41 protein-coding genes and 2 pseudogenes (2 of these 43 only partly in view) are annotated in these 57,671 nt (G+C 68.7%); 13 read left to right on the forward strand and 30 right to left on the reverse strand.

All coding sequences use genetic code 11. The features are described from left to right. Positions 1-145: the 3' portion of a DUF488 domain-containing protein gene (locus FHW85_RS14430; protein WP_168648705.1), read on the forward strand. It extends 404 nt beyond the left edge of the window; only the last 145 of its 549 coding nucleotides appear in the window; its start codon lies off the left edge, out of view; it ends in the stop codon at positions 143-145. Between the two features lie 472 nt (positions 146-617). On the opposite strand, the gene FHW85_RS14435 is transcribed toward FHW85_RS14430, so the two are convergent. Then, positions 618-4,208 (reverse strand): hypothetical protein, encoded by a 3,591-nt coding sequence (locus FHW85_RS14435; protein ID WP_168648706.1) that lies wholly within the window; start codon positions 4,206-4,208, stop codon positions 618-620. Continuing rightward, positions 4,205-9,829 (reverse strand): DUF11 domain-containing protein, encoded by a 5,625-nt coding sequence (locus FHW85_RS14440; protein WP_168648707.1) that lies wholly within the window; start codon positions 9,827-9,829, stop codon positions 4,205-4,207. Before FHW85_RS14440 ends, FHW85_RS14435 begins: the two co-directional genes overlap by 4 nt. Before the next feature lie 297 nt (positions 9,830-10,126). Here FHW85_RS14440 and FHW85_RS14445 point away from each other — a divergent pair, with 297 nt between their 5' ends. Continuing rightward, the gene (locus FHW85_RS14445) at positions 10,127-10,477 is read left to right on the forward strand and encodes a hypothetical protein (RefSeq protein WP_168648708.1); all 351 of its coding nucleotides are present in this window, start codon (positions 10,127-10,129) and stop codon (positions 10,475-10,477) included. 36 nt (positions 10,478-10,513) lie between these two features. Here the strand turns inward: FHW85_RS14445 and FHW85_RS14450 are convergent, their stop codons facing one another. Continuing rightward, on the reverse strand, positions 10,514-11,290 hold the full coding sequence (locus FHW85_RS14450) for a response regulator (RefSeq protein WP_167256172.1): 777 nt from the start codon (positions 11,288-11,290) through the stop codon (positions 10,514-10,516). A gap of 201 nt (positions 11,291-11,491) precedes the next feature. Between FHW85_RS14450 and FHW85_RS14455 the strand changes: the two genes are divergently transcribed. Beyond that, entirely contained in the window at positions 11,492-12,412 is a 921-nt protein-coding gene (locus tag FHW85_RS14455) for a LysR family transcriptional regulator (protein WP_167256174.1), read from the forward strand. A 223-nt stretch (positions 12,413-12,635) separates the two neighbouring features. Here FHW85_RS14455 and FHW85_RS14460 read toward each other — a convergent pair whose 3' ends face one another. Together FHW85_RS14460 and FHW85_RS14465 are read right to left on the reverse strand one after the other, a co-directional pair. Continuing rightward, positions 12,636-16,139, reverse strand: coding sequence for a two-component regulator propeller domain-containing protein (locus FHW85_RS14460; protein ID WP_168648709.1), 3,504 nt, complete (start codon positions 16,137-16,139; stop codon positions 12,636-12,638). Positions 16,140-16,475: 336 nt separating this feature from the next. Beyond that, positions 16,476-19,433, reverse strand: a complete 2,958-nt coding sequence (locus FHW85_RS14465) for a TonB-dependent receptor plug domain-containing protein (protein WP_246866777.1) — start codon at positions 19,431-19,433, stop codon at positions 16,476-16,478. A 770-nt stretch (positions 19,434-20,203) separates the two neighbouring features. On the opposite strand from FHW85_RS14465, the gene FHW85_RS14470 reads away from it, so the two are divergent. Beyond that, positions 20,204-20,845 (forward strand): TMEM175 family protein, encoded by a 642-nt coding sequence (locus tag FHW85_RS14470; protein WP_168648711.1) that lies wholly within the window; start codon positions 20,204-20,206, stop codon positions 20,843-20,845. Between the two features lie 95 nt (positions 20,846-20,940). Here the strand turns inward: FHW85_RS14470 and FHW85_RS14475 are convergent, their stop codons facing one another. The 19 genes and pseudogenes from FHW85_RS14475 to FHW85_RS14565 all read right to left on the reverse strand — a co-directional run bounded on the left by FHW85_RS14475 (position 20,941) and on the right by FHW85_RS14565 (position 40,324). Then, positions 20,941-22,311, reverse strand: a complete 1,371-nt coding sequence (locus FHW85_RS14475) for an FAD-containing oxidoreductase (RefSeq protein WP_168648712.1) — start codon at positions 22,309-22,311, stop codon at positions 20,941-20,943. A 75-nt stretch (positions 22,312-22,386) separates the two neighbouring features. Further along, positions 22,387-23,310 carry a bestrophin family protein gene (locus FHW85_RS14480; RefSeq protein ID WP_167256184.1) on the reverse strand — a complete coding sequence of 308 codons (924 nt, stop codon included), beginning with the start codon at positions 23,308-23,310 and terminating at the stop codon, positions 22,387-22,389. Then, on the reverse strand, positions 23,307-24,119 hold the full coding sequence (gene fdhD / locus FHW85_RS14485; protein WP_167256186.1) for a formate dehydrogenase accessory sulfurtransferase FdhD: 813 nt from the start codon (positions 24,117-24,119) through the stop codon (positions 23,307-23,309). Before fdhD ends, FHW85_RS14480 begins: the two co-directional genes overlap by 4 nt. Positions 24,120-24,124: 5 nt before the next feature. Beyond that, on the reverse strand, positions 24,125-26,443 hold the full coding sequence (locus FHW85_RS14490) for an FdhF/YdeP family oxidoreductase (protein WP_168648713.1): 2,319 nt from the start codon (positions 26,441-26,443) through the stop codon (positions 24,125-24,127). Between the two features lie 78 nt (positions 26,444-26,521). Further along, a complete protein-coding gene (locus FHW85_RS14495) occupies positions 26,522-27,517 on the reverse strand; it encodes an ABC transporter ATP-binding protein (protein WP_168648714.1) in 996 nt (331 codons plus the stop codon). Beyond that, on the reverse strand, positions 27,517-28,299 hold the full coding sequence (locus FHW85_RS14500; RefSeq protein WP_210427809.1) for an ABC transporter permease subunit: 783 nt from the start codon (positions 28,297-28,299) through the stop codon (positions 27,517-27,519). The genes FHW85_RS14495 and FHW85_RS14500 overlap by 1 nt, the downstream gene beginning before the upstream one ends. Next, positions 28,296-29,210, reverse strand: a complete 915-nt coding sequence (locus tag FHW85_RS14505; RefSeq protein ID WP_168648715.1) for an extracellular solute-binding protein — start codon at positions 29,208-29,210, stop codon at positions 28,296-28,298. The genes FHW85_RS14500 and FHW85_RS14505 overlap by 4 nt, the downstream gene beginning before the upstream one ends. Next, positions 29,207-29,557 (reverse strand): hypothetical protein, encoded by a 351-nt coding sequence (locus FHW85_RS14510; protein WP_168648716.1) that lies wholly within the window; start codon positions 29,555-29,557, stop codon positions 29,207-29,209. Before FHW85_RS14510 ends, FHW85_RS14505 begins: the two co-directional genes overlap by 4 nt. Continuing rightward, complete coding sequence (locus tag FHW85_RS14515) at positions 29,554-30,126, reverse strand: molybdenum cofactor guanylyltransferase (protein WP_168648717.1); 573 nt, start codon at positions 30,124-30,126, stop codon at positions 29,554-29,556. The genes FHW85_RS14510 and FHW85_RS14515 overlap by 4 nt, the downstream gene beginning before the upstream one ends. Then, on the reverse strand, positions 30,110-30,613 hold the full coding sequence (locus tag FHW85_RS14520; protein WP_167256194.1) for a molybdenum cofactor biosynthesis protein MoaE: 504 nt from the start codon (positions 30,611-30,613) through the stop codon (positions 30,110-30,112). Before FHW85_RS14520 ends, FHW85_RS14515 begins: the two co-directional genes overlap by 17 nt. 14 nt (positions 30,614-30,627) lie before the next feature. Beyond that, positions 30,628-30,888, reverse strand: coding sequence for a MoaD/ThiS family protein (locus FHW85_RS14525; protein WP_168648718.1), 261 nt, complete (start codon positions 30,886-30,888; stop codon positions 30,628-30,630). Beyond that, positions 30,885-32,132 (reverse strand): gephyrin-like molybdotransferase Glp, encoded by a 1,248-nt coding sequence (gene glp, locus FHW85_RS14530; protein WP_246866768.1) that lies wholly within the window; start codon positions 32,130-32,132, stop codon positions 30,885-30,887. The genes FHW85_RS14525 and glp overlap by 4 nt, the downstream gene beginning before the upstream one ends. After that, on the reverse strand, positions 32,129-33,109 hold the full coding sequence (gene moaCB, locus FHW85_RS14535; protein WP_246866769.1) for a bifunctional molybdenum cofactor biosynthesis protein MoaC/MoaB: 981 nt from the start codon (positions 33,107-33,109) through the stop codon (positions 32,129-32,131). Before moaCB ends, glp begins: the two co-directional genes overlap by 4 nt. A gap of 54 nt (positions 33,110-33,163) precedes the next feature. Beyond that, positions 33,164-34,147, reverse strand: a complete 984-nt coding sequence (moaA, locus tag FHW85_RS14540) for a GTP 3',8-cyclase MoaA (protein ID WP_167256198.1) — start codon at positions 34,145-34,147, stop codon at positions 33,164-33,166. A gap of 290 nt (positions 34,148-34,437) precedes the next feature. Then, positions 34,438-35,763: a cytochrome c gene (locus FHW85_RS14545; RefSeq protein WP_168648719.1), complete on the reverse strand. Its 1,326-nt coding sequence runs from the start codon at positions 35,761-35,763 to the stop codon at positions 34,438-34,440. Beyond that, positions 35,760-38,027 (reverse strand): xanthine dehydrogenase family protein molybdopterin-binding subunit, encoded by a 2,268-nt coding sequence (locus tag FHW85_RS14550; RefSeq protein WP_168648720.1) that lies wholly within the window; start codon positions 38,025-38,027, stop codon positions 35,760-35,762. The genes FHW85_RS14545 and FHW85_RS14550 overlap by 4 nt, the downstream gene beginning before the upstream one ends. Positions 38,028-38,134: 107 nt before the next feature. Then, positions 38,135-38,578, reverse strand: a pseudogene (locus tag FHW85_RS14555) ((2Fe-2S)-binding protein); the annotation flags it as partial. A gap of 52 nt (positions 38,579-38,630) precedes the next feature. After that, positions 38,631-39,230, reverse strand: coding sequence for a nucleotidyltransferase family protein (locus FHW85_RS14560; RefSeq protein ID WP_168648722.1), 600 nt, complete (start codon positions 39,228-39,230; stop codon positions 38,631-38,633). After that, positions 39,227-40,324 carry an XdhC/CoxI family protein gene (locus FHW85_RS14565; RefSeq protein ID WP_168648723.1) on the reverse strand — a complete coding sequence of 366 codons (1,098 nt, stop codon included), beginning with the start codon at positions 40,322-40,324 and terminating at the stop codon, positions 39,227-39,229. Before FHW85_RS14565 ends, FHW85_RS14560 begins: the two co-directional genes overlap by 4 nt. Before the next feature lie 185 nt (positions 40,325-40,509). Between FHW85_RS14565 and FHW85_RS14570 the strand changes: the two genes are divergently transcribed. The 7 genes from FHW85_RS14570 (at position 40,510) to FHW85_RS14600 (ending at position 50,914) form a co-directional block, all read left to right on the forward strand. Then, positions 40,510-41,238 carry an aldolase/citrate lyase family protein gene (locus FHW85_RS14570; protein ID WP_168648724.1) on the forward strand — a complete coding sequence of 243 codons (729 nt, stop codon included), beginning with the start codon at positions 40,510-40,512 and terminating at the stop codon, positions 41,236-41,238. Positions 41,239-41,318: 80 nt separating this feature from the next. Continuing rightward, on the forward strand, positions 41,319-43,376 hold the full coding sequence (locus FHW85_RS14575; RefSeq protein ID WP_246866779.1) for a TonB-dependent siderophore receptor: 2,058 nt from the start codon (positions 41,319-41,321) through the stop codon (positions 43,374-43,376). A 385-nt stretch (positions 43,377-43,761) separates the two neighbouring features. Then, positions 43,762-44,982, forward strand: a complete 1,221-nt coding sequence (locus FHW85_RS14580; protein WP_168648726.1) for a siderophore biosynthesis protein PvsA — start codon at positions 43,762-43,764, stop codon at positions 44,980-44,982. Further along, entirely contained in the window at positions 44,979-46,769 is a 1,791-nt protein-coding gene (locus tag FHW85_RS14585) for an IucA/IucC family siderophore biosynthesis protein (protein WP_210427810.1), read from the forward strand. Before FHW85_RS14580 ends, FHW85_RS14585 begins: the two co-directional genes overlap by 4 nt. After that, positions 46,769-47,935 carry an MFS transporter gene (locus FHW85_RS14590; RefSeq protein WP_168648728.1) on the forward strand — a complete coding sequence of 389 codons (1,167 nt, stop codon included), beginning with the start codon at positions 46,769-46,771 and terminating at the stop codon, positions 47,933-47,935. The genes FHW85_RS14585 and FHW85_RS14590 overlap by 1 nt, the downstream gene beginning before the upstream one ends. Then, a complete protein-coding gene (locus tag FHW85_RS14595; RefSeq protein ID WP_168648729.1) occupies positions 47,913-49,667 on the forward strand; it encodes an IucA/IucC family protein in 1,755 nt (584 codons plus the stop codon). The genes FHW85_RS14590 and FHW85_RS14595 overlap by 23 nt, the downstream gene beginning before the upstream one ends. A gap of 26 nt (positions 49,668-49,693) precedes the next feature. Beyond that, entirely contained in the window at positions 49,694-50,914 is a 1,221-nt protein-coding gene (locus tag FHW85_RS14600; protein WP_168648730.1) for a type III PLP-dependent enzyme, read from the forward strand. Between the two features lie 16 nt (positions 50,915-50,930). On the opposite strand, the gene FHW85_RS14605 is transcribed toward FHW85_RS14600, so the two are convergent. The 4 genes and pseudogenes from FHW85_RS14605 to FHW85_RS14620 all read right to left on the reverse strand — a co-directional run. After that, positions 50,931-52,397: an FAD-dependent monooxygenase gene (locus tag FHW85_RS14605; RefSeq protein WP_168648731.1), complete on the reverse strand. Its 1,467-nt coding sequence runs from the start codon at positions 52,395-52,397 to the stop codon at positions 50,931-50,933. Between the two features lie 129 nt (positions 52,398-52,526). After that, the gene (locus FHW85_RS14610; protein ID WP_168648732.1) at positions 52,527-53,636 is read right to left on the reverse strand and encodes a serine hydrolase domain-containing protein; all 1,110 of its coding nucleotides are present in this window, start codon (positions 53,634-53,636) and stop codon (positions 52,527-52,529) included. A gap of 101 nt (positions 53,637-53,737) precedes the next feature. Then, complete coding sequence (locus FHW85_RS14615; protein ID WP_246866770.1) at positions 53,738-54,904, reverse strand: alginate export family protein; 1,167 nt, start codon at positions 54,902-54,904, stop codon at positions 53,738-53,740. 95 nt (positions 54,905-54,999) lie between these two features. Next, positions 55,000-55,140: pseudogene (locus FHW85_RS14620) on the reverse strand (DUF4440 domain-containing protein); the annotation flags it as partial. A 247-nt stretch (positions 55,141-55,387) separates the two neighbouring features. Between FHW85_RS14620 and ribA the strand changes: the two are divergent. Both ribA and FHW85_RS14630 read left to right on the forward strand, forming a co-directional pair. Continuing rightward, positions 55,388-56,044 carry a GTP cyclohydrolase II gene (gene ribA / locus FHW85_RS22405; RefSeq protein ID WP_167256231.1) on the forward strand — a complete coding sequence of 219 codons (657 nt, stop codon included), beginning with the start codon at positions 55,388-55,390 and terminating at the stop codon, positions 56,042-56,044. Beyond that, positions 56,041-56,376, forward strand: coding sequence for a putative quinol monooxygenase (locus tag FHW85_RS14630; protein ID WP_208399782.1), 336 nt, complete (start codon positions 56,041-56,043; stop codon positions 56,374-56,376). The genes ribA and FHW85_RS14630 overlap by 4 nt, the downstream gene beginning before the upstream one ends. A gap of 9 nt (positions 56,377-56,385) precedes the next feature. Here the strand turns inward: FHW85_RS14630 and FHW85_RS14635 are convergent, their stop codons facing one another. After that, on the reverse strand, positions 56,386-57,066 hold the full coding sequence (locus tag FHW85_RS14635) for a hypothetical protein (protein WP_168648734.1): 681 nt from the start codon (positions 57,064-57,066) through the stop codon (positions 56,386-56,388). A 426-nt stretch (positions 57,067-57,492) separates the two neighbouring features. Continuing rightward, positions 57,493-57,671: the 3' end of a flagellar hook-length control protein gene (locus tag FHW85_RS14640; RefSeq protein WP_168648735.1), read on the reverse strand. It continues 421 nt past the right edge of the window; 179 of the gene's 600 nt are visible here — the last part of the coding sequence; the start codon falls outside the window, past its right edge; the stop codon is at positions 57,493-57,495.

The following is a 57,671-nucleotide window of genomic DNA, read 5'->3' on the forward strand; positions in this document are numbered from 1 at the left end:
CACCGATTACCTGCTGGCGCGCGGCGAAACGGTGTTGCATATCCTGGGGCCAGGGCACGTGGAAACTGCCGAGCTTACCGAGCGTGCGAGACCGCATGCGGACGGCGCCGTGACGTATCCGCCGGCGGGTGATTTGTTTGCTTAGAGGTGTAGCGAAGAGGGCTTGTTGCGAGCCTCAGCTCAGCGCTCCGGCCGGCCCCTCACCCCGACCCTCTCCCCGGAGGGGAGAGGGGGATGTAGCGTGAGGCGATAATCGAACGAAGAGCGTGCGGCGCAGCCGCGGCGTTCCACTGGTGCGCTTCTGCTCTTGATCTACCGGGTCCCCTTGGCGCCGGCGGTGAGGGCGCCAAGCAGGGTGCCCTCTCTTTTTGGTTACTTTTTCTCTGGGCACGCAGAGAAAAAGTAACTCGCCCCGCGGCAGCGGGGCGAAACACTCGCCAACGGCGAGACACCCAAGCGCCAACGCAACATCAAGCGACACCGCCACTGGATGACAGGTTGCGAGAAACTTGGGGGTAGCAAAAAAAGACGCCCAGGCGCGAGCGGAGAAAACAGGGACGGACGTCTCCCCCACCATGCCCCCTCGCGCAGGCATGGCGCCCGGGCATCAAGCTCGCTCAGTAATAGCCGACCACGTTGAGGAACACGCCCTTATAGCGGTAGCCCAGCTTGGTCATGTCATCGTTGAAATCAGTGAAGTTGTAACCCAGCCCCATGCGGAAATGCTTGCTGACGTCATAGTCCACGCTGGCCAGCCAGCCCTTGCGGGTGCCGCCCTCGGACGCGCGCAGCACGCGGTACTCGCCCATCACGCTGAACCCGCCCATCACGTAGCGGCGCGCCTGCCCCGCCAGCATCGTCGCCCGGTTGTCGTACCACGCCCCGGTGCCGCGGCCCTCGCGAGCCTCGCCTTCGCGGGTGGCCAGCTTCGCCGCGAACTCCCACTGCGTATCCAGCCGGTACACACCTTCCAGCGAGAACACGCTCGAACGCTGGTCGTAGTAGCTGTCGGACTCGGTCTGGCCCGGCGAGGACAGGTCGTACAGGTAGGTGTACTTGCCCAGCACCGTCCAGCGCACGCTGTTCCACGGACGCCAGGCGAAACCGACATTGGTCTCGTTGAAGCGCGCGTTGTTGCTCGGGTCCACCTTGTCGCTGGTGCGCGACCAGTTGATGCGGCCGGCCACCTGCCACGACTCGTTGATCTTGTAGCTGATCCGGTGCGTGGTGACCCACTGGTCGCGCTGCTCGGCGCCGCGGTCGCGGCGGTATTCCAGCTTGCTGGCCCAGCTGGTGGAGGCGTCGGTCAGGCCGGCGTTGAGGCTGCCCGCATGGCGGTTGACGCGCCCTGCCCCGCTGGCCGCATCGAGCTGGCCATCCTGCAGGGTGAAGCCCAGCGTCCAGCCCAGGCTCGGATAGAAATCCATGCCGAAGGTATGGCCGATGCCGGTGTCCGGGCCGGATTTCAGCCACTGGCTCTCGTTATAGAGGTTGGTCTTGTCCGTCACGCGCCAGCGCTGGCCCAGGGTCAGGCCGTCCGGTGCCTGCGACAGCAGGCTGGAATCGTTGTACAGCGCGGTGCTGTCCACCGAATAGGTGTACGCGCCATACAGCGAGTGATCGGGATTGAGGCGGTACTCGCCGTTGACCTGCGCCGCATTGCCGCGCGAACCGCGCGTGACTTCCGCCCCCGCATTGGACAGGTCGCCGAACTGGTACTTCGCGCCCACGGTCACCGCATCGTTGGTCGGATACGCGCCGTTGTCGTTGTTCAACGTCACCTGCCCCGTGGCATACACATCGAGCGAGCTGCCGATGCGCTGCGTATAACCGAGGGCCGCCAAGGTGCCGGTGCCGCTGCGCAACTGGTAGGTCTCGGTGACGCGGCGGATCTCCGCGATCAGGTCCGACTTCTCCGCCAGCTGCCAATCCAGCTGCACCTGTCCCTGCTCCAGCGCATCGTTACCGCGCTTGGCATAGCTGTAGCGCCCGGACAGGCGCAGGCCGTCCTGGATCTGCCCGGCGAACTCCGCGCCGTATTCCTTGACGGCCAGGCCCTGGTCGGCACGCGCCACCGAATAGCCGGCATCGACGTCGCGCCACCATGCACCCACCGTCCACTCGCGCGCGCTCCAGCCCAGTTCGCGCAGATCCGCGTGCGCATCCACCGCCGCGGCATTGCCGCCGCGGCTGCCCGATGTCACGGGATTGGTGCGGATAAAGCTCAGGCCGCCGTTGTCCGAGTAGTAGATCGGCGCCACCGCGGCATCGCTGTGCGAGCGCTCCACTTTCAGATAGGTGCCGCGCCCCGCCTGCAGCGTGACGTCCGCGCCCTTCAGCGAGTAGTCGTCACTCGAACGGCCTTCGTCGACATAAGTGCCGCCCACCGCCACGTGCTCGCCGAACCAGTGCTTGGCGCGGATGCCCGCGGTGACGTCGTTGCTGTCGAAACCGCTGGGCACGTACTCGTAATCGGCCAGCAGGTGATTCTCGTAGCCGCCCTGCGGGCGATCGCGGAACAAGGTGCTGACATTGGCCTGGGCGATCTGCGCCAGCGGCCGGGTCAGCAGCAGGCGGCCCTGCATCTCGTTGATGTCGTAGTCGACGCCGCGCACCAGGGTGACGCGCGACACCACGCTGCCGGTGGCCGGATCGCGCACTTCCAGCACCACCTGGTCCGAACCCGGCAGGATGTCGGTGTTGCGCAGGTAGTACAGGCTGCCGCCGGTGCCGAGGAACTCGGTATGGCCCAGCACCGTCTGCGCCTGCGACGCGAACGCCTTCAGCAGCGTGTTCGGATCGCCCAACGGCGTGGCTTCGCGGCTGCGCCAGTCGATCGCCGCACCGTACAGGCTGCGCACGTACTGCGCGTACTGCGTGCCGGTGAAGCCGGTCTGGTAGTTGCCCCACAGCGCCTGGCTCTTGTCCCAGTCCAGGCGCAGGTACAGCTTGCCCTGGGTGTCGATGTCGCGGTACGTGGTCGAGTCGTCGCCGTACACCGGGTAGTACATGTTCGGATCGAGGCGGCGGAACACGTCCTTCGGATCGGCCTTGAAGAAGCCGTTGAACAGGCTGCCCGTGTTGCGTTCCGTGGTGTCGGCCTGGGCGGTGAACAGATAGCGCCCTTCCAGCTTGCCCTTCATATAGAAGGCCAGGCGCCCTTCGTCGAGGAAGCCGTCGCGGTAGCGCGGATCCACCGTCAAGGCGGAAGCACCCGTGCCGCTGACCGAACTCTTCGACGCGGTGAGGTCGGCAATCGCCACCGCGAACAGATAGTTGTCGCGCACATTCACCGCCAGCGGATAGTGGCTGGCAGCACCGCCCGCGCCGCGCAGGGCGACGTCGAGCGTGTGCGACCCCGTCGGCAGCAGATACTCGGCGACGAACTTGCGCTGCTGGTCCACCGGCACGCTCTGCCCGGCGATGGTCACGGCGTACTGGTCCGGCACGTTCTGCCCGTAGACCCGCACGCGCGAACCGCGGATGGCGATGTTCTGCCGCCGCAGCGCATTGCCGCCGAAGGTGCTGTCGAGCAGCTCGCGGTCCTCCAGCTGGCTCGCGCTCATCGAGCGCAACTCACCGGTGGCGCCCTGCCGGCGCTGCTCCAGCGAGCGCTGCCGGTCTTCCGGCCGCACCAGCTGCAAGCTGCGCGGATAGGTTTCATCCACGCTGCCGTCCTCGCCCCAGGCGCGCAGCACGTAGCTGAGTTGCTGGCCCGCCTGCAGGGAGATGCCGGCCGGCAGCTTGCCGTCCCAGCTCGCCTGCACCACCGCGCCGGGAGCGACGTCCACCGTTGCCAGCGGTGCGGTCAGGTTGGTGTCGTCGCTCCGGTAGATGCTGATCTGCATCTTGCGGATGAACGCGTCGTAGTTGCTGTACACCTGGAAGCGCACGGGCTCGGTGACCTGGCCGTGCTCGAACGCGGCCACCGCGCTGCCCTGCACATTGAGCAGGGGCGAGGTCAGCGCCGGATCCTCGGTGGCCCAGATCAGGCCGCCGTTGGGCAGATCCAGGCTGTAGCGGCCGCGCGCCGCCGGTGCGCTTTGCGCGGCGGTGGTGGTGGTGGCAATGGCAGCGGCGTTAGCCGACTGCGCCTGGGCGGGCGTCCAGGCGCCCGCGATGAGCACGCCGAGAATGGCGGCGTCCAGCGTCCTGATCTGCATGGTCCGGTTGGCCTTGGTCGGAGAGTGAGAGCGGCGGGCGTTCATGGCTGCCCTCCCGTCTGCTGGTCGCCACGCGTGGCGGCGCGCTCCGGTGGTCCACCCGGCTGCTCGTTCTGCGGCGCCGGCAAGGTCTGCACCGGCAGCTTCACGCCGAAGTCGAAGCGCGCCGGAATACCCTGGGTAATGCGCTTCACCTGCGGGTTCGGCGTGGTGAACTCGCTGTCCGGCGGCAGCGTGGCCGCGTCGACCTTCATGATGAAGTTGCGGCCGCGCGCCATGTTCGGCACGTCGATGCCTTCCAGGTGGAAGCGGCCGTAGGCGTCGGTCTCGATCAGGTTGCCTTCCACCGTGCCGATGCGCACGCCGGGAATGCCGCGCTCGTCGACGCCGCGGTTGACGATCACGTAGTCCACGCGCAGGTTGCCGTCCGCTTCGGTGCTGACGCGGCGTTCCACCGTCAGCTTCTCCGCGGAATGGCCCGAAGCCGCATCGCCGCTCAGCGCCGTATCGCTCTGGCCGCCGCTGCGCAGGCGCACCGTGGTGCCTTCCGCGCTGGTCAGCTGGAAATCGCCGGTGAACTCGGCACGGCGCAGGCGCTGCGAGATCACGATGCGGCGCAGGTCTTCCGGCTGCGCCACCGTATCGCGGCCGCGCAGCGAACCCAGGGCGATGCCATGCAGCAGCGGCGCGCTCGCATCCGCCTCCGGCTGCGGGCCCTGCCCGCGGTCCACCGTGGTGGAACCGGCGATGTACGCGCCCGGGGCGAAGCCGCCCTGCACGCGCAGGCCGTCGGCGGTGGCGCTGGCCTGCCAGCCGTCGCCGTTGCGGTCGTCGAACACGGTGCCGAAGGCGCGGCTGTCCTCGAACAGCGGATCGGCATCGCGCTGCACCTTGGCCTGCGCCACGTTGCTGGTGAGCACGCCGTTGAGCAGCATCTGCGCGGTGTTGACGTACTCGCCGCGGGCCGACGCGCCGGGACCGACGCGCATCAGATACACCACCGTGATGCTCTTGCCGGCGCCGACGTCGATGCCTTCGACGCGGATCGGACTGCTGCCGGCCAGGCGCCCGCCGGAGTTGCCGACGTTGAGCGAATCGGCCACCAGGGTGAAGCCCACCGGCGGGGTATCGGCCAGCACCGCCTGGTGCACGTCGGCCTTGCCGGTGTTCTGGATGGTCAGCGTGTAGCGCACCACGTCGCCCACCTTCACCGTCTGCGGCGTGGCCTGCTTGCTCACGTGCAGCAGCGCATCGTCGCTCACCGCCAGGGTGATCGAGGCCGTGCTGCAGTTGGTGCGCAGCAGCGTGTCGCAGATGCGGTAGCTCAGCGTGTAGGTGCCGCGCGCGGTGCCCGCCGGCACGATCACGCTGCCGTCCGGGCCGATCGAAGCGCCCTTCAGGCCGCCGTTGTCCACCAGGGTGGTGATCACGCGGCCGGGATCGCCGATGACCGCGCCGCCCTGGGTGTCGTTGCCCAGCACCTTGCCGGGCGTGCCGCCGGTGGCGCCGTTGACCGGCGTGGTGCGGTAGTCGTCGTTCACCGCCTGCAGCGGCAGCGAGACCACCGCTACCGTGGCGACGGCGCTCTTGCAGTTGGCCGGATTGAGCTTCTCGCAGATTCGATAGGTGATGGAGTACGTGCCGGCCGGCGTGCCCGGAGCGACCGAGACCTGGCCGGTGGCGGGATCCAGCTGCACGTTCGGGTTGCTCGCCGGCGTGGTCACCGTGAGGTTGACGTTGGCCGGCGTGGCCTTGGCGCCATCGAGCGTGTCGTTGTCCAGCACATTGCCCGCGTTCGGCTTGCCGGCGCCGCCGTCGATGCCGGTGTAGCTGTCGTCGGTGGCGGCGATCTTGCCGGCGGCGACCGTGACGCTGGCCGTGGCGGAACTGCAGTTGCCGGGATTGAGCTTTTCGCAGATCTGGTAGGTGATGGTGTACGTGCCGGCCGGCGTGCCCGGGGCCACCGAGACATTGCCCGTCGCCGGGTCCAGTTTGACGTTGGGGTTGCCCGGCGGGGTGGTGACCGACACCGTCACCGTCGACGGCGTGACCTTCGTGCCGTTGAGCGTGTCGTTGTCCAGCACGTTGCCGACCGACGGATTGCCGTTGCCGCCATCGATGCCGGTGTAGTTGTCGCCGGTGGCGACGATCTTGCCGGCGATGACGGTGACGTTCGCCGTCGCGGTGGCGCAGTTGGCCGGGTTGAGCTTCTCGCAGATCTGGTAGCCGATGCTGTACGTGCCGGCCGGCGTGCCCGGTGCGACCGAGACCTGGCCGGTGGCCGGATCGAGTTTCACGTTCGGGTTGCTGGCCGGCGCCGTCACCGTCAGGTTGACGGTGGACGGAGTGGCCTTCACGCCGTCGAGCGTGTCGTTGTCCAGCACGTTGCCGGCGTTCGGCTGGCCCACGCCGCCATCGATGCCGGTGTAGGCGTCATTGGTGGCGACGATCTTGCCGGCGGCGACGATCACGCTGATCGTGGCGCTGGCGCAGCTGGCGGGGTTGATCTTGTCGCAGATCTGGTAGCCGATGGTGTACGTGCCGGCCGGCGTGCCCGGCGCCACCGAGACATTGCCGGTGGCCGGATCCAGCTTCACGTTCGGGTTGCTGGCCGGCGTGGTCACCGTCACGTTGACGGTGGACGGCGTGGCCTTGGCGCCGTTGAGCGTGTCGTTGTCCAGCGCATTGCCCACCGACGGGTTGCCCGCGCCGGAAACGCCGGAGTAATTGTCGCTGCCCGCGGTGATCGGGCCGGCCACCACCGTGGCGGTCGCGGTGGCGGTGGCGCAGTTGCTCGGGTTGAGCTTTTCGCAGATCTGGTAGCCGATGGTGTACGTGCCGGCCGGCGTGCCCGGAGCGACCGACACTTCACCGGTCGCCGGATCGAGCTTCACGTTCGGGTTGCTGGCCGGCGAGGTGACGCTCAGCGTGACCGTCGAGACCGCCGCCGCGCTGCCGTTGAGCGTGTCGTTGCCCAGCACGTTGCCGACGTTTGCATTGCCGAGGCTGCTGTTGATGCCCGTGTAGTTGTCGTTGGCCGCGGCGATCTTGCCGGCGGCGACGGTGACGCTGGCCGTGGTGCTGGCGCAGTTGCTCGGGTTGAGCTTCTCGCAGATCTGGTAGGTGATGGTGTAGGTGCCAGCGGGCGTACCCGGGGCGACCGACACTTCGCCCGTCGCCGGGTCGAGCTTCACGTTCGGGTTGCTGGCCGGCGTGGTCACCGTCAGGTTGACGGTGGACGGGGTGGTCTTCACCCCATTGAGGGTGTCGTTATCCAGCACGTTGCCGGCATTGGCCTGCCCCACGCCGCCGTCGATGCCGGTGTAGCTGTCGGGCGTGGCGGCGATCGCTGCCGCGCCCACCGTCACATCCGCTTCGGCGGTCGAACAATTGGAGGCCTGCGCGGCATCGCAGATGGTGTACGGAATCTTGTAGGTGCCGGCCGGCGTGCCGGGCTTCACCGTGATGGTGCCGTCGCCATTGAGGGTGAAGCCGCCAGTGGCCGGCGGATTGCCGACACTGCCCCAGCTCAGCGTCACCTGCCCCTTGGCGGTGCCGATGGCCGGACCGGTGGTGGTGCCGAACTGGTCGTTGCCGACCACGTTGCCGGTGCTGCCGCCATTGGCGCCGTTCGGCACGTTGTAGCTGTCGTTCTTCGCGGTGATCTGCACGTCGCCGACCGGCGTATCGGTGGTGCCGGTGGACGTCACCGGCGAACCGCCGCCCGGCGGCGTGCCGGTGACGGTGGCGACGTTGTGCAGCGCCACGCCGGCATCCACGTCGGCCTGCTTCACCGTATAGACGAAACTGCCGCAGCTGGCGCTCTTGCCCGGATCGATCGAGGCCGGCGAGCACGCCAGCGCGGTGCCGCCGGCCATCGGGTCGGATACGGTCAGGCCATTGAGCGTGAGATTGCCGCTGTTGGTGGCGGTGATGGCGTAGCTGATGGTTTCGCCGACGTCCGCCTTGCCGTTGCCGTTGGTGTCGTTGAGCGTGGCGGTCTTGCTCACCTGCAGCGCGGGCGTGCCCTGCACCGTGGTGGTGGCGGTCGACGTGTTGTCGCCAGTGTCGGCGCTGGGCTCGCCCACCGTGGTATCGGTGGAAGCCAGCTTGACGTTGGCGGTATTGCTCAGCGTGCCGATCAGGCTGACCGGCGCGGTGGCATTGATGGTCACCACCACGCTGCTGTTGGCGGGCAGGCTCTGTACCGCCCCGGTGACCGTGTAGCCGGCGGCATCGCTGCCGGTGACATTCACGCCGAGCGCGCCGCACACCGCGCCGTTGGTGGCGCTGCCGCAGCTCACGCCGCCGGCGCTGACGCCGGTGATGCCCACCGGCAGGGCGTCGGTGAACACCGCGCCGGTGGCCGTGTGCGTGCCGTTGTTGCTGATCGCCAGCGTGTAGCTCAGCGGCTGGCCGGCCTGCACGGTGGCGGGCGCGGTCTTCACCAGTTTGAGGTCCGCGATGCGCGGGATATTGGTGAGCGTGCAATCCACGCGGTCGCCCAGCTGTTGCAGGTCGACCTTGGGCGGGTTGGCGGGATCGAACGTGCCGGTGGGCAACACCGTTGCCGAGCCCGGGTTGCCATTGGTGCAGACAATATTGCGGTCGTACTGGTCCAGCGTGGACTTGCTGCCCGGCGCCATCTCCTCCTTCAGCGTGATCACGTTGCCCGGCATGGTCGCCTGGCCGCTGATGTAGGCGTAGTTGCCGGTGGCCGCGCCGGTGGTGGAGGTATTGATGATCTCCTGGCCCTTCACGTTGATCACGCGATAGGTGAACTGGTCGCTGGCGTCCAGGCGGCCATTCGGCAGCGCCTTGCGCAGGCGCACGCCGCCCCAGCGCACGCCGAAGGCGAAGCCCTGCAGGCTGCTGGCATTGGTGTGCACCTGGCCCATCACGGTGAACGGCGAGCCGGTGCGCGTGGTCGAGAACACCACGGCGTTGGCGGTGCCGCTCTTGCCGACCATGCGGATGCAATCGATCATGCCGGCGCAGGCCGAGGCCGGCGTGTTCGGCACGCCCGCGCTGCCCGGCGCGCCATAGGTGAGGTTGTTGGCCGCGGATGCGCCCAGCCATTCCACCAGGTTGAACGTGCTGCCGCCGGAGACCACGCCGAAGTCGAGATACTCGTTGCTGTTGGTGCTTTCGCCGTCGGCGACCACCATCTCGAACGCGTTGGTGCTCTCCACCCCGCTGGGGCCGAACAGATGGATGTCGCGCAAGGCCACCGTGGTGTCGTTGGCGACAGTGCCGGTGTTGGTGTACAGCGCAGCGGTATTGGGCTTGTAGATGGTGTAGTAGCCGGTGCTGCCGCTGAACTGCGAGCCGGTCCAGCTCGGCGCCTGCACACCCTTGAGGCCCGCGCTCGAACCCACGTTGCTGACGTCGACCGTAAAGGTCATGGTCGAGCCATCGGGCAGGTTGAACGTCAGCGGCGTCGAGCCATTGGCATTCAAGGTGACGCCGTCGAGCTGCAGCCAGCAGATCTCGTCGACGTGCGCGCCCTTGGAGTTGGGATCGGCCATGCGGCATTCGTTTGCCTGCGCCACTTTCGGCATGGCCATGCCCAGCAGCAGCAGCGCCAGCAAGGCGAAGAGCTTCTGGTACAGCGTCGCCCTGGCGCGTGTCCCTGTCCCGCGATAACTACCCGGCAAAGCGGACATATCCGTTCACTCTCATGCTCGTGGCGTCCCGCGCGGCGGAACGGCCTGGTCGGAAAGTGGCGCAGCCGTACCCGCTCCTCCGGTGCGCGGAGAAGTGCATGCAGACGGCGAAAAGCCCCTGGCCGCCGCTGCTGAAAAGCAGGACGGTTGCGCCCTTGTGGCGGCTAGAGATGGGGTGAGGAGGTGTCGGCGGCAGTCCCTGCAGCTGCCGTCACGACCTCAGCGCGAAAGCCTTGCTGACGACACCGGTTACCCCCTTTGGCGGCGGCTCCGCGACGCTACGCGGCAGCCAGGCCAATGTCGGCATTTCCCATCGATGCCGAATCGGTGTCGTCAGCGGCGCGGATCGTAAGCTTGCCGCGGGAAGGCGTGGAAGGTGGTGCTGCGGGAACTTGCGTATTGCACGGCGGGACGTGCCGCCGCCGCGCCAAAACTTTGGCGTGCCGCAGTTGGCACGGGAGGGATGGGGAAAAGGGCTTTTTCAGCGGAAAAACCGGCGTCGCTGCAGTTGGCGACGATTTTGCCGAAGCGGCTGCGCCGGGTTGGCGTGGCATGCGGCAAAGCTTGCGGACGGCGCAGGAAAGCGGCGTGCGTCGTACTGAAGCGCATTTTGGCAGCCGCTTCAATCGCGTGGCGAGCAAACTGTGAACCAGCTCGCGCAGATGCTTGCGCGAAGCTGGCGCGCTATTCGCTGGTCGCCAGCTCGTCGCTGTGCGAGGCCTTGCGGAACTGGTTGGGCGTCACGCCCATGCGTTCGCGAAACGCCGTGATGAAGTTGCAGGAACTGCGGAAGCCCACGCTCTCGGCGATGTCCTGCAGGCCCAGCGAGGTTTCGGTCAGCAGCTCGCGGCCTTTGCGCAGGCGCTCCTCGCGGATCCAGGCGAACACGGTGGTGCCCATGTGCTGGCGGAAGATCGCCGAGAGGCGCTTGTCGTGCGTGCCCACCTTGCGCGCGATCTCTTCCAGCGGCGGCAAGGCCGCCAGCTGCTCGCGGATCAGCCGCACGGCGGCGCGCAGGGTGATCTCGTCGTGCGACAGGAAACTCTCGGCATCCGCCGGCGCCGCCGCATGCGCGCGCGGCCCCAGCCGCAGGTGGATGCGCACGCGGGCCAGCACCTCGTCGGGGTGGCTGGGCTTGAGCACGTAGTCGACGCCGCCGTGGGTCAGGCCTTCGAGGCGCTCTTCCAGCGCGCCGGCGGAGCTCAGGAAGATCACCGGCACGTGCTGCGTGCGCGGGGCTTCTTTCAGCAGGCGGCAGGTGGCGAAACCGTCGAGCACCGGCATGCGCACGTCGAGCAGGATCAGGTCCGGCTGCAGCGCCATGGCGCGCTGGAAGCCCTGGCGTCCGTCGGTGGCCAGCGTCACGCGATAGCCCTCGCCCCGCAGCAGCTGCTGCAGGTGGCGAAGTTCTTCCGGCGAATCGTCGATCACCAGGATGTGCGGTGACGCCTGCGCTGGCATGTTTCCCCCTGTGGGCGGCCGAGGCCGCTGCCAACCGCCCGTGGCCATCCGGCCGCACGAGCGGAACGAGTATATAGCGGCTTCCGTTTCATCGTCCCCCCAGGCAAAACGGCGGTCCCCCCGGGCAAAGTCCACCCCGCCGGCGCGGTCCTAAGCTCCTCACCGTCGCCGCTCCGGCGCTGGCCTGGCCGCATCCGCACCATGCTCCTGACCGACAACCTCAACGACCTCTACCTGCTGACCCGCGTGATCGAGGCCGGCGGTTTCGCCGCCGCGGCCCGGCAGACCGGCATGACGCGCTCGCTGCTCAGCCGCCGCATCGTCGGGCTGGAGCAGCGGCTCGGCGCGCAGCTGCTGTTGCGCAACGCGCGCCACTTCGCCGTGACGCCGCTGGGCAACGAGGTGTACCGCCACGCCCTGCTGATGTGCGAGTCGGCGGAAGCGGCCATCCATGCGGTGCAGGACGCGGCCGGCAATCCCGGCGGCCGCGTGCGCATCGACGTGCCGGACCTGGCCGGCGACCTGCTGTCGCAGGCGCTGGTGGCAGTGTCCGCGCAGCACGAGCGCCTGCATCTTGCGCTGAGCATGAACGGCGGCGTCGAGGCCTTGCTGGCGCAGCGCGTGGACCTGGCCCTGCATATGGACGACAAGATGCCCGACCGCGGCGACATCGTGGCGCACAAGCTCTGCCACGTGCGCATGGTGACGGTGGGCAGCCCGCGCCTGTTCCGCCGCCTGGGTTCGCCGACGCATCCGGACCAGCTGGAAGACCGGCATTGCCTGGGTTATCCGAGCGCCGGCGGCTCGCGCCACTGGACCTTGCGCGGCGCGCGCGTGCGCAAGCCGGCGGGGCCGCTGAGCACGGGGCATCTGTCCACGCTGCTGGTGGCGGCGCGCGAAGGGGCCGGGGTGGCGCAGCTGCCGCTCTACGCCTGCGCGGATGACTTGAAGGCGAGCCGGCTGCAGCGGGTGTTCGAGGAGTTCGAGCCGGAGCCGACGCCCGTGCATCTGCTGAGCCTGTCGGGGATGGCGCTGACGGCGGCGACGCGCGGGGTGGTGCAGAGCCTGCGCAAGCAGTTGGCGTTGGCGCGGTTGCCGGGTGTCACGACAGGCGAGCATTAGCTCTGCTCCCTCTCCCCTCCGGGGAGAGGGCTGGGGTGAGGGGCCGGGCGGAGCGGTGAGCTGAGGGTCGCTACAAGCTCAAAAAGCTCTTCTTTTCTTCGTAGAAGCGTTGCCGCGAGCACCCGCCCCTCATCTGCCTGCCGGCATCTTCCTCGCTCCTCAAAGCCGCGCACATCCATGTGCGCTCCCCGCGTGCTCCCCGGAGGGGAGAAGAGTTGCGGATTCATGTTTCGCTGTTTACGCCCGACAGCAGGCGATCGACATGCTCCAGCAACTGCTTCCCGCTCGCCGGCTTGAGCAACGCATCGTCGAACGCCAGGCCATCCTCCGCACGCCGCGGCGGCAATGACGAATAGAGCAGGACCGGCACCGCCGCATATTCGCTGCGCAAGGCGCGCAACAACGCCCATCCATCCATTCCCGGCATGAACTGATCGGTCACCACCAGATCGATGGCCTGCTTCTGCAAGGCCGACAGCGCCTCTTCGCCCGACTCCGCCGGCACGCTCTCGAAGCCGAACCCGTCCAGCAGATCGCACAGCATGTCGCGGCTCTGCGGATGATCGTCCACCACCAGGATGCGCCGCCCCGCGCCGTCGATCTCGCCGCCGCCCTCGGCCGACAGCTCCTGATCCAGCTCGGCCTCTTCCGCCAGCGCCACGTCCAGCACGAAACCGAAGCGGCTACCGCCGCCGGGCGCGGCGTCGATATTCAGCCGGCTGCCCATGCGCCCCAGGAGCTGCGTGACGATCGCCAGCCCCAGGCCGTAACCGTCGTAATGCGCGGCATTGCCGCCGCGGGCGAACGGCTGCGCCAAGCGCTCGCGTTCGGAGGGCTCGATGCCGATGCCGCTGTCTTCCACCGCCACCTGCAATTGCACCCGGCCCGGCACGCTTGGCGCGGCGGTGACGGTGAGCTGGATATAGCCGTCGTCGGTGAACTTGGCGGCATTGCCGATCAGGTTGGCCAGCACCTGGCGCAGGCGGCGGAAATCCAGCCGGACCAGGGCGGGCAGATCCTCCGCATAGCGAGTGACGAAGCGGTTGCCGCGCCGCTCCGCCGGCAGCGCCGCCTGCTCGGCCACGCTTTGCAGGAAGGCGTGCAGATAGCCGGGCGCCTCCACCAGTTCCAGGTCGGTGAGCTCGTCGCGCGAGAATTCCAGCAGCTCGTCGATCAGGTCCAGCTGCTGCCGCGCGCTGCCTTCGATCAGCGCCGGATAGTCGCGCCGCCGGCTACCCTGCCGCCATTGCCGCACGCTTTCGATGATGCCCGCCAGCGGCGAGCGCAGGTCGTGGCTGATGCGCGCCAGCAGCATGCCGCGCGCGCGCATGGCGCTCTGCAGCTGCTCGGTGCGCACCGCCACCGCCTGCTCCAGCCGCTGCGCATGCTTGACCAGCACGCGCACGCGCCAGCGCCAGGCCAGCGCGAACGCGGCCAGCAGCAGCAAGGCCGCCGCGGCGAAGGCCGGCGTGCTGCGCCACCACGGCGGATTCAAGGTAAAGCCCAGGCTGATCGGCGCGGACAGGCGCCGCTGGTTTTCGTCGACCGCCTGCAGTTCGAAACGATAGGTGCCGGGTGGCAACGCGGCGTAGCGCACTTCGCGCGTCGATGCCTCCACCCAGTCGTTGTCGATATCGGACAGGCGGTAGCGGAAACGCACCGGGCTGCCCGAGCTGTTGCCCAGCACCGCGAAGCGCAACACCAGGGCGCCGCCCACGCCGAAGTCGGCTTCCGCCTGCTTACCCGCCAGCTCGTGCCCGTTGTAGAACGCCGAGACCAGCCAGGGATGCAGCTCGCGCGGCGCCAGCAGCTCTTCCGGTTTCAGCAGATGGGACAGGCCGATCGGCGTGCCGACCCAGACCGAGCCGTCCTCGTCGGCATGGAAGGCGCCATGATTGGTTTCGTCCCACAGCAGGCCGTCGCGCGAGGTCAGGCGCGTCCAGCGCTGCGCGTTCAGCACATCCACGCCGTTGTTGCCGCCCACCCACAGGCGGCCGCGGCGATCGGCGCGCAGGAAGTACACGCGCGAATCGGCCAGCAGCGGATCGTCCACCGGCGTGAGCGTCACGCTGTCCGCATCGCCGGCCGCGCCGCCGAGCAGGCCGGGCTGCAAGGAGCTGAGCCAGAGCCGGCCGTCCGGCGTGACGGCCACGTTCTCGTAGCCGCCGAGCGCTTCTTCCGGCGCCACCCTGACATGCGTCCAGCGGCCGCCGGCGAAACGGAACAGGCCGGCGCGGCAGGCTGCCCACAGGCGTCCCGCGCGATCTTCCGCCAGATCCGAGCACATCGAGGTGGGAATCAGATCCGGCGCCGCGCGCTCCATCCGGCCGGTCGCGCCGTCGAGCGCATAAAGGCCGCCGAGCGTGTAGGCCCAGAAGCGTCCGTGGCTGTCCTGGAACGCGCCGCGCACCAGGAACGGCAAGGTGGCGACCACCGTGGTCTTGCGGCTCCCCGGTTCGTAGCGCAGCACGCGGCCGTCGAACAGGAAGTACCAGACCGAGCCGTCCGCGGCCGACAGCACGGTGCGCGTCTGGTGCGGCGGCGCCACCGCCAGCGGCCAGGGCTCGGCATGGTCCTGCCCCGCGCCGATCACGCTGCCGCCCCAGTCGTCGGCCACCCACACCGCGCCGGAAGGCGCGCGGCTGATCGACCAGATCAGCGAACCGCTCAGCCCCTGCGCGGACGTCCAGTTTTCCACCGCGTCACGGCCGCTCCAGTGCAGCAGGCCGCGGCCGTAGGTGCCGATCCACAAGGTGCCGTCCTGGTCGACGCTCAGCGCCGACACGCCCACCTTGGGCAGGCCGTCGTCGGTGCCGAACAGCTCCCAGCGCTGGCCGTCCCAGCGCGCCAGGCCAGTGGAGCTTCGCGTCAGCACGCGGCCTTCGTGGTCCTGCGCGATATCGATGCTCGATGCCGCCACGTCCGCGCTGTTGCCCGGCATGTCGCGCGCGACGAACTGGTCGCTGCCGGGTGCGAGCATCCGCACCGTGTGGATGCCGCGCACCCACAGGCTGCCGTCGCGCGCGGCGAGGAAGCCCAGCCATTTGTCGGCCGGTACGCCGGCATCGGCGCCGTAGCGGCGCAGTTGTCCACCGCGCAGGCTGCACAGCTCGTCGCCGCAGCCGAACCAGGTGCTGCCGTTGGCATGGAAGACCGCGCTGACCTTGTCGAGTCCGGCAAAGGCCTGCCGCTGCGCCTCGCTGAAAGGCGCCGTCACGTTCCAGTGGCTGGCGCCATCGGGGCTGAGCAGCAGCAGGCGGTTGGCGCTGACCAGCCACATGCCGCCGGCATCGTCGGCCGCCAAGGTCTGCCCGCGATCGGCCAGCAGCGGCTTGCCTTCGGGGCGCACCCAGCCGAAGCGGCCGTTCTCGCGCAGCTGCAGGCCCGCGCGCGACCCGACCCACAGGCGTCCGCGCACGTCCTCGTCGAAGCTGATCACCTCCGAAACCTGGAAGCCCTGCTCCGCGCCGACCTGGCTGAAGGCCATGCCGTCGAAGCGGTACAGGCCTTTCTCCGTACCCACCCATACGAAGCCTTCGCGGTCCTGGTAGATGCGCACCACCGAGAGGCTGGTCAGGCCGCTGCCCTGGTCGTACAGGGTGAGCGGGAGCTGCGCGGCCTGCGCCAGGAGCTGCCATGCCAGCAGGCACAAGGCGGCCACGAGCTGGCATGCGCGCCGCGACGTGCATCGATGCGGGATCAGCGACTCGCCCCTGGTAAGAGTCACGGATAAAGCCTTTGGCGGGTGATGCGGTGAGCGGAGATGGCGCCCGGAACGAAAACCCTCGCTCCGTGGCCGGCGGAGTATAGGGGGTCGCACTTCCGGCGTGCCATGAAGGTACGACGGCGCGCAACCAGCTCGTCATCCCGGCGCAGGCCGGGATCCAATAGCGATAGCCTTTATCGAGTTATAGCGTTCGAGCGACGAGCTTTAGTGACTTCATGGCATGACCATGCCATGTCGCTGCTGGATGATTCGCTTCGCTCACCCCTTAGGGGCCGCCCTACGGGCGTTCTTCGCGCTACGCGCTCGTCCGGCCTGCGCCGGGATGACGAGCAAAAGTCAGTAGTCGTAGCTCACGCTCACGCGTACATAGCGCGGATCTTCCCGATACAGAGCCGTGCCGAACAGCGGGTTGGGCGAATACGGCGCCTGCTCGGAATTGGGCTGCAGGAAGGTCGGCCGCTGCTCGTTGAACACATTGAACACGTTGGCATTGAACGCCAGCCGCTTGGCCGCGAAAAGCGGGCGGTACGTCACGCCCAGATCCAGCTGATGCAGCCACGGCAGGCGGCCATGGCTGCCGGGCGGCGACGGCTGGCCATCGCAATAGTGGTAGGCATTGCCGTAACCCACGGGGTCGGTGTGATCCGGCCCGTAATAGCCCAGGCAGATGCGCGGATTGCCCGACTGCACGCTGAGGTTGGCGGACAACTGCCACTCCTGCGTCAGCTGGTAATAGCCGTAGAGCTTCAGCACGTGGGTGTGGTCGTTGTTCTGCGGCCCGTTGGTGTGCTCCATGATGGCGTAGTTGTCCCAGTCCTCGCTGGCCGAGGCGCCGCCTTGCAGCAGGTCCGAGCGCACCTGGCCTTCGGTATTGCCGTAGCTGCGCGAGAACACGTAGTCGAGCTTGCCGTACCAGGTGCCGTCGAACGGGTGCTCCAGGAAGGTTTCCAGGCTGTAGTAGCGGCGCTTCAGGCGATCGAAGCCCAGCTCCGCATTGCTCATGGGCACGCCGACCAGCTGCCCGCCGGTGGTGACCAGGTTGAAGGTGTTGGCGCGGCCAGGATTGATCAGGTAGCAGCTGTTGCTGGAGGCGATGTCGTAGCCCAGCGCCTGCGCCTTGTCCAACACCCGGTTGACGTCGCAGAAGTCGTCGATGGCATTGCGCAGGATGCGCTGGGTCAGCTTGGCGCCGTAGACCCAGGTGGAACCGGCCGCCTTGGTAAAGCCGAGGATGAATTCGTCCTGGTTTTCCGCCTTGATGCCCTGCGCGGTCACCGTGCGCGGGTCGGGCGGTATGCCGAAGGAGTTGTTCGCCGACACCGGGTTGGACATCACCGTCAGCCCGGTGGGCGTGCCATCGGCGGCGATGCCGCCATAGGTGTAGTACTGCTGCGTGCTGACGTAGCCGGCCGCCGCGCCGGTGGCGGGATTGAGCGGCATGCTGAGGTAATAGCGGCCGACATTGCCGTAGACCTTGAAGCTGGCATCGCCATTGACGTCCCAGCTGAAGCCCAGGCGCGGCGCCCACTGCGGCTTGGTCTGGGTGATGAAGGCCGCGCCGCTGGGGTTGTAGTCGGTGAACTGGTCGTTGCGCAGGCCCAGCGACAGCAGCCAGCGGTCGCTGACCTGCCACTTGTCTTCCACGTATTGCGCGCGCTGCATGGAACGCACGCTCACCGCATTGTTGGCGACGTTCTTCTGCACGTAGTAGCCGCCCTGCCCGTTCGGGAAATCCGCCGGCGCCGGCACGCCCAGGCCGGAAACCAGCGGCAGGTTCGGCGTATTGGTGTGGCCGTATTGCCAGGTGTAGCCGGGGCCGGAATTGCGGTTGCCCTGGTTCAGCGCTTCCGAACGCTGGTTGTCGATGCCGATGCTGAGCGTGTGGTCGCCCAGGTGATAGCTGAGGTCCAGACGCGTGTTGGTGGTCTTGTTGCCGCGCGCCGGATCGTAGAGCGTGGAGACGGTCTGGTTGTTGCCGCGCGGCACGCCGCCGTTCAAGGCCGGATTCTGGTTGGTGATGCCGCTGACGTAGGTAAGGTCGCCGTCGTAGCTGCCCGGCACGTCGTAGTCGCGTGTTTTCATCTCGCCGTACATCGCGCTCAGCGTAAGGTTGTCGGTGAGATAGCCGGTGTATTTGGCGACGTAGAGGTCGCCGCCGACCTTGGTGTTGTCGTCGGCGTTGATCAGCGTCCCTTGGCGGCGCGCGGTGTAGTCGTAGTCGTAGACGGCGCCGCTGCCCTTGCGCTTGTCCGAGGCGCCGGTCAGCTCGAGGATATGGCTGTCGCTGATGTTCCAGTCCAGCTTGCCGTACCAGCGCGGGCTGTCGTAGCGGTAGGTCTGGTAGGGCTTGCTGTTGTCCACCGCATTGACGTTGGCGCCCTGCTGCCGCTCGAACTCGCCGGCAAGGAAGAAGAACAGCCGGTCCTTGACCAGCGGACCGCCGGCATAGGCGCTGACCGTGGTGGTCCACAGCTTGTTGCCGCTCTTGGGGTCGTACAGGCGCCCCGCCACCGGCGAGGCCGGCGTGCCGTTGGCATAGTAGAGATCGGTGTAGTCGCTGCGCGTGTACGAGGGTTCCCACAGCACCTGGGCGCCGAAGTGCCAGGCATTGCTGCCGCGCTTGCCCACCTGGTTGATCACGCCGCCGTCGGAGCGGCCGTACTGGGCGCTGTAGCCGCCGGTGTAGACCTCCTGCTGGTCGATCGCGCCGTACGGCAGCGTGATGCCGCCGTGCCCGTTGAGCGGGTCGGTGGTGTTGAATCCGTTGATGTAATACGCGTTCTCGGTAGCCGCCGAACCGCCGAAGCTCACCAGCGGCTTGCCGGTGGCGGTAGTGAAGTTGGCGCTGTTGCGGTTGACGCCCGGAGCCAGCAGCGCGGCGGCTTCGGCCGAACGCACCAGCGGCAGCCTGGCCAGCTGTTCGGCGGTGATCACCGTGCGCGAATCGACGCTGGTGACGTCGATGGCCGGCAGCGCATTGCCCACCACGGTGACGGCGCCGAGATTGGTGGCCTGCTTGTCCGTGGCGGCAGCCATGAAGGACACGTCGGTACCCGCACCCACCTGCAGCGCCACCTGGTTGCGCGAGTCCACGGTCTGTCCGTTGCGCCGCAACGACACCGTATACGTGCCCAGCGGCAGCTGCGCGGCGACATAGCGGCCGCGCGCATCGACGCCCACCTCGCGGCGGAAGCCATTGGCGTTCTCGATCAGCACCGTCTCGCCGCCGCTGGCCGCGACCTGGCCGAAGATCGTTCCGGTGGTCGACTGGGCCTGCGCCCCGCCGGAAGCCATCGCGGCGATGGCCAATGCCACGGCCAGGGCATGCCTGGAAAAAGCAGACCTGGAAAGAGCAGTCGCGGACGGCAGGCGCTGTATCGCTTCGATCATCGTCATCCCCATCGCTGGCTTGAGCCCATGGACGAGATGAACGTGCCGCATGGCGACACGAAGGCAAGCGAGTGCGCGTAGGAAAGCGATGCGCCTGTAGCCCAGGACCGGCCCGGCAATCCCTTACATGGATCGATCCAAATCTCGCCCCCTATAAAACCCGAAGGAGCGGGTCCGTTCGGGTTCGCGGCAAACTTGCATCGCTGCCACTCGATTGTCAACCGTTTCCTGTGCAAGCGATCGGATGTTTAGACGTCCAAATGATAATGATGGGCTGCATGCACTTTTTCTTCACGGCGATGCGTGTGCCCCAATGCCAAACACCACACCCTCGCGCAACCCGCCCCCTCTCCCCTCCGGGGAGAGGGCTGGGGTGAGGGGCCGGTCGGAGCGGTGAGCGGAGGGTCGAGAAAAACCTAAAAGCTTTTTTTCTTGACTCTGTAGAAGCGCTCCCGCTAGAGCCCCCCTTCATCCGGCTGCCGCCACCTTCCTCGCTCCCCTACGCGAAGAGGGCACAGGGATGTGCCCGGCTTTGATGAGCGAGGAAAGCCGCGCACATCCCTGTGCGCTCCCCGCGTGCTCCCCGGAGGGGCGAAGGACTCACCCTCGCAACACCTTACGATTCCCCCACCCACTAGTGCATCATGACCGCCTCAACCAGGGGGAAGCTCAACGTGGAATCCAATCATCAGCTGCCCGTGCGGGAGCATCACGTGCACCAGCGTCATTTCGACCGCCTGGTGATGCTGTCCGACGGCGTGTTCGCGATCGCGCTCACCTTGTCGGCGGTGGAACTGAAGCCGGAGGAAGCCGCCGGCGCCCACGGCCTGATCGCCCAGTGGGCCACTCCGCTGCTGATCTACTTCCTCAGCTTCTTCATCGTCGGTGGCGTCTGGATGCAGCACCGCCGCGTGCTCACCCACCTGCGCCACGTCGATACGCCGATGACCCTGCTCACCCTCGCGGTGCTGAGCATGGTGTCGCTGATGCCGGTGGTGATCCGCGTGCTGCTGACCGCCGCCAACGGCGAATCCGGCGAAGGCATGCTGATCTATGCGCTGGCGCTGATGGCCAATTACCTGTGCCTGGCCGCGTCCTGGGGCTATGCCTCGTTTATCGGCAAGCTGGCGCCGGACGTGCCCGCGCCGCGCGCCTGGAGCTGGCTGCTGCGCGACCTGTTCGTGGCGGTGCTGTTCGGTGCGGTGGCGCTGTTCAGCGCGCATATGAAGCTGGCGGCAGTGCTGCTGTGCGTGGCCGGCGTCGGCGTGCGCTTCGTCTCCGGCAAGCTGGCGCGCCGCGCCGATGCGGTAGCGTAGCGTCGGCGTAGGTTGGGGTGAAAACCCCAACAATCATGCGGCAGGCTCCATCCGATGCGATGTTGGGGTTCGCCTTCGGCTCACCCCAACCTGCGTTACTTCAGGCTCTGCAGCGTGGTCGGCAGCAGCTCGGCCACGGTCGGATGGATATGCACCGCTTCCGACACCGTCGTATACGGCGCCTTGGCGTACATCGTATCCAGCAGGCCATGGATGGCCTCGTCGCCGTTGATGCCGAAGATCGCCGCGCCCAACAGCTGCCTGCTGGCGCCGTCGACCACCACCTTCATGAAACCGGTGGTCTCGCCGCGCTCGACCGCGCGCCCCACCCGCGCCATCGGCCGCGTGCCCACCTGCACCTCGCGGCCCGACTTGCGTGCCTCCTGCTCGCTCATGCCGATCCGCGCCAGCGGCGGATCGGTGAACAGGCTATAGGCCTGGATGCGGTCGGAAATGCGCCGCCTGCCCTGCCCCAGCACGGCATCGGCGACGATCTCGTAGTCGTTGTACGAGGTATGGGTGAACGCACCTTGGCCGTTGCAATCGCCCATCGCCCAGATATGCGGCACGCTGCTGCGGCCGTGGTCGTCGACTTTGATATGGCCGCGCTCGTCCATGGCGACGCCGGCCCGCTCCAGGCCCAGGTCGTCCGTGTTCGGCCGGCGGCCGACCGCCAGCAGCAGATGCGTGCCCACCGCCTGTTCGCATAGCTGGTTGCCGCGCGCCTTGATGCGTATGGCGCCGGCCTTGCCTTCCAGCGCGATGCATTCGGCGCCCAGGTGCACGGTGATGCCTTCGCCGCGCAGCATCGCCAGCACCGCATCGGCCACGTCGGCGTCCTCGCGCGGCAGGAAGCGCTCCGAGCGCTCGACGATGGTCACCTTCGAACCGAAGCGGCGGAACATCTGCCCGAACTCCAGGCCGATATAGCTGCCGCCGACGATCATCAGATGTTCCGGCAATTCACGCAGTGCCATCATGCCGGTGTTGGTGAGGAAGGGAACGTCGTGGATGCCGGGAAAATCCGGCACCGCGGCCCGGCCGCCGACATTGATGAAGAACGATTCCGCCTCGATCAGCTCCTCGCCCACGCGCAGGCTGTGCGGCGATTCGAAACGTGCATGCCCGCGCAGCAAGCTGACCTGGGCCATGCCACTCAACCATTGCTCCACACCGTTGCGCGACTTGCCCGAAATACCCTGGGTGCGTTCCCACACGCGCTGCATGTCGACCTGCGCGGCCGCCTCGGCACGCACGCCATACTCATGCGCCCGTGCTGCCATATGCGCCACGTAAGCGCTCGCCACCATCGCCTTGGTGGGGATGCAGCCCGTATTGACGCAGGTGCCGCCGACCAGCTTGCGCTCGATCACCGCCACCCGCCGGCCCGCCTTGCCCAGTTGTTCGGCCAGCGGCGGGCCGGCCTGGCCGGCGCCGATTACGACGGCATCGAAGCGCTGATTCATGGCAACTTCCTCATGGACAAGGCGGCAGGCGCGGATCATCGCCCGCCGGCGTTCAAGGATCGGTGTACGTCTGTGCTAAGTAAGCACGTAGTCTTCCGGCTGCAGCGGCGGCGGCAGTTCGGTTTCGCCCAGCAGGCTGCGCAGGTTGATCTCCACCGTGCGGCTGAGCGCATCCAGCGGCAGGTCGTTCGGCAGCAGGTCGAACGGGTCCTCGATCTGCTCGCCGATGGCATCCAGGCCGAAGAAGGTATACGCCAGCACGCCCACCGCCACCGGCGTGAGCCAGCCGAAGGGATGGATCAGGCAGAACGGCAGCATGAAGCAGTACACGTGCACCGTGCGATGCAGCAGCAGGATGTAGGCAAACGGAATCGGTGTGCCCTTGATCCGTTCGCAACCGCCGAGCACGTGCGAAAGCGTGTTGAGTTCCTTGTCCATCGACGCGAGCAGCATGCCGTCGACGCCCGCTGCGCGCGCCTCTTTGGCATAAGCCTCGCCAAGCATGCCGAGAATCGCATTGGGCCGGTTGGGCGCGGCGATGGCGACGGCGCAGATATCGGCCGGAAGCCAGCGGCGCAGGTCCGCCTCCGGATCGGTGCCGCGCAGGTGATGGCGCAATGCATGCGTATAGCCGATCAGCGCGTGCACCAGCTGCCGGCGCTTTTGCAGCGGCGCATCCGCCAGGAAGGACAGCGTCTGCCGCGTCAGGTTGCGCGTGGCGATCACCAGCTCGCCCCACAGCGAGCGGCCTTCCCACCAGCGCTGGTAGGCCACCGTGTTGCGAAAACCCAGGAAGATCGCCAGCGTCAGCCCCAGCAAGGTAAGCGGCGCCGCGTCCAGCCGGAAATGCAACGCCACGCCTTTCCAGTCGGCCAGCACCACCGCCAGCGACAGCAGCACGGTATAGAGCACGCGCGGCCAGATGATGGGGATGATCGAACCCTTCAGCGCAAACAGCAGCGTGCGCACCGAATGGCTGTGGGTGGGGCGGATGATCATGGCGCTTGCGCCATGTCGCTGAGGCGTTGCGGATGGCTGTAGACCACGTGGCGCCCGGGTCGCACGAAGCCGGTGAGGGTGAGATGGCAGGACTGCGCCAGCGTCACCGCCAGCGCCGTCGGCGCGGAAATCGCAGCGAGCACGCCGACGCCCAGACTGGCCGCCTTGGTGACCATCTCGTAGCTGGCGCGGCTGGTGACCAGCACGAAGCCGCCGCGCAGATCGGTGCCGGCGCGCGTCAGGGCGCCGAGCAGCTTGTCCAGCGCGTTGTGGCGGCCGACGTCCTCGCGCACCAGCAGGATCTCGCCGGCCGGCGATGCCCATGCCGCGGCGTGCACCGCGCCGGTCTGGCTGTTGAGCTGCTGGTGCGGCGCGAGACCTTCCAGCGCGCGCTCCAGCGCATGCGGCTCCAGCAGCGGGCCGTCCGGCACGCGTGCCAGTGGACGCAGCACGTCTTCCAGATGGCGGCTGCCGCACAGGCCGCAACCGCTGCGTCCCGGCAGCAGGCGGGCGGAGTCCTCATCCACGCCTTCCACTTCGCCCGCGTCGACGTCCACCACATAGCCTTCGAGCTGCTCGTGGATGGCGACGCCGCGGATATCGTGCGCACGCGCCACACGCCCTTCGGTCAGCGAGAAACCATAGGCAAAGTCTTCCAGGTCCGCCGGCGTGGCCATCATCACCGCGAAGGATTCGCCGTTGTAGCGCAGCTCCACCGGCGCTTCCTCGGCCAGCCAGTCCTCGCCCTGGCGCAGGTCGTTGCCCTGGCGGACGGTGACATGGCGGCGCGCGAGTCCGGAGCGCGGCATGGCGGTCAGGCCTCCGCCGGTTCGCGCGATGCGGACAACCGCACCGGGATCGACTTGTAGCCCGGCGTGCCGGAACGCGCATCGTGTTCGTCCAGCGCCAGCAGGCCGTTGCCTTCGGGGAAGTACATCGCCACCGAGCCGCGCGCGATGCCGAACGGCACCGCCACGAAACCGCGCACCGCGCGCCCGTTCGGCGTGCCGTCCGCGGTGCTGGCTTCCACGTCGATGCGGTCGCCTTCGCGCAGGCCGCGCTCGGCCAGGTCGTCCGGATTGACGAAGACCACGTCGCGCCGGCCGGTGATGCCGCGGTAGCGGTCGTTGTAGCCGTAGATGGTGGTGTTGTACTGGTCGTGCGAGCGGATGGTGGCCAGCCGCAGCAGGTCGGCGGGCGCCGGGGCATCCTCGTCCAGCCCCTTGGCCAGCAGGAAGCGCGCCTTGCCGGAAGGCGTGTTCCAGCGCCGCAGCGCGGCGGCGTTCTCCAGGTGGAAGCCGCCCGGCTGGCGCACGCGCTCGTTGTAGTTGGCGAAGATCGGGAATACCGCCTCGATACCGTCGCGGATGTGGTCGTAGTCGGCCACCATGCCTTCCCAGTCCACCTTCGACTGCGGCAGCGTGGCGCGCGCGAGCAGCGCGACGATCGCCGGCTCCGAACGCAGATGCTCCGACGCCGGCCGCAGCCGGCCCTGCGAGGCATGCACCATCGACATGGAATCTTCCACCGTCACCGACTGCGGGCCGGCGGCCTGCAGGTCGATCTCGGTGCGGCCCAGGCAAGGCAGCAGGAAGGCCTCGCGCGCCGGGATCAGATGCGAGCGATTGAGCTTGGTGGCGACGTGCACCACCAGGTCGAGCTTGCGCATCGCCGGGAAGGTTGCCTGCGGGTCCGACATCGCCACCGCCAGGTTGCCGCCCAGGCACAGCAGCGCCTTGGAGCGGCCTTCGCCGATCGCCTGCACCGCGGCCACCGCATCGTGGCCATGCGCGGTCGGCGGCTCGAAGCCGTAGACGCGGCGGATGCCGTCGAGCAAGGCGGCGTTGGGTTTTTCGGTGATGCCCACCGTGCGGTCGCCCTGCACGTTGGAATGGCCGCGCAGCGGGCAGATGCCGGCGCCGGGCTTGCCCAGGTTGCCGCGCAGCAGCAGCACGTTGAGCAGCTGCTGCACGTTCTGCACGCCGTGGCGATGCTGGGTGATGCCCATGCCGTAGCAGAAGATCACCTTCTCGGCGGCGGCGTAGATGCCGGCCGCCACTTCGATCTCCGCGTGGCTCAGGCCCGAGGCGCGTTCGATGCTTTCCCACGGGGTGGCGAGCACGTCGTCGCGCAGCGCTTCGAAGCCGGTGGTGTGTTCGGCGATGAAGCCGCGATCCAGCACGCCCTTGCCGCCGCCGGCCAGATCCGCCGCGTCGGCTTCGAACAGCCACTTCATGATGCCCTTCATGGTGGCGATGTCGCCGCCGATCTTCGGCTTGAAATAGGTGGTGGCGATCGGCACCGAACGGCCGGTCAGCATCTCGGTCGGGTCCTGCGGCGAGGTGAAGCGTTCCAGGCCGCGCTCGGGCATCGGATTCAGCACCACGATCGGCACGCCGCGCAGCGATACCTCGCGCAAGGTGCCGAGCATGCGCGGATGGTTGGTGCCGGGATTGTGGCCGATGCAGAACACCGCATCCGCATGCTCGAAGTCTTCCAGCTGCACCGTGCCCTTGCCCACGCCGATCGCTTCGGGCAGGCCGACGCTGGAGGCCTCGTGGCACATGTTCGAGCAATCGGGGAAGTTGTTGCAGCCGTATTCGCGCGCGAACAGCTGGTACAGGAAGGCCGCCTCGTTGGAGGCGCGGCCGGAGGCGTAGAACTCCGCCATGGTCGGATCGGGCAGCGCGCGCAACGCGGCGCCGATGCGCGCGGCGGCTTCGTCCCAGGAAACCGGCACGTATTTGTCCTGCGCCGCGTCGTACGCCATCGGGTGGGTCAGGCGGCCCTGGTCTTCCAGCGCGTGGTCGGTCCACTCCCACAGTTCGGACAGCGTGTGCTGCGCGAAGAACTCCGGCGTGGTGCGCTTGGACGTCGCTTCCCAGGTGATCGCCTTGGCGCCGTTCTCGCAGAACTCGAACGAGGAGGTGTGGCGCGGATCGGGCCAGGCGCAACCGGGGCAATCGAAACCCAGCGGCTTGTTGGCGCGCTGCAGCGCCTCCACCGAGCGCGCCACCGCCATCTGGTCGCGGATCGCCTTGGCCACGGCGCGCAGCGCACCCCAGCCGCCAGCGGGGCCGTCGTAGGGCTGGATGCTTTTGTCGAGGTCGGTGTCTTTGGGGTGGGCGCTCATGGGGTTACCGCGTCGTGCATGTCGTCGATCGAGGCGATGATAGGCCCGCTGCCGGATACGGGCCAGGGATGCGCATGTCTAGCTGCCGTTTTCCACGGGCCAGCAACGGATCGCCTGTGGCGGCAAGGACACCGCGCTTGCCGCCGGCAACTCGTAGCCCGCCGGCGGTTCCACCCACAACCGCGCCTGGCCGCAGCGCATGCCCAGATAGCTGCGGTGCGGCGCGGTCTGGCGCAGTTCGAACGCGGCGGGAATGGCATCCGCTGGCGCGACGGACTGATCGTGCAGCCGCACCGCCGCCGGCGCGATATGCCAATCGACCAAGGTGCCATCGGGCAGCGGCGTCTCCAGCGGCAAGCTGGCTTCGGCTTCGGGCCAGGACAGGCGCTGCGCCCCGGGTGAGCCGACGACGCGGCCACGCTGCACGTTGCGCAGCCCCAGCAGCCGCGCCACCGCGCCGCTCGCCGGTTGCGCATGCACCTCTTCGGGCGTGCCGATCTGCACGATGCGGCGGCCGTGCATCAGCACCAGGCGGTCGGCCACCGCGGCGAGCGCCGGATCGTGGCTCACCGCCAGGGCGGGAATGCCGGCCTCGTGCACTTCGGCAATCAGTTCGGCCAGCACTTCGTCGCGCGTGACCGGGTCCAGCGCCGAGGTGGGTTCGTCCAGCAGCAGCAGGCTCGGCTTGCGCGCGAGTGCGCGCGCCAAGGCCACGCGCTGCTGTTGCCCACCGGACAACGAGGCCGGCCAGCGTTCGGCCAGATCGGCCATGCCCACGCGCTCCAGCCACTGGAGCGCCTGCGCTCGCCGCTGCGCGCCGCGCAGGCTGAAAGCAACGTTCTCCCACGCTCGCAGGTGCGGAAACAGCGCGTGGCCCTGCGGCAGATAACCCACCGCACGCTGCTGCGGCGGCAGCCCGTCGAACGGTTTGCCGCGCGCCGCGATCAGCCCCGCGATCGCCGACAGCAGCAAGGTCTTGCCCTCGCCGCTCGCGCCCAGCAGCACGGTGAAGCCGGCGACTTCGAAGCTGGCATGCAGCGCCACCGGCTGCTCGATGCGGTAGTCGATGCGCATCACGCCAGGCGCCTGCGCACGGCCATGCCCAGCACCAGCGGCATGGGCAGCGCCGCCAGGAAGAACACCCACAGCAGCGGATACACCGCATCCAGGCCGATGTCCTGCAGGTTCACCCACAGCTTCACCGGGATGCCCTGCGGGTAATACGCCACGATCAGCACCGCGCCGAACTCGCCCAGCGCGCGCACCCACGCCAAGGCCACCGCGGCGGCCAGCCCCAGCCGCGCCAGCGGCAGGCTGACGTGGACGAAGCTGCGCCAGGGCGAATAGCCCAGCGTGAGCGCGATCTGTTCCAGCTCGCGCGGCACGCCTTCGAAAGCGGTGCGCGCGGCCATCACGTAATACGGCAGCGCCGCGTAGAACTGCGCCAGGATGAAGGCCGGCGCCGAATTGGTCAGCAGCACGCCGGCACGTTCCAGCAGATGGCCGGCCGGGCCATAAGGCCCGTACATCGACGCCAGCAGCAGGCCCATCGCCAGCGGCGGCGTCAGCAGCGAGACCAGCAGCAGCGCATCGACCAGCCATTGCCCGCGCACGCGATGCCGCGCCAGCCACCACGCCAGCGGCGTGCCCAGCGCCACGATCGGCAGCAGCGCGATCAGGCTGTAGCCCAGCGACACGCGCACCGCGCCGCCGTCGCCATGCGCGAAACCGAAATGCCGCCAGTCGGTGGCCAGCAGCAGGCCGACGAACGGCGTGGCCAGCAGCAGCAAGGCCAGCGCCGCCGGCAGCGCGGAAAGCCGCGGACGATAGCGCGCCATGCCGGTCGCTGAGCTCACAGCGCCTCGCCGTGCGGCGGGTCGTAGCCGCGTTCGCGCAGCATCGCCTGCCCCGCGGCCGACTGCAGCAGCTGCACGAAGTCGGCGGCCAGCTGCGCCTGCTTCGCATCGGTCAGCACGGCGGCATAGAACACCAGCGGCTGCGCCTTCAGCACCTTGCCGTCGGCCAGGGTGAGATTGGCCTTGCCGTACCAGGCTTCCTGCAGGGACGGCTGCGCGAGGTTGATCTCGTCGGGCAGATCGATAGTGGGCAGATGATGCGAGAACGCCGCGCTGGCGTAGCCCACGGCGGCATCGATCTGGCCGGCCTCCAGGCGCGACATCAGCGAAGGCTCGGCGAAGATCTGCTGCGGGTTCTGCAGCTCGCCGGCGATGTCCTTCAGCAGACCGGGCTGGTGGTAATAGGTCTCGGCCAGCTGCAAGGTCAGCAAGGCGTTGGCACCCTGCGGATCGACGGCGGGATCGGTGCGCCCGATGCGCAGGCCGGATTGCCGCAGCACTTCGTACCAGGTCTTCCTGCCCTTGGCCGCCGCCTCGAAATCCTTGGCGAAACGGCTCTTGGGGCCATAGATCACCACCATGCGCGTACTCGCCACCGGCACCGCCCGCCCGGCGAGCCCCGCATCGCGCACCACCTTCATCGGCGGCGGCGTGATGGCGACGAACACGTCGGCCTGCATCTGCTTGCCGGCCAGCAGGCGCGCCAGCGCGAACGAACCCTGCCCCACGCCTTCGAAGCGCGCGCCGTGCGCCTTGGCGAAGGCCGGACCGAGCGACTGGTCCATCAGCACGCCCATCGAGCCGGCGTAGGCCACGCGCAGCACCGGCGCGTCCGTTGCCAGCACCGCCGCGGCGGACAGCAACAGCAGCGGCGACAGCCAGCGCGCCAGGAGACGATATCCGCGTTTCATGCCCCCTCCTCCTTCTTGCCGCGGCGCTGCCGCACGCTGTCGCGCACGTCCACGTCGAACAACAGTTGCAGCGGCTCGCCGCCGGGTACCGGCAAGGCAAGCTCCAGACCGTCGCGGCTGGGCAGGCGCGCGGCGAAGGCGCGCACGTCGGCGCCGTTCAATGCCACCTGCCAACCGTCGGCATGGCGCTGCCAGCCATGGGCATCGCCCAGGATCAGTTGCTGGCTTTCCAGCCGGCCATCCGGCCAGCGCGTGCGATTGCCCACCGCGGCGCCGCCCAGCAGTTGCGCCAGCTCCGCTTCGTCGATGCGCAGGCGCAATGTCTGGCCCTGCAGTTGCAACTTCATCCGGCCACCTCGTTCCATTGGGTTTCGGTATTGCAGTCGGCCAGCTGCGCGGCTTCGCCGGCACCCAGCGCCAGCTCCACGTGGCCGAGCGCGGACTGCAGGGCGCGCAGCGAGCGCCGGCGCGGGTCGCCGCGCGACATCAGCTCCGCCAAAGCCTCGCGGCTGCGCGTATTCAAGCGCAAGCGCAGCGGCAGCACGTGGCCGGCAAAAGAGACACTGGATGCCTGCGGCTGCTCGCTCCGCAAGCGCTGCAGCAGGTTGGCTTGCAGCAGCGGCATGTCGACCGGAATCACCAGCAGGTCGGCATCGCCGATCACCGCCTGCGCGATGCCAGCCAAGCCGCCCAGTGGCCCCGCCTGCGGCGTGGCATCGGCGACACCCTGGTAATCCGGGCGCATGCCGCTGACGCGCGCTTCGTCCACACCGGCTTCGCGCAACACCTCGAGCTGATGCTCGATCAGCGGCCTGCCGCGCCAGGACAGCAGCGCCTTGTCCCGCCCCATCCGCGAGGACAGCCCGCCCGCCAGCACCACGCCCAGGCAGCGCGGCGGCTCAGTGGGCGTGCCCATGACCGCCATGCCCGGCCGTGTCGTGCGTTTCTTCCGCCGAGGCTTCGCACAGCGAGCAGCCTTCGCTCCAGGCGCTGTCGCCGTCGACGTAATGCTCCTGTTTCCAGATCGGCGCCTCGTGCTTGACCGCTTCGATCGCCAGCCGGCAGGCGCGGAACGCTTCGGCACGATGCGGCGTGCCCGCGGCAACCACCACGGCGAGGTCGCCCAGGCCCAGGTCGCCCTTGGCGTGGGCGATGTACAGCTTCAGCGGCGCGCCCACCTCGGCGCGCGCGCGTTCGCCGATGGCCTGGAAGGTGCGCAGGGCCAGCGGCACGAACAGGTCGTAGCTGATGCCGACCACGTGGCGGCCGACATTGAAGTCGCGCACCTTGCCGACGAAGACCGCGATACCGCCGAAGCGCGGGTCCGACACGAAGTCCAGCGCAGCGGCCACGTCCAGCGCGGCCTCGGCGCGTTCGACCACCGCCAGGTGCAGATCGTCCATCACGCTTTCCACGCTCAACCTCCGCTGACCGGCGGCAGCACCGCCAATTCGACACCCTCGGGCACCTCGCGGTGGTTGTGCAGTATCTCCTCCGCGCTGGCGAAGGCCGAGATGCGCACCAGCCCCGCATTCACCTGCGGCGCATGCTCGCGCAGATGCGCCGCCAGCAGCTCGCGCAGCTCGGCGATGCTGCTGCTGGGCGGCACGTCCAGTTCCAGATAACCGCGAGCGTCCGCTTCGCGCAGCGCGCCGTACAGGGCGATCCGGGTTTTCATGCGCGACCCCACGACGGACTTTCCAGATGGCCCAGCCCATGGACCTCGACCAAGGTGCCAGCAGGCAGCTCGCCGGCATCGAGCGGGATATGCACCCAGGCATTGGCATCCGCCAGCGGGCGGATGCGGTACGACTCCTGGCCGTGCAGCGCGATGGCCGACAACTGTCCGCGCTCGTCCACCGCCAGCTGCGACTTCAGATAGAAATGCAGGCGCGGCTTCTTGACGAAGGGCGCGGCCAGCGGCACCTGCCAGGGCCGCTCGCGCGCAAGGCCGAGCATCGCGCGCAGCGCCGGCTCCACGAAGAAGCGCAGGCCCACCGCCACCGCGACCGGATTGCCCGGCAGGCCGAAGAACAGCGTGCCGTCCGGCAGGCGCGCGAACAGCAGCGGCTTGCCGGGGCGGATCGCCACCTTGTGGAACAGCACCTGCGCGCCCAGCCGTTCCAGCGCCACCGGCACGAAGTCGTAGCGCCCCATCGACACGGCGCCGGTGGAAATGATGATGCGCGCGCCGGCCGCGCGGGCGCGGTCGACCGCATCGAGAAAGGCGTCGACGTCGTCGCCCACCGTTTCGGCGTGCGCCAGTTCGGCGCCGGCCGCGGGTATGCACGCGGCGAGGAAAGGGCCGTTGGAGTTGCGGATCTGCCCCGGCGCCAATGGCACGGCGGGGTCGTCGACCAGTTCGCGCCCGGTGCACAGCGCCGCTACCCGCGGACGCGCGGTGACGCTGAGCTTCGCCACGCCCAGCGAGGCCAGCAGCATCAGATGCTGCGGCCCCAGCAGCGTACCCGCGGCCAGCACGGTCTCGCCGATGGCGACGTCCGAACCGGCCAGGCGCACGTTCTGCCCCACCGCCACGTCGGTCAGCAGGCGCACGCGATGCGGCGCTTCCAGCCGTTCGGTCTGCTCGACCGGGATCACGCGGTCCAGCCCCTCGGGCATCGCCGCGCCGGTCATGATTTCCCAGGCGCCGCGCGCGCGGCCGCGCATGGCATCGCCGGCCGCCTGCTCGCCTTCCACCAGCCATTCGCTGCCGGCTGGCAAGGGTTCGGCGCCGCCGCCCAGCGCATAGCCGTCCATCGCGGAGTTGTCGAACGGCGGGACCGCGGCGCCGCTGACCACCGGCTCGCGCAGCACGCGCCCCAGCGCCAGTTCGCTCCAGCAATCTTCCGCCGGCGCCTGCGTGCAGTGTTCCAGGACGATGCGCACGGCCTCGTCCGGCTCGAGCAGCTGGTGGCTCATGCGTGGCCTCCGCCGGCCGCCATGTCCAGTGCGTGCTTGAGGATCGGCGCGAGAATGTCCATACCTTCGGCCACCGCCTTGGCGCTGCCGGGCAGCGCGATCACCAGGGTGCCGCCTACCAGCACCGCGTCGGCGCGGCTCAGCCAGGCCATCGGCGTATGGCGGCCGCTCTCGCTGCGGAACAGTTCGCCGATGCCGGCGACGTGGCGGTCGGCCACGCGCGCCAGCGCTTCGGGCGTGCGGTCGCGCGGCGCCAGGCCGGTGCCGCCGGTGCACAGCACCAGGCGCGTGCCATCGGCGGCGAGTTCGCGCAGGCGCGCGGCCAGGCCTTCTTCCTCGTCGGGACGCAGTTCGGCGGCGCCGACCTCGGCGCCGAGCGCGCGCAGGCGTTCCACCAGCAAGGGGCCGGAGACGTCTTCGTAATCGCCGCGGCTGGCGCGGTCGCTGAGCGTGATCACGGCAGCGGCTACGCCTTCAAGCCCGGCGGATGCGCGCGGACGATAGTGTTCGCGCTCGGCATCGCTCATGCCGTCCGGATGCAGCCACAGGCCTTTCTTGCCGCCTTCCTTGAACAGCAGGCGCGTGCCGCCCATCGACAAGGCCGGCTGCACCGGCTTGGTCAGGTCGTACAAGGTGAGCAGGGCCGCGCTGACGCCGGCCAGCGCTTCCATCTCCACGCCGGTGCGGGCGAAGGTGGCCACTTCGCAGTACACGCGGATGGACTGGCGTTCCGGCACGCGCTCGCAGCGCAGGTCGATGTATTCCAGCGGCAGCGGATGGCATAGCGGCATCAGCTGCGATGCGTTCTTCGCGCCTTGCAGGCCGGCGATCTGGGCCATGGCGATGGCGTCGCCCTTGGGCAGGCGGCCATGCGCGAGATCTTCATAGGCGCTGCCTGCGTACAACTCTCCGACAGCCACGGCGCGCCGCGCAGTGGCGCGCTTGCGGCGCACGTCGGCCATATGGAAATTACTCATAAGAGCGGGCACTCATAAGAGCGGGGTGACGCGCGTATCGCGTTCGAGCATGGATCAGCCTCCGGTGGATGCCAGATGAGGTGTGATGCCGGTGCGGCCTTCGTGCAGGTGGTGCGTCTCTTCCTTGCGCACCAGCTGGCCGCCGATCGCGCGCACCAGCGCTTCGAGCTGGTCGTCCTGCTGCAGCAGCGGACGCAGCGGAATGCCGAACTCGCCGAACAGGCACAGGCGCAGGTCGCCGGTGGCGGTGACGCGCAGGCGGTTGCAGCCGGCGCAGAAATCCTTGGAATACGGCGCGATGATGCCGATGCGGCCGGCGTAACCGGTGTGGCGGTATTCGCGCGCGGGGCCAGCATCGGCGGCGCGCGGCAGCAGTTCCCAGCCGGCGTCCTGCAGTTGCGTTTCCAGCGTTTCGGCGCGCACGTGGCGTTCGCGGAAGAAGGCCAGCGTGTCGCCGGTCTGCATCAATTCGATAAAGCGCAGGCCCACCGGGCGGTCGCGCAGATAGTCGAGCCACGCGGGCAGCTCATGGTCGTTGACGTCGCGCAGCAGCACGGCGTTGAGCTTCACCGACGGCAGGCCCGCCGCCACGGCCTGGTCGATGCCGGCGAGGATGTCGTCCAGGCGGTCGTGGCCGGTGATGCGCGCGAAGCTGGCGCGGTCGAGGCTGTCCACGCTCACGTTGATGGCGTTGAGCCCCGCGTCCATCCATTCGCCCAGCCGGCGCGACAGCAAGGTGCCATTGGTGGTCATCGCCAGCTTGCGCACGCCGGGAATGGCGGCGGCGGTACGCAGCACCTCGGTCAGGTCGTGCCGCACCGACGGCTCGCCGCCGGTGATGCGCAGCTTGTGCATGCCCACCGCGGCGAAGCCGCGCAGCAGGCGCGCGATTTCCGCCAAGGTCAGCGGTGCGGTGGCCGCCGGGTCGGCGTGGTAGCCGTTGGGCAGGCAGTAGGTGCAGCGGAAATTGCAGGCGGGGATGATCGACAGGCGCAGATAAGGGAAGTGGCGGCCATAGCGATCGGACAGCACGTTCATGACGCCGCTCCCGCGCCTCGCAAAAGCGCGCGCGTTTTCCCTCGCGGATGGCGCATGGAAGGCATCACGTTCAATTAACAATCATCCCGTCTGGACGCACGAGCCGCAGGCTTCGGCGGTGGCTGATGCACAGGTTGAAGTATGGGCGCTGGGAGGCTGCTACACCAAGCGTTTTATGTCCCGCACCATGCCGGACGCGCCAGCGTAGGTTGGGGTGAGCCGAGAGGCGAACCCCAACGCAGCGCGCATGATCATCGTGGTGTTGGGGTTCGCCCTTGGCTCACCCCAACCTACGGCGTGCGGCGCTTTGCCACTTCGTCCGCCGTCAGCGTCGCCGGCTTGCCGCCGAAGTGCACCAGCACGAAGTTGCCCAGCGCGGCCACCTCCGCGTCGGTATAGGCCTGGCCGAAGGACGGCATCGAGGTCTCCCCATGCATGGTGCGCAAGGTCGAGCCCTGCAGGATCACCTGGGTGAGGTTGTGCGCTTCCGGATCGTTGGCCGCCTGTGTCCCCAGCAGCGCCGCCGCCTCGACCTGCCGCCCCTGCCCGTTCCACGCATGGCAAGCGGCGCAGGCGCCCTGGAACAGGTGCTGCCCCAGGCCGCCCTGCGCCAGCTCCTCCGCACCCGGAGCGTTGGCCGTCGACGCCAAGGCCAGGGCCGGGCGCTCGTTCACCTCCGTGCCCGCACTGCCCTGTTGCGGTTTTGCCTCGCGCAGATAGGTGACCAGCGCGGCGATATCTTCCTGGCTGAGGTATTGCAGGCTGTTCTGCACCACTTCGCCCATCGGGCCGGAAGCGGTGCCGCGGCCGCCGGCATGGCCCTTGGACAGATAATCGGCCAGTTGCTGCTCGCTCCAGTTGCCGATGCCATAGGTCTTGTCGGGCGTGATGTTGTAGGCCTTCCAGCCTTGCAGCACTTCGCCGGACAAGGCCTGGCTGCTCTTCAGCGCGTACATGGCATTGCGCGGCGTATGGCATTCGTCGCAATGCCCCAGCGCCGTGGCCAGGTAGGCGCCGCGGTTCCATGCCTCGGATTTGCCCTGCACCGGCTGGAAGCGCTCCTTCTTCAGGAACAGCGCGTTCCACACGCTCAAGCCCCAGCGCTGGTTGAATGGGAACGACAGCTCGTTCGGCGTCGCCGGCGCATGCTTGGGCGGCAGGCTGAACAGATAAGCCTTGATGGCGAGCACGTCATCGCGGCTGAGCGCCGTATACGAGGTGTACGGGAAAGCCGGATACAGCGGCTGGCCATCCTTGCGCACGCCGGCATGCAGCGCGCGCACGAACTCGTCATCGCTCCAGTCGCCGATGCCGGTTTCCTTGTCGGCGGTGATATTGGTCGAGTAGATCGTGCCGAACGGCATCTTGAAGGCCAGGCCGCCGGTGAACGGCTGGCCGCCTGGCACGGTGTGGCAGGCCGCGCAATCGGCCGCGCGGGTAAGGTATTCGCCACGCGCGATCGGGTCGGTGATGCTGGCCGGCGCACCGGCAACCGCCGGTTGCGGTGCGCCGGTTTCCTTGCCGTCGCGCACGATGAACCAGGCGTAGGCGGTGAAGGCCACCGCGGCAACGATGACGATGGCGACCAGCGCCAATACAGCGCGCACGAGTTTCATACCTTGCCCTCCTGCGCCTGGCCATGATCGGACGCTTGGGTGACCACCGCCTTGAGCGCCTCGGCGCCCTGCACCAGCGCGGCGCGGTCGATGGGATAGCTGCGCAGCCGCACGCCGGTGGCGGCGAACACGGCATTGAACAGCGCGGGGAAAGCCATCACGGTGCCGGTCTCGCCGATGCCGCCGGGGGTTTCCTTGCTGTCGACCAGATGCACTTCGAGCGCGGGCGTCTCGTTGATGCGCATCATGCGGTAGTCGTTGAAATTGTGCTGCTGCACGGTGCCGTTCTTCAGCGTGATGCCGTTGTACAGCGCGGTGGTCCAGCCGAAGATCAGGCCGCCCTGAATCTGCGCCTCCACCGTATTGGGATTGACCGCGACGCCGCAGTCGACCGCGGCGACCGCGCGGCGCAACTTCACCTCGCCCTGCGGTGACACCTCCGCCTCGACGATCACGCACAGGTAACTGCCGAACGGCGCCGCCACCGCCACGCCGCGGCCGACGCGCGCCGGCAGGCTGCCCTTGCCCCAGCCGGCTTTTTCGGCAGCCAGGTTCAGCACCGCCAGGGCGCGCGGGTTCTTCTGCAGCAGGTCGCGGCGATAGGCCAGCGGGTCCTTGTTCGCGGCATGCGCGAGCTCGTCGATAAAGCTCTCGATCACGAACACGTTGTGCACGGGACCGACGCCGCGCCACCAGCCCAGGTGCAGGCCGTCCGGCGGGTCGTGCCGCACCCATTCCACTTTGACGTTGGGGAATTCGTACGGCAGGTCGGCGGCGCATTCGATCGCGTCCGAGTCCATGCCGTTCTTGGCCATCGCACCCGGCGCGAAGGTGGCGAGCACCGAGCCGCTGGTGATGCGGTGCGTCCACGCCAGCGGCTTGCCGTCGTCGCCGAGGGTGGCGGCGATGCGGTCGTAGTAGGCCGGGCGGAAGCGGTCGTGCGCGATGTCCTCCTCGCGCGTCCACACCACTTTCAGCGGATAGCTCACCTGGCGCGCGAAGGCCACGGCCTGCTCGACCGGATCCTCGAACAGGCGCCGCCCGAAGCCGCCGCCCATGTACTGGTTGTGCACCACGATGGTTTCCGGCTTCAGGCCGGTGAGCTTGGCGGCGACATCGACGCAGCGCGCCGGTACCTGGGTGCCGGTCCAGATATCGCAACCGTCGGGGCGCACGTGCACGATGGCGTTCTGCGGCTCCAGGGTGGCGTGCGCGAGCAAGGGCAATTGGTAGGTGGCTTCCAGCGCCTTGCCTTTGACGCCGTCGACGTTGCCGACCGCCTTGCCGGGAATCGGCGTACCGTTCTTCGAGGCCTCGGCCAGGTCCTTGAACAGCTGCTCGGTGGAGTAATGCGCGTTGGGGCCGTGGTCCCAGGTGATATCCAGCGCTTCCATCGCCTGCTTCGCGGCCCAGAAGTGCTCGCCCACCACGGCCACCGCATCGGCGATCTTCAGCACCGCCACGAAGCCCGGCACCTGGCGCGCGCGGCTGTCGTCCACCGCCACCAGCTTGCCGCCGAAGGTGGGACAGGCCTTGACCGTGGCGATCTTCATGTCCGGCACGCGCAGGTCGATGCCGAACTGCAGCGAACCGTCGACCTTGCCGGCGGTGTCGACGCGGCGCAGCGGCTTGCCGATCAGGGCGAAGGCGGAGGGGTCTTTTTCCTGCACCTTTTCCGGCACCGGCAATTGCGCGGCGGCATTGGCCACTTCGCCGTAGCCCACGGTGCGCCCGCTCGCCTCGTGCCTGATCACGCCGCGCGCCACCGTGCATTGCGCGGGGTCCACTTTCCATTTGGCCGCGGCGGCGTTGACCAGCAGGGTGCGCGCGGCAGCGCCGGCCTGGCGCATTGTGGTCCAGCAGTAGCGGATGGTGGTGGAGCCGCCCGTGGCCTGCTCGCCCAGCAGGGGGTTGGCGTAAAGCTTGCGGTTGGCGGGCGCATGCTCCACCACGATCTGGTCCAGCCCCAGGTCCATCTCTTCGGCCAGCAAGGTGGCCTGGCCGGTGTACGCGCCCTGCCCCATTTCGATGCTGGGCATCACCAGATGTACCGAGCCATCCGCGCCGACGCGGATAAAGGCATTCGGCGCGAACGCCGGATCGCCCGCGGCCACCGGCCCCTGCGCCACCGCGCGGCCCAGCACCTTGGCGCCGCCGCCCAGCCACAGGAAGGCGACCACGAGTCCGCCCAGCTTCAGCGCTTCGCGGCGCGAGGGGTTGTCGGGCCGGCCTTCGCCCAGGGGGTCGCCGAAGCGCGCGTTCATGCCATGTCCTCCACGCGAACGAAGGAAAGCAGCGCGGCGGCCGCGGCAGCCGGGCTGGCTGTTGGCGCTACGTTGGGAATGGTCTGCGGCGCCACCTTCTGGCCGGTCGCCACCTGCTTGATCGCTTCGCGGATGCGCACATAGGTGCCGCAGCGGCAGATATTGCCGGACATGGCCACGTCGATCTCCGCGTCGCTCGGTTCCGGCGTCGCCGCCAGCAGCGCGGTGGCGGACATGATCTGGCCCGACTGGCAGTAGCCGCATTGCACCACTTCGATATCCAGCCAGGCCTGCTGCACCTTCTTGCCCACCGCGCTGGCGCCGACGCCTTCGATGGTGGTGACGGCCTTGCTGCCCACGGCGGAAACGGGCAGCACGCAGGAGCGCACGGCCGCGCCATCCAGGTGCACTGTGCAGGCGCCGCACTGGGCGATGCCGCAGCCGAACTTGGTGCCGGTCAGGCCGATCACGTCGCGCAGCACCCATAGCAGGGGCATGTCGTCCGGGACGTCGACCGAGCGGGATTCACCGTTGATATTCAGGACGATCATGTTGCCTCCGCGTCTGTGCATGGGCGATGTCGGGGATACGGCTTCGATCGGGCTATCCGCTGCCCGTGCGCCAACGTTCGTAGTCGTCCGGCGTGTCGATGTCGATACGGGCCTCGGGCATGGGCAGCGCCTGCACCTGGTCCGCATAAGCCATCAGCAGGCTGCGCGCGCCTTCCGGGCCGTGCAGCAGTTCCAGTTCGTGGAAGAAGCGCGCGGGGAACAGGCAGGGCACGCCGAGCACACCGTCGCCGTAGTCCGCGGCGACGATAAGGTCAGCGGTGGCTGCGTTCGCCAAGGCTTGAAGCTGCGTTGCGCCGAGTGCCGGCTGGTCGCATAAGCACACCATCACGGCGGCCAGCTCCGGATGGCGTTCGCGCAGGCGTCCCAGGCCGAAGGCAAGCGAGCCGCCCATGCCGGAGGGCCAGCCGGCATGGAAGGCCGCATCGAGCGGCAGGCCATCGAGCGCGGCTTCGACGTCGTCTTTATAGGCGCCGACCACCACCGCGACCCGCGGCGACACCTGCAGCGCCGCGCGCGCCATGCGTCGCACCAGCGGCTCGCCGTCGATCGGCAGCAATTGCTTGGCCGAGCCGTAGCGCACCGCGCCGCCGGCGGCGAGCAGGACGATGCCGAGGGTGCGCGCGCCGGTCATGAATGAATCGGCCCGTCGGTGCGGCTGAGCCGCGCGCCGGAACGCGCGCGCATCGCGGCCATGATTTCGGCGGCGACGGAGAGGGCGATTTCCTGCGCGGTTTCCGAACCGATATCGAGACCCGCGGGAGCGTGGATGGCCGTGGCGGAAGCGGATACGGCACGGTGGATGCGGGCAGCGCGCTCGCGCGAGCCGATCACGCCGAGATAGGCCAGCGGTACCTGGGCGAGCGCCTGGACGTAGGCCAGGTCGCGTTCGTAGTGGTGCGTCATCACCACCACCGCGGTCTGGCGATCGAACGGCAACCGTTCCGGCAAGGCTTCGGGCGCGGCATGGAGCTGCGCACCGACACCTTCCAGCTGGCCGCGCGCCGCGGCGACATGCTCGACCAGCGTGGTCTGCCAACCGAGGCCATGCGCCAAACGCGACAACGCCAGCGCGCATTCGCTGTAGCCGACCACCACCAGCGCGGGCTTGGGCCGCCAGGCTTCCAGCAGCACGTCCATCTGCGCGCCGTCCATTTCGGCGCGTTCGAGCACGGCGCCGCCGTGGGCCGGCAGGCCGTCGGCCAGCGCATGGATGCGCCGGGCCAGCTGCGGCGCGGGGATATCGGTCCAATGCCCGGCGCCATGGCGGATCAGCCGCCACGGGCGCGGCGTGTGCACCGCGCCGTCGCGCGAGAACACGGTGGCGACGCTGGCCGGCGCGCGTTCGTCGTGCAGCCGGGCCAGCACGTCGAAGAACTGGAAATCGTCCGGCTGCACCAGCGGCTCGATCAGCACGTCCAGTTCGCCGCCGCAGCCGACTTCCATCAGCACGTCCAGATTGGATTCGCGGTTGTACGGCACCAGCGCGGGCGTGCGCTCGGCCATGGCGCGCTGGGCGCGCAGCACGATGTCGCGCTGGGGGCAGCCGCCGGCGAGCGCGCAGGTCACTTCGCCATTGGCATGCACCAGCATGCGGGCGCCGGCCCGGCGAAAAGTGGAACCGCTGGTGCGGACAATGGTGGCCAGTGCGGCCGGCTCGGGCGTGCTGCGCGCGCGGAGTTGCTGGACCGCCGCAAAGAGTTGGGGGAACTCCTGCGAAGCATTCATGAGGTGTCGCCTGCCATGTCAGCCCGAGCATGCTAGTCGTCCGGTCTAATACTTGGCAACCCGAATGCGGCAAGCCTTGGCGGAGCTGGATCCGGACGATCGGCAACGCTTCGTGGACACGTTTTGTTGATAATCATTCTCATTAAACCTATGCTTGCGCACCTTCCCACCGGACCTGGGTTCGCATGCCGCGCTCGATTGGACTTCTGCAATCCGTACCCAGCCCCTTGCTGTGCGAAATGCTGGGCCATGCCGGCTACGACTTCGTCCTGCTCGACCTGGAGCACCTGCTGGTCTCTCCCGACCAGCTGCAGCACGCCATCCGCGCCTGCGAGCTGGGCGGTTGCGGACCGTGGGTGCGCGTGCCGGAGGTGGACGAGAAGCTGATCGGCCGCGTGCTCGATGCCGGCGCCAGGGGCGTGGTGATCCCGTGCCTGGAAACGGTCGAGCAGGCCGAACACGCCGTCGCCGCCGCGCGCTTCCCGCCGCTGGGCCGGCGCGGCATCACCGGCGGCCGCGTCACCGGCTTCGGCAAGACGCCGCTGCCCGATTACATCGAACAGGCCAACCGCGACATCCTGGTGGTGCCGATGATCGAGACCGACGCCGGCGTGCGCGCGTTGCCGCGGATCCTCGCCGTCCCTGGCATCTCGCTGGTGATGGAAGGCGCGCTGGATCTCGCGCTCGACCTCGGCCTTGGACCGCAGCCGCTGCACGCCGAAGTGTGGCAACGCCTGCTGCGCATCGCCGAGTGCTGCGACGAAGCCGGCATTCCGTTCTGCCCCAACCCGCGCAACGACGAACAGCTGCGCCATTGGGCCCGCCGCGAAGTGCGCTGGATGCTCGCCGGCGAAGACCGCGGCCTGCTGCTCGCCGCCCTGCGCGAGCGCGCCAGCGCCCTGCGCGAACCCTGATCCCTCACTCCCCGCATTGGAATCGCTACGTGACCGGTCTTCCCCGCCTGCATCTCCTCGGCCTCGCCATCGCCTGCGCGCTGTGCGCCGCCGCCGCGCACGCCGATGACACCACCGCGCCGAACAAGCCGCGCGACCTCGAAGCCGTGCAGGTGCAGGGCAATGTGCTGGGCCAGTCGTCGAAGGAGAACGTGCGCACCTATGCCGGCAGCCGCAAGGTGATCGGCAGCGAGGAACTGGCCACCGGCGCCAACCGCTCGCTGGACGACGCCCTGCAGCAGGTGCCGGGCATCAAGATCTTCGACGAGACCGGCACCGGCGTGCTGCCGCAGATCATGCTGCGCGGCCTGTACGAAAGCCGCAGCGGCCGCGTGCAGGTGCTGGAGGACGGCATTCCGCTGTCGCTGGCGCCGTATGGCCAGACCAGCCTGTCGCTGTTCCCGGTGACCATGAACCAGGTCGACCGCATCGACATCGTGCGCGGCGGCGCGGCGGTACAGTACGGCCCCAACAATGTGGGCGGCGTGATCAACCTGGTCAGCAAGCCGATCCCCGAGCGCTGGACCACCACGCTGGGCGAGAAGATCACCGCCGGCGGCGCGGGCCGTTACCTGCGCGACACCACGGTAAGCACCGGCGGCTACCTCACGCCCGACTTCGGCCTGCAGCTGGATGCCGACTGGAACAAGGGCCAGTACTGGCGCGAGCACAGCGGCACCGACGTGAAGAACGTAAGGTTGCGCACCGAATGGTGGCTGGCCGACGACAAGCTGCTGAAGGCCGACGTGCAGCGCTACGTGGCGAACATGGACATGGCCGGCGCGCTGTCGGTAGCCGACTACGAGGAGAACCCGCGCCAGGCCACCCGCCCGCTGGACCGCTTCACCGGCCGCACCACTCGCGCCTCGCTCACCTACCAGCAGGATCTCGGCGCCTGGGGCCCGTTCGACCAGTCGCAGTTCACCTGGAGCAACTTCAGCGCCAACAGCACGCGCAACTTCATCGTGGGCATGCGCCGCCTCGCCAGCGAGACCTGGCGCCCCGACCTGGCGCCGCAGCTGCTGCAGAGCGCGCCGCGCGGCTTCAAGGTCTATGGCAGCGAGCCGCGCATTGCGCTGCATGTGGACTCCGGCAATGTCACGCAGCAGTGGACGGCCGGCGTGCGCGCGGTGCACGAGGACATCGACTTCCTCGTCGGCAATACCGGCCTGGATAACGGGGTCTACACACTCGTGCGCAACTGGCAGTTCAAGGACCGTGCCTGGTCCGCCTACGTCAGCGACGCGGTCGGCCTGTTCAACGACCGCCTGACCATCACGCCCGGCCTGCGCTACGAGCATCTCGATTCCACCTACCTCAACCGCGCCAACGGCAGCACCACGCAGAACAACGTGCGCAATGCCCTGCCCGGCCTCACCGTCGGCTACAAGGCCAGCTCGCAGTGGTACGTCTATGCCGACGCGCAGCGTTCCCTGCGCGCGCCGCAGGTGACGCAGATCATCTACGGCGACAATCTCGACTCCGAGCTGGCCTGGAACTACGAAGCCGGCGCGCGCTATACGCCGGCCGAAGGCACCAGCATCAACCTCGACGTGTACCGCATCGACTTCGACAAGCAGATCCAGCTCGACAACACCACGCGCACCTACGCCAACCTGGGCAAGACCCGCCACCAGGGCGCGGAACTGGAACTGGAATGGAGCCCGCCCGGCCTGCGCGCGCTCAAGCTCAGCGCCGGCTATGCCTATCTCGACGCCAGCCAGGCATCGGGCCAGTACGCCGGCCGGCGCGTGCCGTATACCTCGCGCAACCAGTTGAACCTGGGCGCCAGCTACGGCGCGGGCGACACCGTCGTCGCGCTCACCAGCTACTACTTCAGCCGCGCCTACAGCGATGCGGCGAACACGGTGCGCGAGAACGCCATCGCCTCCGTCGGCGAACTGCCGTCGTACTGGGTATGGAACATGCAGCTCACGCGCACGCTGATGCGCGCCGGCAGCAGCACGCTCAAGGGCACGCTGGCGGTGAACAACCTGTTCGACCGCCGCTACTGGTACCGCGGCATCGACACCAGCCCCTGGGGCCGCCAGCCGGCGCCGGGACGCACGGCGACGGCAGGCGTGGAACTGAGCTTCTGATGCAGCGTGATGCAGCGCACGCCCTTGCATCGTGTCTTGCATCTGCAACCGCGCGTTGACACCAAACTTACCTGCCGCCATGCACCATTGATCGGCCGCATCGGCTCAGGATTCCGGCAACTTCCTGCGCCGATGCAAGCACGGGGATGCGCCGAGCCAGAACCCGCCGCGAACGCACCAGCGCATTCGCGGCCCTGGCGGTAGCGGACCGCAGCACTACCGAGCCAGCCGGGCGTTCCGCCCGGCCCAGCCATCACAGTCGAAACGAGCGCTTCGGCAGACCGCCGAGGATGCCGTGTGGATGGCTTGCGCGCGTTCTCGCGCTTCGGCCATGACCGGCATCCGAGCAGTCCGCCACGCGCAGACCTCTCACACGGATATCTTCATGACCGACAACCTGTCGCCCCTGGTGATCCTGACCCACGTATGCCACGCGGCGGTCACCGATGGTTTCCTTCCCGCCGCGCATCGCCTGGGCCTGCCCGTGGTGCTGCTGACCGATCACCGGCTGGAGCACCTGGAGTATTTCGGCCGCGCGCCGGAACACGCGCCGCAGCAGGTGATCGAATGCGATGTGTTCAATCCGCTGAGCGTGATCGACGTGCTGCACGGCGCGGGTATCCGGCCGGGCGCGGTGTTCTCCAACAGCGATCACCTGCAGACTTCCACCGCCCTGGTCGCCGAAGCATTCGGCCTGCCGGGCAAACCGTGGCGCGTGTGCTATGCCGCGAAGAACAAGGCCGCCATGCGCGAACGCCTGCGTTCGCTCGGCCTGCCCGCGCCGTGGTTCGAAAGCCTGATGCCGGGCCAGGCCATCCCCGCGCATGCGCCGTGGCCGCTGATCGCCAAGCCGCGCGAGGGCGTGGCCAGCCTCGACGTGCAGCTGTGCGCCAACCCCGGCGAGCTGCAGCAGTATCTGCAGGCGTTCTGGCAACGCCACCCGGGGCGCGCGGTGCTGCTGGAGGAATTCCTGCACGGTCCGCTGTTCACGCTGGAGACGCTGAGCGACCGGCGGCGCACGCAGGCCGTGGGCGGCTTCGACGTGACGCTGTCCGAGCCGCCGCATTTCATCGAACTGGAAGCGCGCTGGAATGGCCCCGCCGGCACGCAGCAGCGGCAGCAGGCGCTGGCCCAGGTGCTGGCCTTCGGCGTGGACTTCGGGGTCTGCCACAGCGAATTCATTCTTACCGAACGCGGCCCCATGCTGGTCGAGATCAACTACCGCAGCATCGGCGACGGCCGCGAGTTCATGCTCGACCGCATGCATGGCGGGCGCTGGTTCGAGGCCATCCTGCGCCTGCACCTGGGCGAACCGCTCGTACCGCTGCAGCCGGCCAGCCAGCACGCGCTGGTGCGCTATTACGTGGCCAGCGAGGAAGGCCGGCTGCTGCAGATCAGCGACGACCGGGCGCAGCAACACGAGCGCGCGCACGTCGCATACCGGCGGCTGCGACAACAGGGCGACGAGATCCGCCTGAGCCGTTCCAACAAGGACTACCTGGGCGCGCTGAGCATCGTGGCCCAGACCGAGCACGATCTCGGCCAGGCCTTGGAAGCGACCGAGCCGGGCCTGCAATGGCACATCGCCCAGGGAGCCGACGCATGAACCGCGGCGACAGCGGCTATATCGCCTGGCGCATCATCGACTGCTGCCTGCGCGAAGACCTGCGCGGGATCATGCACCGCGGCAGCGAAGCGGCGCCCGCGCCGGCAGCGCGGCAGGCATGGCCGGAACATCGCTTTCCCGAACGCTGGTGGCGCATCGCCCACCTGCCCGGCGGCGTGCTGTGGCTGCCGGTGCAGGCCAGCGATTACATGCAGAGCCTGCGCGCGCTCGGCGACGGATGGCTGCGCGAGACGCCGCAGGGGCTGGCCTACGAACACGGCGCGGATGCGTGGCTGGCGCTGCTGGCGGAAGGATTGGACGAGGAGACCCGCCAGCTGCATCGCGACTACGCGGCGGAAGCCCGCTGCGCCGCCGAGCATCGCGCGCTGTCGCGCCAGGCCTATACAGAACGCACCGATGCGCTGGCCGGCGCCCTGGATGCCGCCGGCTGGGACGAACGCGCCCTGCGCTGCGACCAGGTGGCGAGCTATCGCGACCATCCGTTCTATCCGACCGCGCGCGCCAAGTCCGGCTTCGGCGAAACGGATATGCGCGCCTATGCGCCGGAGTTCGATCCGAGCTTCGACCTGCGCTGGCTGGCGGTGCCGCGCGATGCACTGAAGCTCACCACACCGCAACCCGCATTCTGGCCCCGCATGCGCGACGTAGGGCTGGACGAAACGCTGGCCGCGACGCATGCCCTGCTCCCCGTGCACCCGCTGACCTGGCCGCGACTGGACGAGGGCGACGCTTTCCCGCTGCCGCCGGATACGCATCGCGCGCCGCTCGCGTGGCTGCCGGTACGGCCTACGCTGTCGGTGCGAACCGTGATGCCGGTGAACCATCCCGGCAGCCACCTCAAATTGCCGCTGCTGATGCGCACCCTCGGCGCGCTCAACCTGCGCCTGATCAAGCCGTCGACGCTGTACGACGGCCACTGGTTCGCCCAGGCGCTCACCGCCATCGAAGCAGGCGACGACGCGCTGCGCAACCGCTACGTGCATGTGGACGAAGCGCACGGCGGCCATGTCGACGAGGCCAGGCACCTTGCCTATCTGGTCCGCCGTTATCCGCCATTGCCCGAGGCCACCCTTGTCCCCGCTGCGGCGCTGAGCAGCACCATGCCCGACGGCCGTCCCTTCGCCGCGCATCTTGCCGACCGTTTCCACCAGGGCGACCTGCTCGCCTGGTGGCAATCGTACGTATCGCTGCTGAGCGAAGTGCACCTGCGCCTGTGGCTGGCCTACGGCGTGGCGCTGGAAGCCAACCAGCAGAACACCGTGCTGATCTACGCCCCAGGACAGGCGCCGCGCCTGCTGATGAAGGACAACGACTCCGCCCGCGTCCTGCTGCCGCGCCTGCGCGCGCGGCTGCCGGGGATCGAATCGCTCGGCGCCCTGCGCGACCCGCGCATTCCGGTCGACGACGATGCCGCCCTGGCGCGGATGTTCTGCACCATCATCCTGCAGCTGGATCTGCTGGCCGTGCTCGAAGGCGTGGCCGAATGGCAACCGGCGTGGCGCGGACCGATGTACGCGGTACTGCGCCGCACGCTGCGCGCCACGCTGGTCGAACTGCAACGCCAGGGCATCGACACGCAACCGGCCGAGCGCCTGCTGCAAGCGCCCTGGCTGCCGGTGAAATACCTGCTCAGCGCCGGTAGCCTGCTCAGCAAGCGCATCACCGGCGCCAGCGACATCAACAAGTTCTACGGCGACAGCGGCCCCAACTTCATGCTGGCGGACGAAACGGCGGCCGGCGCACGCCACGCCGACGGAGCGGCTTGATGCGCACGCTCGCCTCCGTGCTGGCCGCCCACTACCTGGCGGCGTTCACCGCCCTGGGCATGCCGGTGTTCATGCCGCGCGTGCTCGAAGGCCTGGCGCCCGGCGCGTCCGACTGGCTGAGCGGCCTGCTCTACGTGCTGCCCACCGTGTGCACGGCGCTGACGGCCACGGCCTGGGGACGGCTGGCCGACCGCTACGGCCGCAAGCTCTCGCTGATGCGCGCGCAGGCCGGACTGGTGCTGGGCTTTCTGATGGCGGGCTTCGCGCCGAACCTGGCCTGGTTCGTGTGCGCCCTGATCGTGCAGGGCACCTGCGGCGGTTCGCTGGCGGCGGCCAATGCCTACCTGGCGACGCAGGCGCAAGGCCAGTCGCTGACGCGCGCGCTGGACTGGACGCAGTTCTCCGCGCGCCTGGCGATGGTCACCGCGCCGGCCCTGCTCGGCCTGGCGACCGGCCTGGGCCTGGCGCAGACGCTGTACCGCTATCTGGCCGTGCTGCCGCTGCTGGCGTTGCTGCTGACCTGGCTGCTGCCGGCCGATACGGTGACCAGAAGTTCTTCCGCCAACGCAAAGCCGCAAGCCCCGGACGATCTGCGCGAACTGGCGCCGCTGCTGCTCGTGCAGTTTTTCTTCTACTTCGCCATGGTGGTGACCTTCCCCTATTTCATTTCCTACAGCGAAGCGCTGGGCGTGGGCAGCGACAGCCACGCCGGCCTGTACTACAGCCTGCCGCACCTGGTGTACCTGGTGCTGCTGCCCTGGCTGCGCGCACGCAGCTCCGCTCCGCAACGGCCGCTGCTGCTCGGACTGGGCCTGTTCTCGCTGGCCTGCCTGGGCCATGCGCTGCTCGCCGGCCCCGGCCTGCTCGCACCGGCGCGCGTGCTCTACGGCATCGGCATGCTGCTGGCCATCGGCGGACTCAATCGCGCGCTCAGCCAGCACGCCGGGCAAGACGGTGCGGGACGGGTGTTCGGCCGCTTCGACGCCTGCGGCAAATGGGCCGGCGCGCTCGGCGGCGTGGCCGCCGGCGCGCTGGTGCATCGCTGGGGCCTGGCCACGCCATTCGTCGCCGCGGCGATGGCGGGCGCCATCGCGCTGATCTGCGCCGCGCGCAGCTATCTCTTCCTTCCATCGAGGCAAACCTATGTTTCAGCAAGCGATGCGTGAACAGTGGTATGCGGCCCAGGCCGATGCGCAGGCGATCGCCTGCTGGCTCAACTGCTATCTGCGCGAATTCGCGCTGCCGCGCGGCCAGGCCGATATGGATTACCGCGGACTGGACCGCCCGGCCGGCCTCGCGCTCGGCGAAGGCCCGCTGCTGCGCATCGGCTTCGCGCAATCGGGTTACGCGCTATGCGTGCGGCTGGGCCAGAGCAGCCGGCTCGGCCGCTGCACCTATACGTCGGCGCCATATCTGAAGGCCGCGGGCGAAGGCTGGCGCTGCGCCGATGCGCGCACCACCATCCACTTCCTGCTGGAACGCCTGGCGCCGGAATGCGGCTTCAACGCCGAGCTGCTGGCGCAATCCGCCAACAGCATCGAGATCACCCGCCATCTGCTGGAGCTCTCCGCCGATGCCATGCCCAGCGGCGACGCGCTGATCGACGCCGAGCAAGGCATGCTGTGGGGCCACGCGCTGCATCCCACCCCGAAGAGCCGCGAAGGCGTGCCGCTGGCGCAGGTGCTGGCCTGCTCGCCGGAAGCGCGGGTGCGGGTTCCGCTGTACTGGTTCCGCATCGATCCGGGCCTGCTGCGCAGCCTGGGCCGCGATGCGCGCGCCACGCTGGCCAAGGTGGCCGGCGCGGAGCATCTCTACCCCTGCCATCCGTGGGAAGCCGAACGCCTGCTCGCCCATCCGCTGCTGCGGCAGGCGCGCGAACGCGGCCTGATCGAACCACTGGGTCCATTGGGCATGGCGCTGCAGCCGACCTCGTCGGTGCGCACCATGTACCACGCGGAGCTCGACTACTTCCTCAAGATGTCGATCCACGTGCGCCTCACCAACTGCGTGCGCAAGAACGCCTGGTACGAACTGGAAAGCGCGGTGGCGATGACCGCGCTGCTGGAACCGGCATGGCGCGACGTGGGCGAGCGCGTGCCGGGCTTCGGCGTGATGCTGGAGCCGGCGGCGACCACGCTGGACTTCAGCGCGCTGGGCGGCGACGCCGAGGCGCACCGCGAGCTGGCCGAGAGCTTCGGCATCCTCTATCGCGACAATCCCGCCGCCCTGGTACGCGAGCGCTACCACCCGCAGGTGGCCGGCGCACTGTTCGCCACCGACCGCCACGGCGCCAGCATATGCAAGGCGATGCTGCGCCCGTCCGCTTCTGCCGCCGGCTATGCGCGCACCGCCATCGCCTGGTTCGAAGCCTATGCCGGCCTGCTGCTGGACGGCGTGTGGCTGGCCTTCTTCAAGCACGGCATCGTGCTCGAACCGCATCTGCAGAACACCGTGATCGGCTTCGACCGCGGCATGCCGGCGCGCCTCTGGATACGCGACCTGGAAGGCACCAAGCTGGTGCGCGAACGCTGGCCGGAAGCATCGCTGGCCGGCTTGTCGGAACGCGCGCGGCAGTCCGTGCATTACGGCCAGGAGCTAGGCTGGAAGCGCGTTGTCTACTGCGCCCTGGTCAACAACCTGGCCGAGGCGATCTTCCACCTGGCCGACGGCGACAGCGCACTCGAAGAGCGGCTATGGTCGTGCATCGGCGCCATCGCGCAGCGCTGGCAGGAACGCCACGGCGCGCAGCCGCTGCTGCAAGGCCTGCTCGAAGGCGCGGCCCTGCCCAGCAAGAACAACCTGCGCACGCGCCTGTTCAAGCGCGCCGACCGCGACTCCGACTACACCTATCTGCCCAATCCGATCAGCCCGCCGGCCGCCGCGCGCCAGGTGGCTTGAATCCCGCTTCGACCAGGTATCCACGCATGACCCTGCATTGCCCACCCGAACGCATCGAAGCGCAGATCGCCCAATGGCGCACCGAATCGCCCGAACCGATCTGCGCCTACCTCTACGACCTGCAGGCGCTGCAGCAGCACGTGCGCTGGATGCGCGAAGCCCTGCCCGACGGCTGCGAGCTGTACTACGCCGCCAAGGCCAACCCGGAGGCGCCGGTGCTGCAGACGGTGGCGCCGTGGGTGGACGGCTTCGAAGCGGCCTCCGGCGGCGAGCTGCGCTGGCTGCACCAGCAGCAGGCGGATCATCCCCTGCTGTTCGGCGGCCCCGGCAAGCTGGACAGCGAACTGGCCCTCGCGGCATCGCTGCCCTGCTGCACGCTGCATGTGGAAAGCCTGGGCGAACTGGCCCGCCTCGCGTCCATCGCCGAGCGCGGCGGCAGGCCGGTGCCGATCTTCCTGCGCATGAATATCGCCGTGCCCGGCGTCGGCGACACGCGCCTGATGATGGGCGGCAAGCCCACGCCGTTCGGCATGGACGAGCAGGATCTGCCGCAGGCGGTGGCGATCCTGCGCGAGCATCCCGCGCTGCGGCTGGAAGGCTTCCATTTCCATCTGATGTCGCACCAGAAGGACGCGCTGATGCAGCTCGCCCTGGTGCGCGCCTATCTCGATATCGCGCAGCGCTGGAAAGCCGCCTACGGGCTCGATATCGGCACGGTCAATGCCGGCGGCGGCTTCGGCGTCGACTACGCCGAACCCTCGGCATCCTTCGACTGGCTGCGGTTCTGCACCGGCCTGCGCGAGGTGCTGCGCCAACATGCGCATGGCCTGAAGCTGCGCTTCGAACCGGGCCGCTACGTCAGCGTCGCCTGCGGCTGGTATGCGATGGAAGTCATCGACATCAAGCGCAGCCACGGCGAGTACTTCGCCGTGGCGCGCGGCGGCACCCATCATTTCCGCACGCCGCCGGCGCAGGGCCACGACCATCCGTTCCGCATCCTGCGCGGCCAGCGCGCCGCGGCCATCGAGAACGAACGCGTCACCCTGGTCGGCCAGCTGTGCACGCCCAAGGACGTCCTGGCGCGTGCACAGCCGGTGGAGGCCCTGGCCATCGGCGATTGCCTGCTGTTTCCGCTGGCCGGCGCTTATGCCTGGAATATCTCGCACCAGAACTTCTTGATGCATCCGGCGCCGCGCATGGCGTTTCTCGAGGCACGGACGGCGCTGCACGCCGCCAACGCCGCCTGACGGAGCGGACAAGGCGCTACGCCTTCGCCGGCGGGCCGAACCAGGTGGCGAGCGCATCGGCCAGTCCGCTGTCGCCACCGTCGCCGACCCAGGCCACGTAGCCGTCGGGACGGATCAGCACCGCGGAAGGCGCCTCGACGCGGCCCAGCACGGGGAGTTCCCACGGACCTTCGCAACCCGCATCGACGCGGCGCAGGCGATCGGCCCACGGCGCGATCGCCGCATCGAGCACCCCGCGCGCGCCGAGGTTGAGCAGCAGCGGACGCGCTTCGTGCAGCAGGCTGTAGACCCGCAACGGGCCACCGGCGGTGAGCAGATCCAGGTCGGGCATGCGCCGCCCCAGCAGCGGATGCCCTTCGCCGAGGTCGTAGCGGATGCCCAGTCCGATCACCTCCGCCGCCATGCGCTTGCGCGGTTCGTCCATGGCGAGGAACTCGGTGAGGTATTCGTCCAGCGCCAGGCTGCGCTCGTCCCTGCGCTGCAGCGCGACGTGGGCCATGGTGTTGCGCAGTACGCGCGCGGCGACCGGGTGGCGTTCGGCCTGATAGGTATCGAGCAGGCTGTCCGGCGCGGTGCCCTTGATCACCTGCGCCAGCTTCCAGCCGAGATTGGCCGCATCCTGCACGCCCAGGTTGAGCCCCTGCCCGCCCATCGGCGGATGCACGTGCGCGGCGTCGCCGGCCAGCAGCACGCGCCGCTCGCGATACGCCGCGGCCTGGCGGCTGAGATCGGTGAAGCGCGAAACCCAGCTGGCGTCGTGGATGCCGAAGTCGGTGCCGTACACGGTGGCCAGGGCCGCGCCGACTTCCTGCACCGTGGGATCGCCGGCCGAGCTCAGCCGCGCTTCGGTCAGCACGATGCGTGCGCGGCCGTCCTCGGCCTTGCCGATGGCGTGGGTGCCGATCGCATCGTGGCGGAAACCCCAGGCGGGCTCCTCGCGCATCGAGGCCTCGGCGATCAGCCAGCTCTTGGTGGCGTCCCAGCCGTCGAATGCGATGCCGGCCGTCTTGCGCACGATGCTGCGGCCGCCATCGCAACCGACCAGGTACGAAGCGCGCAGCGAGCCGCCACCGGCCAGCGCGACACTGACGCCGCGCTCGTCCTGCGCGAAGCCAGCCACCTCGCGCTCGCGATGGAACGTCACCGGCAGCGCGGCGACCCAGCTCGCCATGATGCGCTCGATATGCTTCTGCCACAGCCCCAGCGTGTAGTTGTGCCGCGTGGGAAAGTCGCTGATATCCAGCGCCACGTGGAAATACGCATGCGGATGCGGTGTCCCTTCCGCGATGAACCAGTCGGCGATGCCGCGCTGGTCGAACACTTCCAGCGTGCGCGCATGCAGGCCGCCCGCGCGCGAACCGGGCACATCCTGGTTGGCGCGCTTCTCGACGATCGCCACGTCGATGCCCGCCAGGGCCAGTTCACCGGCCAGCATCAAACCCGTCGGACCACCGCCGACGATCACCACATCGTGCTCTGCCATCGCATCGCTCCCAAGGCTGTCGATACCGACAAGGCCGGCGATGCTGCGCCTGCCCCCCGGCCTTACGGCAAGCCCGGGGGTGCGCTATACTCTGGAAGCGGCGGGGAATAGCGATATTCCCCGCTTTTTTTATGCCTGCGCGCCGGCGGCGAACACCGCCACGCCGAACTCGTCGATGATTCTCTGGCTCAGGTCGGTGTTGTTGAGCAGCACCAGGGTGGCCTGGCCGTCGAGCCGGTGCGCCAGCAGCGAGCGGTAGCCGTCGGTGCGCCCCGTCTCCCACGCAAATGCCCGTGCCGCGCCATCGGCCTGCACGTCCTTGACGCGGCCGCCCAGCGCATACGATTCCGCCGGCACCAGGATCGTGCTCAGCGCCTTGCGCGAAGCCTCGCTCAGCAGCGAACCGCCATAAACACCCTCGGCCGCGCGCACGAGATCGGCCGCCGTGCCGCAATAGCCGCCCGACGCCACCATGTACACCAGCTGCGGATTCATCTTGCGCACCGGCGGCTCGATCGTGGCGTAGCCGACGGCGACCTGGGCGCGCGCCGCGTCGGTGTAGCGCGGCAGCACGTGCTTGAGTCCCAGCGGCGCGAGCACGAGCGCATCGATGGCCTGCGCGAAATCCTGGCCGGTGACGTGTTCGACGATGCCCTTGACCAGGATCCAGTTGGTCAGGTCGTACGAGAACCGGCTGCCCGGCTCGAACGCCAGGTCGCCGGAACAGAACGCCTCGATCGCCTCGCCCGTGGTGTAGGGCTTGGTCCATATCGCCGGATCGGCCTTGACCCGCGGCGAAAACCCATTGGGAATGCCGCTGCAATTGGACAGCAGGTGCTTGAGCTTCACCTTGGCGCCGTTGTCGGCGCGGTAGCCGTCCAGGTAGTCGCCGATGGATCCGTCGAGCGCCAGCTTGCCCTGCTCGACCAGCCGCAAGACGGCCACCGAGACGAACCACTTGCTGATCGAGGCCAGGGGATAGAGCGTGTCGACCGTGGCGCGGCGCCCCGTTTCCACATCGGCCATGCCGAACGCTTCGGACAACACCACCCGCTGCCCGCGTACCAGATGGATGACGCCGTGAAAGCCGTTCGCCTCGACGAAATCGTCGACGACCGCCCTCACACTCTTGCCCGCGCCCTTGTCCGCCCCGGCTTCCGCCGCCAGCAGCGAAGGCGCCAGCCATGCGCCGGCGAGCGCGCCCGCCACGCCTTGTACGAAACGACGCCTGCTCGCCATGCACCCACCTCCGCCTGGAGTGCGCGGCGCGCACTTGCCAGCCCCGACTTATCGGCGCAAGGCAGGCGAGGCGATAAGTGCCGGAAGTTGGCCCGCGTTGTTTACGGCTGGCGGCCGAAGCGGTATTGCGCGATCAGCCAGAGCTTGCGCTCGTCCACGCCATAGCCGCGTGCGCGGTAGTCGCCATACTGCATTTCCAGCGTCACGCCGCTGCCCACGTCGAACAGCACGCCGGCATCGAACTCGTTGCCCAGCGCCGGTCCGCCCAGCACCGGGGTGAAGTGGCGATAGACCACCTGCCAGCTCGCCTTGCGCGCGAGCGGCAGGCTACCGAACGCGCCCGCGTAGCGGTCGCGCAATCCCGCCACCGGAATACGGAAGGCGCCCACCCAGCCATTGAACGCGCGCGCCGCGCCATAGGCCACGTTGAGCGGCGTGCGGCCATTGCCGTCCAGGCGCTCCTCGCCGGCCTTGAGCGAGAACGGCGCGTAGCCGTAGCTCACTTCGGCCAGGTGGTAGCCCAGGCTGAACTGCGCGGGGTTGTTGCCGTAGTCGTGCTGGCGGGCCACGTCGGCGATCCAGCCGAGGCTGGCGCCCTCGGGCCCGAGCTTGCGCGTACCGCTCCAGCGCAGGCCCAGCGTGCGCACCGAATTGACCGGCCGCGTGCTGTTGCGGATGAAATAGCCGTAGGCAGTGAGCTTGCCCAGCGGCAATGCCTGATCCAGGTGCAGCAGATGCGCGCTGAGTTTCCAGCGGCGCTGCTGGCGGTCGGGGAAATCCTCGCCCACCGTGCGGTTGACCTGGTCCAGCCAGTGGTAGCGCAGTTCCGCGCCGTCCCACGCCTTCCAGGCCACGCCCACGCCGTCGAAGGACTGCGAGGTCTGCCGCCAGCCGTTGCTGCTGATGAAGCGGCCGCCGTCCATCACCACGTACTGGCGGCCGACGCGCACGCGCACGTCGTCGTTGCGATATTCCAGCCAGGCATTGGTGAGGCCGGTCGATTTCGGATCGGCCTCGACGGGATACGGCAGGCGGCGGCCGGAGGTGTCGTCGTACTGGCGCCCGAACAGCGAGCGCACCGCGATGCCCTCGGCATAGGCGCTCCAGCCGTTGCCCAGCGCCCAGCGATAGCCGAACTGCAGGCGCACCGTATTGGCATGCCCGCGCAGCGGCGCCGACTGCGAATACAGGTTGCTGTAGCGATAGCGCAGGTCGACGAAGGCGGCGCTTGCGGGCGCTTCGCCCGCCGCCGCCGACATGGCCGCCATGGTCCCCGCCAGGCCCAGGCAGGAACGCCGCCACGCCCTGGTGAGCGTGCGCCCCAGGCCTGCCGCACCGTCCCCGCGCGTTGCGAAACTGGTCCTGGCATCGGCGAGGAAGGGTGATTGTCGATTTGCCACGGGCCGTCGATCCTCTTGTAGACAAAGGTGTAGCGCGCCTGCACCTTCCGCGCCTTGCCGTTCTTGCTCAGCCTGAAAGTATAGACGCCCATGTCCACCGCGGCGGCGGCGGCGGCAAGTCATTGCAGGCCTCGCCGCGGGCGCCGGCGACTGGGCGAAACGCTAGAATGGCGCGTTGTCTCAAAGCCCCGGGAGATCGAATCGCGGCCACCCGGGCGAACGCTGTGTTCCCGATGCAGGCCTGTCGGTTTCGCGGGGCGCGCCCTATACAACCCATCAGGGCGCGTTGAGCACTCACATGATCGTCCCCATCTATACACGCGGCCTCCCCCAAGCCTCGAGATCCTCTCCATGTCCTCTTCCTGCGTGCACGCCGTTCCGCTCGACAAGACGCCCAGCGTGCGCACCACCGCGCAGTTGCCGCTCCATCTCGCCGACGGGCGCGAGGCGGCCGGCCTGATGTACAGCTTCCACGGCCTGTCCGACGGCAAGGAGCATTTCGCCCTGCGCCTGGGCGCCGGCACGGCCGACGCGCCGCTGGTGCGCCTGCATTCGGAGTGCACCACCGGCGATGTGCTCGGCTCGGCGCGCTGCGATTGCGGCCCGCAGCTGCAGGAGTCGCTGACGCGGCTGCACGAGGAAGGCGGCTATCTGCTCTACATGCGCCAGGAAGGCCGCGGCATCGGCCTGTACGCCAAGCTCGACGCCTACCGCCTGCAGGAACAGGGCCACGACACCTACGCCGCCAACCGCGCGCTGGGCCATGGCGACGACGAGCGCGACTACACCGCCGCCGCCGAGATGCTCAAGGCACTGGGCCTTACCCGCATCACCCTGATCACCAACAACCCCGACAAGCGTGCGCAACTGGAAGCGCTGGGCATCGAAGTGGCAGCCGTGCGCCCCACCGGCGTGTTTTCCGGCCGGCACAACCTGCGCTATCTGGAAGCCAAGGTGCGCCACACCCGCCACACCCTGCTGCTGCCGGCCGCCACGGAAGAAGCGTGAGCGCGCACGGCGGCACGCCGGGGCCATCCATGCAGGGTCCCATCACCGTTCTCGCCTATCCCACCGTCGCGCCGGACTGGCGCGAGCGTTTCCTGCAGGCCTTCGACGTGCTGGCGCGGCATACGCGGGCCGAACCGGGCTGCCTGGCGTTCCAGCTGCACGCGCACCCCACCGATGCGGGCAGGTTCGTGGTGCACGAAGTGTTCGCCGACAAGGCCGCGCTCGATGCGCACGCGGCGGCGCCGCATACGCGGGACTTCATCGACTTCATCCACATCACCGGCAGCACGCTGTCGTGCCAGCCGTGGTATCCGCTCGAACGGCCGGGCTGACTCGAAGCCTCAGCCCTCGGCCAGCTGCTGGCGCTCCAGCAGGATGTCCGCATCCAGCGTCATGCCCGGGATCAGCGGCTCGGTGCGGCCGTCGACGATCGAGCTGTGCTGGTCCAGCCACACCCTCACGCGAAAGCGCGGACCGTCCGTCGGACGCCCCAATAGCCGCGTGGCCCGGTGGGCCGAGATCGCCAGCAGCGAACGCGACAGCACGCGCCCGCTGTAGCGCCCGAAGCGCTGGTGCGGGAAGGCGCGGTAGCGGATGACCACCACGGCGCCCTTGCGCATGAAGTCCAGCGAGGGTTTGTCCACCCACAGTTCCGCCAACAGCCGCGAGGTGGAAACGGCAGGCACACCGGCGAGAGGCACATCCTGCAGGCACTCGCGCGGCAGCACGCTGGCCACCACGCCGGAGACCGGCGCGCGGACGATGCTGGCGCGCCGCATCGTGCTCTTCGGCACCGGCCTGGACGCGCCCTCCCATTCCAGCTGCCATTGCAGGCCGCTGCGCAGGATGTCGATGATCAATTGCGCCAGCCGGGCCAGCAGCTGGGTGCGCTGCTGCTGCAGCAGCTGGATGCGGTGCTGGCGCTTCTTGTGCTGCAGGCGCTCGAGCTGGTTGCGGCGCAGCTGCAGCCGCTTGAGCTGGTGGCGCTTGGCCGGTGGTCTTCTGGGTTGGAGCTGCTGCAAGTCCGTATCCTCAACCTGCGCGTTCCGTGGGGATCGTCCATGCGCTCAACGCGTCGACGCCGTGTCTGCCCGGCGCGGATGGCGCGTGGCCCCGCCGCCGGCGGTTCGATTCCGCGCCTCGCACCCTCGCCGCTGCGGTAACGACGGGTCATCCGGGCCGGTGCCGATTTTTCGCGCGGAGCATACGGGAACACACGGTCCGAAAGAGGACATTCGCCAGTCAAATAGGGCCAGTCTTATCAAACCGGGATGCAGTACCTGGGCCATCTGTGATGCGGATTCGCCTGTCACGACGCGCAGCACATGCCAGTTGCCATGCGCGGATGCCGATGACACCCGCGGCAAGGCTTTCCCACCGCCCCAAGCGGCGGAACTAACAGGACGGGACGGACCGCGCGGCGCTAGCGCGCGGACCAGAACGGAACCTCACTCCACCCGATCCACGTTCCACGGGTTCGCCGGCTGGCTGTCGTTCGCCACCCAGAATCGGCTCGCGTCGCTGATGGAGCCCTCCGCCCAGAACGTCCAACCGCCGCCTCCGTCATAGAACTCGGCCATGCGGAAGCCTTCGCCGAACTTGCCGGAACACAGGTTGTCCGCCACGG

It is taken from the genome of Dyella sp. SG609, assembly GCF_012275375.1.
Taxonomy (GTDB): Bacteria; Pseudomonadota; Gammaproteobacteria; order Xanthomonadales; family Rhodanobacteraceae; genus Dyella_D; species Dyella_D marensis.

Excerpts from the sequence above, each read along its gene's own strand:
- FHW85_RS14435 (WP_168648706.1), bottom strand. The coding sequence starts at position 4,208 with ATGAACGCCCGCCGCTCTCACTCTCCGACCAAGGCCAACCGGACCATG.
- FHW85_RS14440 (WP_168648707.1), bottom strand. The coding sequence starts at position 9,829 with ATGTCCGCTTTGCCGGGTAGTTATCGCGGGACAGGGACACGCGCCAGG.
- FHW85_RS14445 (WP_168648708.1), top strand. The coding sequence starts at position 10,127 with ATGTCGGCATTTCCCATCGATGCCGAATCGGTGTCGTCAGCGGCGCGG.
- FHW85_RS14450 (WP_167256172.1), bottom strand. The coding sequence starts at position 11,290 with ATGCCAGCGCAGGCGTCACCGCACATCCTGGTGATCGACGATTCGCCG.
- FHW85_RS14455 (WP_167256174.1), top strand. The coding sequence starts at position 11,492 with ATGCTCCTGACCGACAACCTCAACGACCTCTACCTGCTGACCCGCGTG.
- FHW85_RS14465 (WP_246866777.1), bottom strand. The coding sequence starts at position 19,433 with ATGGCTTCCGGCGGGGCGCAGGCCCAGTCGACCACCGGAACGATCTTC.
- FHW85_RS14475 (WP_168648712.1), bottom strand. The coding sequence starts at position 22,311 with ATGAATCAGCGCTTCGATGCCGTCGTAATCGGCGCCGGCCAGGCCGGC.
- FHW85_RS14480 (WP_167256184.1), bottom strand. The coding sequence starts at position 23,310 with ATGATCATCCGCCCCACCCACAGCCATTCGGTGCGCACGCTGCTGTTT.
- fdhD (WP_167256186.1), bottom strand. The coding sequence starts at position 24,119 with ATGCCGCGCTCCGGACTCGCGCGCCGCCATGTCACCGTCCGCCAGGGC.
- FHW85_RS14490 (WP_168648713.1), bottom strand. The coding sequence starts at position 26,443 with ATGAGCGCCCACCCCAAAGACACCGACCTCGACAAAAGCATCCAGCCC.
- FHW85_RS14495 (WP_168648714.1), bottom strand. The coding sequence starts at position 27,517 with ATGCGCATCGACTACCGCATCGAGCAGCCGGTGGCGCTGCATGCCAGC.
- FHW85_RS14505 (WP_168648715.1), bottom strand. The coding sequence starts at position 29,210 with ATGAAACGCGGATATCGTCTCCTGGCGCGCTGGCTGTCGCCGCTGCTG.
- FHW85_RS14510 (WP_168648716.1), bottom strand. The coding sequence starts at position 29,557 with ATGAAGTTGCAACTGCAGGGCCAGACATTGCGCCTGCGCATCGACGAA.
- FHW85_RS14515 (WP_168648717.1), bottom strand. The coding sequence starts at position 30,126 with ATGGGCACGCCCACTGAGCCGCCGCGCTGCCTGGGCGTGGTGCTGGCG.
- FHW85_RS14520 (WP_167256194.1), bottom strand. The coding sequence starts at position 30,613 with ATGGACGATCTGCACCTGGCGGTGGTCGAACGCGCCGAGGCCGCGCTG.
- FHW85_RS14525 (WP_168648718.1), bottom strand. The coding sequence starts at position 30,888 with ATGAAAACCCGGATCGCCCTGTACGGCGCGCTGCGCGAAGCGGACGCT.
- glp (WP_246866768.1), bottom strand. The coding sequence starts at position 32,132 with ATGAGCCACCAGCTGCTCGAGCCGGACGAGGCCGTGCGCATCGTCCTG.
- moaCB (WP_246866769.1), bottom strand. The coding sequence starts at position 33,109 with ATGAGTAATTTCCATATGGCCGACGTGCGCCGCAAGCGCGCCACTGCG.
- moaA (WP_167256198.1), bottom strand. The coding sequence starts at position 34,147 with ATGAACGTGCTGTCCGATCGCTATGGCCGCCACTTCCCTTATCTGCGC.
- FHW85_RS14545 (WP_168648719.1), bottom strand. The coding sequence starts at position 35,763 with ATGAAACTCGTGCGCGCTGTATTGGCGCTGGTCGCCATCGTCATCGTT.
- FHW85_RS14550 (WP_168648720.1), bottom strand. The coding sequence starts at position 38,027 with ATGAACGCGCGCTTCGGCGACCCCCTGGGCGAAGGCCGGCCCGACAAC.
- FHW85_RS14560 (WP_168648722.1), bottom strand. The coding sequence starts at position 39,230 with ATGACCGGCGCGCGCACCCTCGGCATCGTCCTGCTCGCCGCCGGCGGC.
- FHW85_RS14565 (WP_168648723.1), bottom strand. The coding sequence starts at position 40,324 with ATGAATGCTTCGCAGGAGTTCCCCCAACTCTTTGCGGCGGTCCAGCAA.
- FHW85_RS14570 (WP_168648724.1), top strand. The coding sequence starts at position 40,510 with ATGCCGCGCTCGATTGGACTTCTGCAATCCGTACCCAGCCCCTTGCTG.
- FHW85_RS14580 (WP_168648726.1), top strand. The coding sequence starts at position 43,762 with ATGACCGACAACCTGTCGCCCCTGGTGATCCTGACCCACGTATGCCAC.
- FHW85_RS14585 (WP_210427810.1), top strand. The coding sequence starts at position 44,979 with ATGAACCGCGGCGACAGCGGCTATATCGCCTGGCGCATCATCGACTGC.
- FHW85_RS14590 (WP_168648728.1), top strand. The coding sequence starts at position 46,769 with ATGCGCACGCTCGCCTCCGTGCTGGCCGCCCACTACCTGGCGGCGTTC.
- FHW85_RS14595 (WP_168648729.1), top strand. The coding sequence starts at position 47,913 with ATGTTTCAGCAAGCGATGCGTGAACAGTGGTATGCGGCCCAGGCCGAT.
- FHW85_RS14600 (WP_168648730.1), top strand. The coding sequence starts at position 49,694 with ATGACCCTGCATTGCCCACCCGAACGCATCGAAGCGCAGATCGCCCAA.
- FHW85_RS14605 (WP_168648731.1), bottom strand. The coding sequence starts at position 52,397 with ATGGCAGAGCACGATGTGGTGATCGTCGGCGGTGGTCCGACGGGTTTG.
- FHW85_RS14610 (WP_168648732.1), bottom strand. The coding sequence starts at position 53,636 with ATGGCGAGCAGGCGTCGTTTCGTACAAGGCGTGGCGGGCGCGCTCGCC.
- FHW85_RS14615 (WP_246866770.1), bottom strand. The coding sequence starts at position 54,904 with ATGGCGGCCATGTCGGCGGCGGCGGGCGAAGCGCCCGCAAGCGCCGCC.
- ribA (WP_167256231.1), top strand. The coding sequence starts at position 55,388 with ATGTCCTCTTCCTGCGTGCACGCCGTTCCGCTCGACAAGACGCCCAGC.